This window comes from Corynebacterium sp. HMSC28B08 (assembly GCF_001806865.1).
Classification (GTDB): Bacteria; Actinomycetota; Actinomycetes; order Mycobacteriales; family Mycobacteriaceae; genus Corynebacterium; species Corynebacterium auriscanis.
Genome location: NZ_KV786167.1, coordinates 125,588 through 183,258, shown reverse-complemented (window position 1 = coordinate 183,258; position 57,671 = coordinate 125,588). Strand labels below are relative to the sequence as shown.

At 59.3% G+C, this 57,671-nt stretch carries 44 protein-coding genes, 1 tRNA gene and 2 pseudogenes (2 of these 47 running past the window's edge); 19 read left to right on the top strand and 28 right to left on the bottom strand.

Annotation, left to right across the window (positions count from 1 at the left end):
- Both HMPREF3098_RS06595 and gltB read right to left on the bottom strand, forming a co-directional pair.
- Nucleotides 1-55, bottom strand: partial view of a glutamate synthase subunit beta gene (locus HMPREF3098_RS06595; RefSeq protein ID WP_070434454.1) — the beginning only. It extends 1,484 nt beyond the left edge of the window; the window shows 55 of its 1,539 coding nt (coding positions 1-55); it begins with the start codon at nt 53-55; its stop codon lies beyond the left edge, outside the window.
- Nucleotides 55-4,650: a glutamate synthase large subunit gene (gene gltB, locus HMPREF3098_RS06590; protein ID WP_070434453.1), complete on the bottom strand. Its 4,596-nt coding sequence runs from the start codon at nt 4,648-4,650 to the stop codon at nt 55-57. Before gltB ends, HMPREF3098_RS06595 begins: the two co-directional genes overlap by 1 nt.
- Before the next feature lie 363 nt (nt 4,651-5,013).
- Here gltB and HMPREF3098_RS06585 point away from each other — a divergent pair, with 363 nt between their 5' ends.
- Complete coding sequence (locus tag HMPREF3098_RS06585; protein ID WP_070434452.1) at nt 5,014-7,272, top strand: NADPH-dependent 2,4-dienoyl-CoA reductase; 2,259 nt, start codon at nt 5,014-5,016, stop codon at nt 7,270-7,272.
- A 67-nt stretch (nt 7,273-7,339) separates the two neighbouring features.
- Here the strand turns inward: HMPREF3098_RS06585 and HMPREF3098_RS06580 are convergent, their stop codons facing one another.
- Nucleotides 7,340-8,026: a DNA-3-methyladenine glycosylase I gene (locus HMPREF3098_RS06580; RefSeq protein WP_070434451.1), complete on the bottom strand. Its 687-nt coding sequence runs from the start codon at nt 8,024-8,026 to the stop codon at nt 7,340-7,342.
- 274 nt (nt 8,027-8,300) lie between these two features.
- On the opposite strand from HMPREF3098_RS06580, the gene HMPREF3098_RS11325 reads away from it, so the two are divergent.
- Together HMPREF3098_RS11325 and HMPREF3098_RS10995 are read left to right on the top strand one after the other, a co-directional pair.
- Nucleotides 8,301-9,155 (top strand): DEAD/DEAH box helicase, encoded by an 855-nt coding sequence (locus tag HMPREF3098_RS11325; RefSeq protein WP_210385952.1) that lies wholly within the window; start codon nt 8,301-8,303, stop codon nt 9,153-9,155.
- Nucleotides 9,156-9,180: 25 nt separating this feature from the next.
- Nucleotides 9,181-11,067, top strand: a complete 1,887-nt coding sequence (locus tag HMPREF3098_RS10995; protein WP_070434449.1) for an ATP-dependent helicase C-terminal domain-containing protein — start codon at nt 9,181-9,183, stop codon at nt 11,065-11,067.
- Between the two features lie 100 nt (nt 11,068-11,167).
- Here the strand turns inward: HMPREF3098_RS10995 and HMPREF3098_RS06565 are convergent, their stop codons facing one another.
- Nucleotides 11,168-11,488, bottom strand: coding sequence for a GlsB/YeaQ/YmgE family stress response membrane protein (locus tag HMPREF3098_RS06565; RefSeq protein ID WP_070434486.1), 321 nt, complete (start codon nt 11,486-11,488; stop codon nt 11,168-11,170).
- 192 nt (nt 11,489-11,680) lie between these two features.
- Entirely contained in the window at nt 11,681-12,733 is a 1,053-nt protein-coding gene (locus tag HMPREF3098_RS06560) for an NAD(P)H-dependent flavin oxidoreductase (protein WP_083284243.1), read from the bottom strand.
- A 593-nt stretch (nt 12,734-13,326) separates the two neighbouring features.
- Between HMPREF3098_RS06560 and HMPREF3098_RS06555 the strand changes: the two genes are divergently transcribed.
- Nucleotides 13,327-13,647 carry a hypothetical protein gene (locus tag HMPREF3098_RS06555; RefSeq protein WP_035114943.1) on the top strand — a complete coding sequence of 107 codons (321 nt, stop codon included), beginning with the start codon at nt 13,327-13,329 and terminating at the stop codon, nt 13,645-13,647.
- 105 nt (nt 13,648-13,752) lie between these two features.
- Here the strand turns inward: HMPREF3098_RS06555 and HMPREF3098_RS06550 are convergent, their stop codons facing one another.
- The gene (locus tag HMPREF3098_RS06550) at nt 13,753-14,259 is read right to left on the bottom strand and encodes a flavodoxin family protein (protein ID WP_070434448.1); all 507 of its coding nucleotides are present in this window, start codon (nt 14,257-14,259) and stop codon (nt 13,753-13,755) included.
- A gap of 130 nt (nt 14,260-14,389) precedes the next feature.
- Between HMPREF3098_RS06550 and HMPREF3098_RS06545 the strand changes: the two genes are divergently transcribed.
- The 4 genes from HMPREF3098_RS06545 to HMPREF3098_RS06530 all read left to right on the top strand — a co-directional run bounded on the left by HMPREF3098_RS06545 (nt 14,390) and on the right by HMPREF3098_RS06530 (nt 21,145).
- Complete coding sequence (locus tag HMPREF3098_RS06545) at nt 14,390-16,900, top strand: acyltransferase family protein (RefSeq protein ID WP_083284241.1); 2,511 nt, start codon at nt 14,390-14,392, stop codon at nt 16,898-16,900.
- 244 nt (nt 16,901-17,144) lie between these two features.
- Nucleotides 17,145-17,540, top strand: a complete 396-nt coding sequence (locus HMPREF3098_RS06540) for a (deoxy)nucleoside triphosphate pyrophosphohydrolase (RefSeq protein ID WP_070434447.1) — start codon at nt 17,145-17,147, stop codon at nt 17,538-17,540.
- Nucleotides 17,486-20,545 (top strand): DEAD/DEAH box helicase, encoded by a 3,060-nt coding sequence (locus HMPREF3098_RS06535; RefSeq protein ID WP_246815870.1) that lies wholly within the window; start codon nt 17,486-17,488, stop codon nt 20,543-20,545. Before HMPREF3098_RS06540 ends, HMPREF3098_RS06535 begins: the two co-directional genes overlap by 55 nt.
- A gap of 282 nt (nt 20,546-20,827) precedes the next feature.
- Entirely contained in the window at nt 20,828-21,145 is a 318-nt protein-coding gene (locus HMPREF3098_RS06530) for a YbjQ family protein (protein ID WP_035114941.1), read from the top strand.
- Nucleotides 21,146-21,162: 17 nt separating this feature from the next.
- Here HMPREF3098_RS06530 and HMPREF3098_RS06525 read toward each other — a convergent pair whose 3' ends face one another.
- Nucleotides 21,163-22,785 carry an alkaline phosphatase D family protein gene (locus tag HMPREF3098_RS06525; protein WP_070434445.1) on the bottom strand — a complete coding sequence of 541 codons (1,623 nt, stop codon included), beginning with the start codon at nt 22,783-22,785 and terminating at the stop codon, nt 21,163-21,165.
- Between the two features lie 359 nt (nt 22,786-23,144).
- Here HMPREF3098_RS06525 and HMPREF3098_RS06520 point away from each other — a divergent pair, with 359 nt between their 5' ends.
- The 4 genes from HMPREF3098_RS06520 to HMPREF3098_RS06505 all read left to right on the top strand — a co-directional run bounded on the left by HMPREF3098_RS06520 (nt 23,145) and on the right by HMPREF3098_RS06505 (nt 27,195).
- Nucleotides 23,145-24,461 carry a hypothetical protein gene (locus tag HMPREF3098_RS06520; protein ID WP_371440962.1) on the top strand — a complete coding sequence of 439 codons (1,317 nt, stop codon included), beginning with the start codon at nt 23,145-23,147 and terminating at the stop codon, nt 24,459-24,461.
- A gap of 59 nt (nt 24,462-24,520) precedes the next feature.
- Nucleotides 24,521-25,120, top strand: a complete 600-nt coding sequence (locus HMPREF3098_RS06515) for a hypothetical protein (RefSeq protein WP_052095082.1) — start codon at nt 24,521-24,523, stop codon at nt 25,118-25,120.
- Between the two features lie 5 nt (nt 25,121-25,125).
- Nucleotides 25,126-25,860 carry a hypothetical protein gene (locus HMPREF3098_RS06510; RefSeq protein WP_246815869.1) on the top strand — a complete coding sequence of 245 codons (735 nt, stop codon included), beginning with the start codon at nt 25,126-25,128 and terminating at the stop codon, nt 25,858-25,860.
- 120 nt (nt 25,861-25,980) lie between these two features.
- Nucleotides 25,981-27,195 carry an MFS transporter gene (locus HMPREF3098_RS06505; RefSeq protein ID WP_070434444.1) on the top strand — a complete coding sequence of 405 codons (1,215 nt, stop codon included), beginning with the start codon at nt 25,981-25,983 and terminating at the stop codon, nt 27,193-27,195.
- Here the strand turns inward: HMPREF3098_RS06505 and HMPREF3098_RS06500 are convergent.
- Complete coding sequence (locus HMPREF3098_RS06500; protein ID WP_070434443.1) at nt 27,167-27,949, bottom strand: SDR family oxidoreductase; 783 nt, start codon at nt 27,947-27,949, stop codon at nt 27,167-27,169. The two genes, HMPREF3098_RS06505 and HMPREF3098_RS06500, sit on opposite strands and share 29 nt — an antisense overlap.
- A gap of 229 nt (nt 27,950-28,178) precedes the next feature.
- Here HMPREF3098_RS06500 and HMPREF3098_RS11690 point away from each other — a divergent pair, with 229 nt between their 5' ends.
- On the top strand, nt 28,179-29,180 hold the full coding sequence (locus tag HMPREF3098_RS11690) for an EXLDI protein (RefSeq protein WP_070434442.1): 1,002 nt from the start codon (nt 28,179-28,181) through the stop codon (nt 29,178-29,180).
- 164 nt (nt 29,181-29,344) lie between these two features.
- Here HMPREF3098_RS11690 and HMPREF3098_RS06490 read toward each other — a convergent pair whose 3' ends face one another.
- Complete coding sequence (locus HMPREF3098_RS06490) at nt 29,345-30,511, bottom strand: cystathionine gamma-synthase (protein ID WP_070434441.1); 1,167 nt, start codon at nt 30,509-30,511, stop codon at nt 29,345-29,347.
- Nucleotides 30,512-30,842: 331 nt separating this feature from the next.
- On the opposite strand from HMPREF3098_RS06490, the gene HMPREF3098_RS06485 reads away from it, so the two are divergent.
- The gene (locus HMPREF3098_RS06485; RefSeq protein ID WP_070434440.1) at nt 30,843-31,838 is read left to right on the top strand and encodes a hypothetical protein; all 996 of its coding nucleotides are present in this window, start codon (nt 30,843-30,845) and stop codon (nt 31,836-31,838) included.
- 80 nt (nt 31,839-31,918) lie between these two features.
- Here the strand turns inward: HMPREF3098_RS06485 and HMPREF3098_RS06480 are convergent, their stop codons facing one another.
- The 3 genes from HMPREF3098_RS06480 to HMPREF3098_RS06470 form a co-directional block, all read right to left on the bottom strand.
- Nucleotides 31,919-33,412 carry a dicarboxylate/amino acid:cation symporter gene (locus HMPREF3098_RS06480; protein WP_070434439.1) on the bottom strand — a complete coding sequence of 498 codons (1,494 nt, stop codon included), beginning with the start codon at nt 33,410-33,412 and terminating at the stop codon, nt 31,919-31,921.
- 206 nt (nt 33,413-33,618) lie between these two features.
- Nucleotides 33,619-34,521 (bottom strand): HNH endonuclease family protein, encoded by a 903-nt coding sequence (locus tag HMPREF3098_RS06475; RefSeq protein ID WP_083284239.1) that lies wholly within the window; start codon nt 34,519-34,521, stop codon nt 33,619-33,621.
- A 56-nt stretch (nt 34,522-34,577) separates the two neighbouring features.
- Nucleotides 34,578-35,945 (bottom strand): glycosyltransferase 87 family protein, encoded by a 1,368-nt coding sequence (locus HMPREF3098_RS06470; protein WP_070434438.1) that lies wholly within the window; start codon nt 35,943-35,945, stop codon nt 34,578-34,580.
- Between the two features lie 222 nt (nt 35,946-36,167).
- Between HMPREF3098_RS06470 and HMPREF3098_RS06465 the strand changes: the two genes are divergently transcribed.
- A complete protein-coding gene (locus tag HMPREF3098_RS06465) occupies nt 36,168-37,178 on the top strand; it encodes an ABC transporter substrate-binding protein (protein ID WP_070434437.1) in 1,011 nt (336 codons plus the stop codon).
- Between the two features lie 57 nt (nt 37,179-37,235).
- On the top strand, nt 37,236-38,036 hold the full coding sequence (locus tag HMPREF3098_RS06460) for a PaaI family thioesterase (protein ID WP_141739692.1): 801 nt from the start codon (nt 37,236-37,238) through the stop codon (nt 38,034-38,036).
- A 69-nt stretch (nt 38,037-38,105) separates the two neighbouring features.
- On the opposite strand, the gene HMPREF3098_RS06455 is transcribed toward HMPREF3098_RS06460, so the two are convergent.
- The 13 genes and pseudogenes from HMPREF3098_RS06455 to HMPREF3098_RS06395 form a co-directional block, all read right to left on the bottom strand.
- A complete protein-coding gene (locus HMPREF3098_RS06455; protein ID WP_070434436.1) occupies nt 38,106-38,744 on the bottom strand; it encodes a 3-oxoacid CoA-transferase subunit B in 639 nt (212 codons plus the stop codon).
- Nucleotides 38,745-38,823: 79 nt separating this feature from the next.
- Complete coding sequence (locus tag HMPREF3098_RS06450; RefSeq protein ID WP_035114301.1) at nt 38,824-39,519, bottom strand: CoA transferase subunit A; 696 nt, start codon at nt 39,517-39,519, stop codon at nt 38,824-38,826.
- Between the two features lie 408 nt (nt 39,520-39,927).
- On the bottom strand, nt 39,928-40,890 hold the full coding sequence (locus HMPREF3098_RS06445; RefSeq protein ID WP_246815868.1) for an ABC transporter ATP-binding protein: 963 nt from the start codon (nt 40,888-40,890) through the stop codon (nt 39,928-39,930).
- On the bottom strand, nt 40,887-41,945 hold the full coding sequence (locus tag HMPREF3098_RS06440; protein ID WP_371440961.1) for a FecCD family ABC transporter permease: 1,059 nt from the start codon (nt 41,943-41,945) through the stop codon (nt 40,887-40,889). Before HMPREF3098_RS06440 ends, HMPREF3098_RS06445 begins: the two co-directional genes overlap by 4 nt.
- A 45-nt stretch (nt 41,946-41,990) precedes the next feature.
- Nucleotides 41,991-43,097: a FecCD family ABC transporter permease gene (locus tag HMPREF3098_RS06435; RefSeq protein WP_256364847.1), complete on the bottom strand. Its 1,107-nt coding sequence runs from the start codon at nt 43,095-43,097 to the stop codon at nt 41,991-41,993.
- Nucleotides 43,098-43,916, bottom strand: coding sequence for an ABC transporter substrate-binding protein (locus tag HMPREF3098_RS06430; RefSeq protein ID WP_246815873.1), 819 nt, complete (start codon nt 43,914-43,916; stop codon nt 43,098-43,100).
- 275 nt (nt 43,917-44,191) lie between these two features.
- Nucleotides 44,192-44,530 (bottom strand): transglycosylase family protein, encoded by a 339-nt coding sequence (locus HMPREF3098_RS06425; RefSeq protein WP_035114295.1) that lies wholly within the window; start codon nt 44,528-44,530, stop codon nt 44,192-44,194.
- Between the two features lie 227 nt (nt 44,531-44,757).
- Entirely contained in the window at nt 44,758-45,465 is a 708-nt protein-coding gene (locus HMPREF3098_RS11990) for a hypothetical protein (protein ID WP_070434435.1), read from the bottom strand.
- 135 nt (nt 45,466-45,600) lie between these two features.
- Nucleotides 45,601-45,891 (bottom strand): hypothetical protein, encoded by a 291-nt coding sequence (locus tag HMPREF3098_RS10990; protein WP_083284237.1) that lies wholly within the window; start codon nt 45,889-45,891, stop codon nt 45,601-45,603.
- A gap of 911 nt (nt 45,892-46,802) precedes the next feature.
- Nucleotides 46,803-47,909, bottom strand: a pseudogene (locus tag HMPREF3098_RS06410) (SulP family inorganic anion transporter); the annotation flags it as partial.
- An 88-nt stretch (nt 47,910-47,997) separates the two neighbouring features.
- Nucleotides 47,998-49,425: pseudogene (locus HMPREF3098_RS11685) on the bottom strand (hypothetical protein); the annotation flags it as partial.
- Between the two features lie 226 nt (nt 49,426-49,651).
- Entirely contained in the window at nt 49,652-51,268 is a 1,617-nt protein-coding gene (locus HMPREF3098_RS06400; protein ID WP_070434432.1) for an FAD/NAD(P)-binding protein, read from the bottom strand.
- Nucleotides 51,265-52,350 (bottom strand): pyridoxal-phosphate dependent enzyme, encoded by a 1,086-nt coding sequence (locus tag HMPREF3098_RS06395; RefSeq protein WP_083284231.1) that lies wholly within the window; start codon nt 52,348-52,350, stop codon nt 51,265-51,267. The genes HMPREF3098_RS06400 and HMPREF3098_RS06395 overlap by 4 nt, the downstream gene beginning before the upstream one ends.
- A gap of 54 nt (nt 52,351-52,404) precedes the next feature.
- On the opposite strand from HMPREF3098_RS06395, the gene HMPREF3098_RS06390 reads away from it, so the two are divergent.
- A complete protein-coding gene (locus HMPREF3098_RS06390) occupies nt 52,405-53,115 on the top strand; it encodes a type 1 glutamine amidotransferase domain-containing protein (protein ID WP_070434431.1) in 711 nt (236 codons plus the stop codon).
- Here HMPREF3098_RS06390 and bioD read toward each other — a convergent pair.
- Nucleotides 53,045-53,746 (bottom strand): dethiobiotin synthase, encoded by a 702-nt coding sequence (bioD, locus tag HMPREF3098_RS06385; protein ID WP_070434430.1) that lies wholly within the window; start codon nt 53,744-53,746, stop codon nt 53,045-53,047. The genes HMPREF3098_RS06390 and bioD overlap by 71 nt on opposite strands.
- Nucleotides 53,743-54,984, bottom strand: coding sequence for an adenosylmethionine--8-amino-7-oxononanoate transaminase (locus HMPREF3098_RS06380; RefSeq protein WP_070434429.1), 1,242 nt, complete (start codon nt 54,982-54,984; stop codon nt 53,743-53,745). Before HMPREF3098_RS06380 ends, bioD begins: the two co-directional genes overlap by 4 nt.
- A 45-nt stretch (nt 54,985-55,029) precedes the next feature.
- Between HMPREF3098_RS06380 and HMPREF3098_RS06375 the strand changes: the two genes are divergently transcribed.
- Nucleotides 55,030-56,457: a peptide MFS transporter gene (locus HMPREF3098_RS06375; protein WP_070434428.1), complete on the top strand. Its 1,428-nt coding sequence runs from the start codon at nt 55,030-55,032 to the stop codon at nt 56,455-56,457.
- A gap of 110 nt (nt 56,458-56,567) precedes the next feature.
- Here the strand turns inward: HMPREF3098_RS06375 and HMPREF3098_RS06370 are convergent.
- Nucleotides 56,568-56,652 (bottom strand) — tRNA-Leu (locus HMPREF3098_RS06370).
- A gap of 414 nt (nt 56,653-57,066) precedes the next feature.
- Here HMPREF3098_RS06370 and HMPREF3098_RS06365 point away from each other — a divergent pair.
- A protein-coding gene (locus HMPREF3098_RS06365; protein ID WP_141739691.1) for a DUF3662 and FHA domain-containing protein crosses the window boundary here: on the top strand, nt 57,067-57,671 show its 5' portion. 1,159 nt of this gene lie beyond the right edge of the window; only the first 605 of its 1,764 coding nucleotides appear in the window; the start codon lies at nt 57,067-57,069; its stop codon lies beyond the right edge, outside the window.

The following is a 57,671-nucleotide window of genomic DNA, read 5'->3' as shown; positions in this document are numbered from 1 at the left end:
GGCGGGTCGCCGCACCTTCGCGACGGTACTTCAAAAATCCTTGTGGATCAGCCATTATTTCACTTCCTCCATGATGGCGGCGGCGATGCCGTCCCTGTCTAGACCGGCTTCTTCGGCTTTTTGGATGGTGGTCAGTACGCGTGCGTAGTCGCGTGGCATGACCTTAATGAGGTCCGCAGCATTGACCTCTACGGTTGAACCCGTGAGCTGCTTGTGCGTTGCGATGGTTTCTTCCAACCACCGCAGTTCTTCTTCGTCGGTGACTGTTTCTACTTCAACGAGCTCGGGGTTGATTCTCTTTTCGACGCCGCTTCCATCGTCCAAGAGGTAAGCAATACCACCGGACATGCCCGCGGCGAAGTTGTTGCCCACCTTGCCCAGGACGATAACGCGGCCACCTGTCATGTATTCACAACCGTGGTTTCCGATGCCTTCTACCACTGCGGTGACACCGGAGTTACGAACACAGAAGCGCTCGCCGACGGAACCGCGGATGAACATCTCACCGTGTACACCACCGAATCCCAGAACGTTTCCGGCGATCACGTCGTTGGAGAGGTCCTCGGCTTGGTCGTTATCGCCTGGGCGGATGATGATGCGCGCACCAGAGAGCCCCTTGCCGACGTAGTCGTTGGCATCGCCCTTCAGCGTCAACGTCATTCCGTGTGTGGTGAAAGCACCGAACGAGTTACCGGCCGATCCCGTGAACTCGAGGTTGACGGTGTTCAGCGGCAGTCCTTCGCGACCGGCCACGCGGGAAATCATGGAACCGGTCATGGTGCCGACGGTGCGGTTGACGTTCGTGATGGGGTAGGACAGGTCGATGGAAACGTCCTCGCCTGCTGCTGCTCGGCGGATGGTGTCCTCGGCATCCTTTCGGATTTGGTTATCCAGCGCCTTTTCCAGGGAGTGATCCTGTTTCTTGGTGCAGTGCAGGTCCTGGTGCATGAATGGGCTGTCGGGGCGCTCAAAGATGCGGGTGAGGTCCAGCTTGCCGGCGGTCTTGTGATCCACGGCCATGGAACCACCGGCGAGGCATTCGGAGTGCCCCACGGCTTCTTCGATGCTGCGGAACCCTAGCTCGGCTAGGTATTCACGGACTTCTTCGGCGATGAACTTGAAGAAGTTCACCACGTGCTCCGCTTGGCCAGTGAAGCGCTTGCGCAGCTCCGGGTTCTGAGTTGCCACACCAACGGGGCAAGTATCAAGGTGACACACGCGCATCATGATGCAGCCGGAAACTACGAGCGGTGCGGTGGCAAAACCGAATTCTTCAGCGCCCAACAGTGCCGCTACAACAACATCGCGGCCGGTCTTGAGCTGACCGTCACATTGGACGGTGATGCGGTCACGCAGACCATTCATCAACAGGGTCTGCTGGGTCTCAGCCAGCCCCAGCTCCCATGGGCCACCCGCGTGCTTGAGGGAGGTCAATGGGGAAGCGCCGGTACCGCCATCGTGGCCGGAGATCAGCACGACATCCGCGTGTGCCTTAGAGACACCCGCTGCGACCGTGCCCACGCCCTGCTCGGCCACCAGCTTGACGTGGATGCGTGCATCTGGGTTGGCGTTCTTCAGGTCGTGGATGAGCTGTGCCAGATCCTCGATGGAGTAAATGTCGTGGTGCGGTGGTGGGGAAATCAAGCCCACGCCCGGGGTGGTCACACGAACCTCGGCAATCCATGGGTAGACCTTGCCCGGAGGCAGCTGGCCGCCCTCACCTGGCTTTGCACCCTGGGCCATCTTGATCTGGATGTCCGTGCAATTGTTCAGGTAATGGCTGGTCACACCGAAGCGGCCAGAGGCTACCTGCTTGATTGCGGAACGCTTCCAGTCACCATTGGGCTCCTTCTCGAAGCGGGCTGGATCTTCGCCACCCTCACCGGAGTTGGACATGCCCTTGAGGCGGTTCATGGCAATCGCCAGCGTCTCATGCGCCTCGGCGGAGATGGAGCCGTAGGACATTGCACCAGTGGAGAAACGCTTGACGATGTCGCTGACTGGCTCTACTTCATCGATGGAAATCGATGGGCGGTTGCTTTCGAACTTGAACAGGCCACGCAAGGTCGCCAACCGCTCGGACTGGTTGTTGACCCGGTCGGTGTATTCCTTGAAGATCCGGTACTGGCCGGTGCGGGTTGCATGCTGCAGTTTGAAGACGGTTTCTGGGTTGAACAGGTGGTACTCGCCTTCGCGGCGCCACTTGTATTCGCCACCGATTTCCAGCTCGCGGTGAGCTTGCTCTTCAGGGCGTGGCAAGAATGCACCGCGGTGGCGGGTTGCCACGTCGTCGGCGATTTCTTCCAGTCCAATGCCTTCGATCGGGCTGAATGCACCGGTGAAGTACTCGTTGAGCAGGTAGTGGTTCAAACCGATGGAATCCGCCAGCTGCGCGCCACGGTAGGAAGCGACAGTAGCGATGCCCATCTTTGACATGACCTTTTGCAGGCCAGTGCCCATTGCCTTAATGAAGTTGGCCTCACCCTCGGCAACGGTGACGTTCCCGATGCGCCCTTGGGCAGCCAAGTCCGCGATGGTTTGCAAGGCCATGTATGGGTTGACGGCATCGGCACCGAAGCTGACCAGCATGGCCAAGTGGTGAACCTCGCGGCAGTCACCGGACTCGATGACCAGCGATGCGCGGGTGCGGGTCTTCTCCTTCACCAAGTGCTGGTGAACTGCGGAGGCCAGCAGCAGGGATGGAATCGGCGCGTAGCGCTCGTCGGACTCGCGGTCGGACAGCACGATGACGGTGTGATCCTCGGCAATAGCCTGGGAAACTTGGCGACGAATTCGATCAATGGCTTGGCGCAGGCCGGCACCACCATGGGCTACTGGGTACAGACCAGAAATGGTGATGGCTTTAAAAGCACCGAACTTAGCCTCGTCTGCCCCTGCGGCTCCCACGATGTTCGCCAGCTGTTGGTTATCCAACACTGGGGTTTCCAGGTGAATCCGGTGAGCGGCCTCCGGGGTGGGGTTCAGCACGTCAGCTTGCGCACCTAGGTGGGTGAACAGGCTGGTCACCATTTTTTCACGGATGGAGTCCAATGGCGGGTTCGTCACTTGAGCGAATCGCTGTGCGAAGAAGTCATACAGCGTGCGCGGACGGTTGGACAACGCAGCGATTGGAGTATCGGTACCCATGGAACCGATGGCTTCGGCTCCAGCGCCGGCCATCGGACGGATGAGGGTTTCTACATCCTCCTCGGTGTAGCCGAAGACTCGCTGGCGCAACACTGTGCGCTCGTGGTTCATCTCGATAGTTGTGGACTGTGGCAGATCCGCAGCCCGCACCAGCTGGTCCTCCACCCACTGGGTGTAGGGCTGCGCAGCCAACTGCTGCTTGATTTCCTCGTCACTGACGATGGTTCCTCGGGCGGTGTCAACCAGGAACATGCGACCTGGTTCCACGCGAGTGCGCTTGACGATGTCCTCTTCGGGAATATCCAGCACACCAGCTTCGGATGCCATAACGACGAGCCCGTCCTTGGTGATCCAGATTCGTCCTGGGCGCAGACCGTTACGGTCCAGTACAGAACCGATCACAGTGCCGTCGGTGAAGGCCAAAGCGGCCGGACCATCCCATGCCTCCATGAACGTGGAGTGGTACTCGAAGAACGCACGGACTTCTGGGTCGATGTTCTCGTCGCGCTCCCACGCTTGAGGAACCATCATCAAAACCGCGTGTGGCAAACTGCGTCCACCTAGGTGGAGCAGTTCTAAAGCTTCATCGAAGCGACCGGTATCGGAGCCTGCTGGGTCACAGATGGGCAGTACGCGATCGAGGTCTCCCAGGATCTCCGAACGAATCTGGGACTCGCGGGCGCGCATCCAGTTTTCGTTGCCGCGAACGGTGTTGATTTCACCGTTGTGCGCCAGCATGCGATAAGGGTGCGCCAGTGGCCAGCTAGGGAACGTGTTGGTAGAGAAGCGCGAGTGCACGATAGCCAGTGCAGATTCCACGCGCTCGTCCTGCAGATCCAGGTAGAACTCACGCAGCTGAGGCGTGGTCAGCATGCCCTTGTAAACCATGGTGCGGCTAGATAGCGATGGGAAGTATACGGTTTCGCTGCCGGCTCCGGCACCAGCCCCGTGGGTGCCGAGTTCGCGCTCCGCACGCTTGCGTACGAACCACACGCGCCGGTCCAATTCAAGGCCGCTTAGGGGGTTGCCGTGGGCGTCGGAACCAGAGAGGAACAGCTGCTGGAAGATTGGTTCGGCATCGCGGGCGATCGCGCCGAGGGAAGAGTTATCAGTCGCGACATCGCGCCACGCGATAAATTGCAGGCCTTCTTCCTCGATGATGCGCTCCACAGCGCGCATTGCATCGAGTGCGGCCATGCGGGAGGCAGGGAGGAACGCGATACCGGTAGCGTACTGACCGGCGGGGGGCAGATTGACGCCCTTACTTCCCAGTTCCTCACGGTAGAAACGGTCTGGAACCTGAATGAGGATACCGGCACCGTCACCGGTATTCTTCTCGGCTCCAGCCGCTCCGCGGTGGTCCAAGTTGACCAGCGCCTGAATGCCCTTTTCCACAATGTCGCGGGTCGGGCGGCCATGCATATCGGCGACGAACGCCACACCGCATGCATCGTGCTCAAACTGCGGGTCATAAAGACCCTGGCGTGCAGGGTAGTTATTCATAGTCGGCGACCTAACTCTTCGTCACAAGTACCGCTAAAGCGAATACGTGAATAATTTGCACCAATTTTCGTGGGTGAGGACGCAACGCATCCTCTGCTGTTACTCCGGTCACTTTGGAAACCGAGGTGAGTGTATAGAGTCACCCATGTCACCCGACCTGTCCAAATCAGGGTTACCTAAGTTCAGCTTCACGATCGGGGCCGTGATGGCCCTAACAGAACCAAACCGCAAGAGACGTGAATTACTCACACTTTCATAAGTAGTGTAAACGGGTATTCGCAAAATCGGAGAGGATTTAACAAAGACTTCATATTTCGTGGATTCACCCGCCCCCACCCGACTGCCTGTGGCAACATCTTGGCCATGACTGATTCCGATAGCCTCCGCCCCACCGCGCAGTCCGCTGCCCCCTTGCAGCCCACAACGGCTGCGCTTGGCACCCCTTCTTTTTCCGACGCCCCTGGCGCAGCCGACTTCGCAACCATGCTGTCCCCCATCACTGTCGGCAAACGAGAGTTTCGTAACCGTGTGATCATGGGCTCGATGCACACGGGCCTGGAGGATTCGCTGGACGATATTCCCAAGCTCGCAGCGTACTTCAAGGAGCGCGCCGAAGGTGGTGTGGCCGCGGTTGTCACCGGTGGCTACCCACCCACGCTGGAGGGCAACCTCACTCCGTTTGGCCAACCTTTCAACACTCCAGAGATCGCGGCAGCTCACAAGGAAGTCACCAACGCCGTACATGAAGGTGGCGCCTTGGCGATTCTGCAGCTGCTGCACTCGGGGCGCTACGGTTACCACCCGATGGCCCTGAGCGCCTCCGATTCGAAGTCCCCCATCAGCCCATTCCCGGCACGGGCGATGACGGTTGAGGAGATCGAAACCACCATTGCGGCCTATGCCACCGCGGCGCAGTACGCAGCGGAAGCAGGTTACGACGGCGTGCAAGTGATGGGTTCCGAAGGGTACCTCATCAATCAATTCCTCGCCGAACGCACGAACCAGCGCACGGACGACTGGGGTGGCTCTGCGGAAAACCGCCAGCGCTTCCCTGTTGAAATCATCAAAGCCATTCGTGCTGCGGTGCCCGAAGACTTCGTGATTGACTACCGCATCAGTGTTCTGGACCTGGTCGAAGGCGGGCAGACCCAGGAAGAAATCCTGCAGCTGGCCGGCAAACTGGAGGCCGCTGGTGTTGACCTGTTCAGCTCCGGCATCGGTTGGCACGAGGCGCAGGTTCCCACGATCGTGACCTCCGTGCCCCGCGGCGCGTTCGCGTGGGCTACGAAGGTTCTGAGGGACCACGTCAATGTGCCCGTCGTGGCGTCGAACCGAATTAACGACCCGGAGGTAGCCGAGCAGGTACTGAACGGTGGGTGGGTATCCGGTGACGGCAGCACGGAGCAGAGCCCACAGGCGGACTTGGTCTCCATGGCACGCCCACTGCTGGCGGATCCAGAGCTGGTCAACCGTGCAGCGCGCGGTCTGTCTAAGGAAATCAACATTTGTATCGCCTGTAATCAGGCCTGTCTGGACCACACGTTCGGAAATAAGCGCGCCACATGCTTGGTCAACCCTCGCGCTGGCTACGAGACTGAGCTGGTGCTCAAGCCGGCACAGGGCACAAAGCGCGTGGGTGTTATCGGTGGCGGTGTAGCTGGATTGTTCGCGGCTGAAGCGTTGGCTCAACGTGGTCATGATGTCACCGTGTTCGAGGGTTCTAATGAGGTCGGCGGACAGTTCCGTTTGGCGATGCGGGTTCCGGGCAAGGAGGAATTCGTTCACTCCCTCACTGCTGTTCAGGAGCGTCTGAACAGCCTGAAGGTCGAGATCCGCACCTCCGAATTCCGCACCCCGCAGCAACTACTGGACGAAGGTTTCGAAGAGGTCATCGTGGCAACCGGTGTGGAGCCACGCATTCCTGAATTCCCGGGTGTGACCGAGGGGCTGGCGGGCGCAATAGACGGCGTGCAGGTGCTGACCTACCCCGAGCTCATCTCTGGCGCGAAGAAGGCCGGCCAGTTCGTGGCGGTCATCGGCGCAGGTGGCATCGGTTTTGACGTTGCCGAGTTCCTACTGGAAGACCGCGGTGGCGAACCTCAGAGCTTGGAAAGCTGGACCAAGCAGTGGGGTGTAACCACCGATAGCACCACGGAGGGCAATCTCACCCGCCCCCGCCCTGAACGTCCACAGCGCCAGATCGTGATGCTGCAGCGGAAGACGTCCAAATTGGGCAAGGGCTTGGGCAAAACCACCGGTTGGGTTCACCGTGCGAGTGTGGCCATGGGTGGTGCATTGCAGGTCGCGGGCGTGACGTACGAGAAGATCACTTCCGAGGGCCTGCACATAACCATCGCCGCTGATGACGAGCGCGCCATCAACGCTGCTCAGCGCGCCGGCATCCCCCTGGGTGAGGCAGACGCCAATGGTCGCATTGCTCTGACCCTGCCCGTGGACTCCATCGTGCTGTGCACCGGCCAGGAATCAGTCCGCCCCGTTGACAAGGACTGGGCCAGCGAAGAGCACCCGAACGTGCACATCGTTGGCGGTGCCGATGTCGCCGCCGAGCTGGATGCCAAGCGTGCCATCCGCCAAGCCGTCGAGGTTGCCGCAGGGATCTAACTCCGGCACCGCACTGGGCGCCTAGCCACGTGCACGCTAGCACCGCACTGGGCGCCTAGCCATTCCCCTAGGTCTCGCCGTCGCCCTCCGGCTGCACCACACGGTCATTGACCATGCCAATGGCCTGCATCGTGGCATAGCACGTGGTGGGTCCCACAAACCTGAAACCACGATCCTTCAGTGCCTTAGCCATCGCAACGGATTCATCCGAAATCCGCGGGATCTTATCCTGATCCCGGGGGCGCTCGTGGTGTTCCGGCGTAAAACTCCACACGAGCACCGGTAGCCCCGGCGCCAACCGGTCGGCCGCACCTCCTAACACTTTCCGGGCTGGGTGATCCTCGGGAAGAGCCTGCGCTTCGGGATCATCCCGCAGGTCAATTGCAGCTTGGGCGTTGTCGTACAGCGCCGCATGCTTCTGCGGATTACGAATCAGGCGTTCGTCTGCCAAAGCCGCTTCCCGTCGCTCCTTCGGCATCGCGACGATCCGCGTGGGATCGAACATGTGGAATGCATCGCGAAACGCAGGGCGCTTATTCAGCACTAACGACCAGCTCAAGCCCGATTGAAAACCCTCAAGGGTAATACGTTCCAACAACCCGCTTTCAGTGATGACATGGCGGCCCCACTCATTGTCAAAATAGTCTTTCTCAATTTCGGTGCGGTACGTCCACGGCGGTCGTGCAATTCCGTCATCTCCACGGATCAATCCGTTGGGAAGAACGTTGTCTGCCATTAGAGTTCCTGCCTTCATATCGGGTTTCCTTTCCTCATTGTCCCTTTTTTTTCGCCATCGCGGTTGCGGGTGCGGTGGCATGCAGGAATCACACTAGGCACCGCATGCGTCATCGCTTTTCTTTCCCGACGCCACCTCGGCCCCATTTCCCCAGTTCACGGGTGGGGGCTAACTTTCTTATCCACAGCCACCCGTGCTTGTGGATAACAAATCACGTGTCCTGCAGTTTTCGCCTTTGAACGCTAGAGGTGGGGGCACGGAATGTCCGATGCACGCGTTAAGCTGGATAGCCGTGAGCGACCTGTATCTGGATGTAGATCTGCCCTTCTCCCAGGGCCGCGCTGACCTCATCGCAGCGCTTAAGTCCCATGGTGGGGCGGTCATCCAAGCACCTCCCGGTACAGGCAAAACCACGTTGGCGCCGGGTTATGTCGCTGATTTTTTGGTCCGGACAGGGCAGGCGGCGCACACCGGCCAAGTAGGGCACATTGGCCATTTTCACTCAGCGGAGCACACACAACACCCCGACCAGGCAGGGCAATCCAGCCAGACCCGAAGAGTCATCGTCACCCAGCCCCGGCGCGTTGCAGCTCGATCCTCAGCGGCGCGCCTCAACGAGCTGTACGGCTGGCCCATCGCAGGTCATACCGTACGGGGCGAATCCACAGTCAAGCCAGAAACACTCATCGAGTTCCTCACTCCGGGCGTGCTGCTGCGCCGGTTACTGCGTGCACCGGACCTCGAGGGTGTGGGCGCGGTAATCCTGGACGAGATCCACGAGCGCCAGTTGGAATCCGACCTCGTCTTCGCCATGGTGTCCCAACTACGCGAACTCCGCGACGACCTGTATGTTGTCGCAATGTCCGCCACGGTCGATGCAAGGAAATTCGCCGACCTGCTGAAAACCCCGATTGTGGATGTTCTTTCACCCATCCACCCGTTGCAATTTCACTACGCGCCCGCCACGGCCTCCATAACGAGGAGGGATCACCGCGCCCGGCCCGGCCAACCGGGTTCCATTGAAGCGATCGTTGCGCAGACGATTCTTCACGCGCTGCGCGAACAGCCGGATTCCGCGGATATTTTGGCCTTTGTTCCCACCATCCGTGGCACTGAAATCGTGGCGGACATGATCGAACGGTGCTGATGGCAGCAGCCACCCAGTCGATGCTTTGGCCTTGCACGGTGGACTTACACCCACCCAGCAGCAGCTTGTCATCAACCCACCCACCCGGTCTGAATCCCCCATCCCACGCCGCGTCATCATCGCAACCGACGTTGCCGAATCCTCCCTCACCGTCCCCGGCGTATCCATCGTGGTTGATAGCTGCCTGTCCCGCGTTAACCGCCGAGACTCCAGCCGAGGCATGTCTGTACTGGTCACGGAGTTAACCTCCCAAGCCTCAGCCACGCAACGCGCAGGTCGTGCCGGCCGCCTGGGCCCCGGCGTGGTCTATCGCTGTATTACCGCCGAAGAATACGGCAAGCTCCCCTCCTTCTCCCCTCCCGCAATTCAGACCTCTGACCTGACAGGCGCGTTGCTGGATTGCGCATGCTGGGGCTCCCCCGGCGGCACGGATTTACCTCTGCCCGATCCGTTCCCCACCGTCGCGGCCACGCAAGCCACTCAGTCACTAGTCATGCTCGGGGCTATCACTGGCGTGTCCGAATCTACCCCCTACGGCACGGTCACGGACCTCGGCGAAGCACTCGCCTCTCTTCCCATGGATCCACACCTGGCTCGCGGTGGCCTGGTGGCGTTGCGAGCGGTGGAGGATGCCACGCCGGCTCACTCCCCCACCGATTCACACACTGCCACCTCACACACTGCCGCCTCACACTCTGCCACGCCGGCTCACTCCCCCACCGATTCACACACTGCCGCCTCACACACTGCCGCCTCACACACCGATTCACACACGGCCGCCTCACTCATCCTGAAGACCCTCGCCATCCTCGACTCGTCGAACCGGCTGCCGGACGATATCGGCCACGCTGCCCGCACACTTGGGAACAATCACCCAGAATTCACCCGCATACGCTCGCTGTTTCGTCGTGCACTGCCGCAGTACACACCCGCGCAACCCACCACCGCCACGCACCCCTTCACTCCCGCCGACCCCGTCGCGTTCACCATCGCCTGCGCGTTCCCTCACCTCATCGCGCGGCGTGTCCCAGGGTCCGAGCACTCAGTTCTCACCACATCAGGTACGGGAGCGTTACTACCCGCAGCCCTCGCGCAAACCCCATCGGACTGGTTCGCCATCGCCGACATTTCCCGCGCACACACCGGCGACGGCACGGGTGCGCGAGTGCGTAGCGGACTGCCGCTTACGCCCGGGGAGGTTTTTGCTGCGGGAGAGGAGGGCGTCGGGATAAAAGAAGAAACAACCACCACCTACGACGAAGCGACAGGCAGAGTCCGCGCCCGCACCACCAGGCATTTCGGCGCGATCCAGCTGTCGTCCACGCCCGCGCAACCCACCACCGAACAAACCCGCGCGGCCATCGATGATGCCTTGACCGCCCACGGTTTGCGGCTGGTCGGCCTAACTACGGCGGCTGAATCGTTGGCGCGGCGCATCCAATTTCTTGCCGACGCCCACGTGCCCGGCTACCCCACCCTGCGCGGGGAATTGCCGGAAACTGTGCGGGCTTTTGTGACGGATGCCCTCGTGAAAGGGCAGAAACCGGACGTCGTGGGCCTGCTGCGGGGAGTGATTCCATGGGATCACCCCATTGACGAATTAGCTCCAGAGGCGATTGAGCTGCCCGGCGGTCGGCGAGCCCGTGTGACATATCCACCGGTAGAGGGCTCAGCCACTGAGGATGCGCCCGCGGTGATCGCCACCAAGTTGCAGGATTGTTTTGGTTTGGAGGAATCGCCGGTCATTGGTAATCGGCGCGTGCAGTTCCACCTGTTATCTCCGGCGCAACGCCCACTGGCAGTGACAGATGACCTGGCAAGTTTTTGGGATGGGCCCTACCAGGAAGTTCGCAAGGATATGCGTGGGCGATACCCAAAACACTCGTGGCCGGAGGATCCGCGCAAAAAATAAACCCAACCCTCGCGCGGAGGATTGGGTTTTCGTGGTGATTAAAAATGCTGAGCTGAGGTGGATTGGGGCATCCGCCGTGTGCGACGGATGCAGGGTTGTCTTACTGACGACCCTTCTTGCCCATGATGAGCTTGAGGATGAACAGCAGCAGGCAGGCGCCGATCAGGCAGGTGATGAAGCTGAAGACCCAGCCACCGGAACCAATGCCCAGGAGGGTGAAGATCCAGCCACCCAGGAAACCACCGACGATGCCGACGATGATGTTGGCTGGGATGCCCATTTGAGCATCGGTGCCCATGATCTTGGAGCCAATCCAGCCGGCCAGGCCACCAATGATGATCCAACCCAAGAAGCCAAGAGCGGGAACGCCATTGTCGGCAGCAAGTAGTTGGGTGCTTTCAGCAAGAATTGCAGTAGTCATGTCACCATTTTTACAGGCGCTTCGATGCTTCCGCAAAGGTTCGGTGCAGGAAAACACCATGTAAACGCGGTTCGCGACACCCACGCAACGCACGATCATCGCTGGTCACGGATAGTTTCACCGTGCGAACGAAAGCGCAGAATAATCCGTAAAAATTTTTCTGAATCTAGGGTGATTCGCGCGCTGAGGGGACTACCAACGGTGCAAAAAATCCCACGCTTCGTCGTTGAGTTTCTGAATCACATCACCCGCGGGAACCTGGGCGCGCAACAATCCGATACCCTGCCCCGCATGTAATTTCATCTCCGCGGCGTAGTCGCCGCCCTCGCTGCGCGCATCCACCAGTTCTTTATCGGTGACTTCACCCCGGTCACTCAAGGGAGCGTACGCATCAACGAAAGCATTGCGAACCGTACGCGTGGGCCAGGTCTTGGTATCCCACTTTTGCTGTTCGGCGCGGTCATAGATATCGGTCAACACGGTCTGCCCACTGCCACTGTTGACGGCAAGCACGCGCAGTTCCTCCGAGCCCACGGATTCCGGCGAAGCCAGCAATGCCGTACCTACCCATGCTGCATCTGCACCGGCCGCCAGTGCCGCGGCCACTCCACGGCCGGAGCCGATCCCACCGGCCACGCACACGGGAATTCCGGGAGCGTGAACCTCTAAGTAACCGAGTGCCAATTGCATCAGCGGCATGGTCCCGATGCGACCAGTGTGCCCACCCGCGTCAGTACCTTGCACGCAGATCACATCCACTTCCGCTGCCAGCGCCGCCTTTAATTGCGTGAGGCTATTCACCGGAGCAACCACGGATATTCCTGCTTGGTGAGCGCGCTCGACATAAGGTGCGGCATCACCGAAACCTAGGGAGACCGCCGTGGGCTTCGCATCCAATACCGCTTGAAATTGTTCTGGGTTTTCCTCTAGCGCCCACACCATCAGCCCGATGCCGAACGGGCCAGCCTCGCGGGCAATGTCCGCGTTTTCCTTAATCCATCCGGAACTGCTCTTCGCACCCGCACCGAACATCCCCAATCCCCCGGCGCGACTTACCGCAGCAGCTAGATGTCCATCCGAACGCCCCGCCATTGGTGCTCCCACGATGGGCTTGTTGATCCCCCACAACCGTGTCAACCGTGATACCAAAACCTTGCCGGCAGGCTGTCCTCCTTGGCCAAGCGCAAACTGGCTCTGTATATCCAGGCGCTGGCTGCTTGCATTGTGGGTGGGAGAATCTGCCATCTGTACATCATTTCCAGGACTTGGTAGTTCGCATCTCGATTCACTGCTGAACCGCGCATTACGGTTCCCTACCTTACATACTTCATTCCCGGCCGTTGCCAGTTCCCACATTGGGATTTCCTGCTAATTACTGCGTGTTTTTAAGCAGCTGTTTTGCGCGCCCCGGAAGGGTTCCGCCACCCCCTACGGGCTGTGTGCACCTGCTTGCGCAATGCTCCTTTGGTCTGCAATGCCGGGGTCCGCATGGCCTTTCCTCTCCTACAGTGGTCTGCCTCCTCCTACCCAGCACCTCTAGGAAGACCACGGGCTTCACATGCTCGCCCACACGCTCGGCCGACACACTCACCCACACGACCACCCACACGCTCGAAAAGCAGAACGAAACGACACCACCCCAACCCGCCAACGTCATCTCATTCTGCTCAACCAACATGAGGACCAACACGCTCACCCACACTGAGGGCCGTCGAGTACGGGAGCCGGGCCACGCGTAGGTATAGGAATGCCGAATGTGCAGTGATGCGATGACGACCTAGTGTCAGGGCCCACGTTTATATGGGAATGCCCTCGCACATGCGCGTAGTGTATGGGGCATGGATTTCACTCTGAAGAAGGCAAAAGACGTTAACACCGCAGCAATTGTCACCACCGGTCTTATCGGTGGATGGCTGACAGCTCGCGAAACGGGCATCCGCCCCTTGGGCGGTGTGATCTTGGCAGCTGCCGGTGCATACGCCGCACGCTCGTGGAATGCCAAGGCCGGTGCCCCAGTGGCCGGCGCGCTAACCGCGGGTTACATCGGAGCCTTCGGTCTTTCCCATCCTCTGGCGAAGAAGATCGGCTCCTGGCCAGCCGTGTTGGCCGTAACTGCGGCCAGCGCGGGCGCTGCGTATGCAGCGTCCGACCGTCTCTAATGCGGTGACCCCCAACCGGCGCCAGTATAGGGGATCGGAACCGGCGCTGACGAGGCTAGCGCTCGCTCAGAAGTTGAGAACCAACGAGGCACCGCGGATCATCCCCTAACCCAGCCCCAACGCCTCCCCCACCAGCGCCTGCGCCATCGTGCGCAGGACACCTTGCTGGGATTTCCACTCACCCGTGAACTCCACGGGTTCCGCGGCCACGCGCATCTCAAATCCGGTGGTTAGCGCACGCATCGCCTTGGCGGCGCCGGTCGTATCGTACCCGCCGCGGATCCACCAGCTCACGGGCTTACCCACGGTCTTTTCACGCGTGGCCATATACGTGGAATCGAAATAGTGTTTCAGGGCGCCCGAGATATATCCGAAGTTCGCGGTGGTCCCGAAAAGCACGGCATCCGCACCGATCAACTCCTCGGCCAGCTGATCGGCCGATAGCTCTGGATCCAGCGGATGCCGCTCCAGGACCTTTACCGCACCGTCCCCCTCCAAACCGAGGGATTGGTTAGCTTCGGTAGCTGCGGAGCGCGCGGCATCAAGAATGAAAGATGAAAGTGCCGCCGTCACCGGCGAGGGGCTGTGGTGGACAATCAGTACGGTCGTCATAATCTCCCATTGTGCCCAGTTTGCCCCCGACCTGTGCCGAAACCATTGTCGATAGGTATCGAATCGTTAACGGTGGTTCCGGAGTGTCCTATTCGACTGTTTCCAGCTACCTGCCTAAGCTGGTCTCGTTATGGCCAGCGCAGCGGGACGTTTTAGACAAGATCTTGAGGGGCTTCGTGGATTCGCGATTGCCCTCGTCGTGGTGTTCCACGTTTTCGTCGGGAAAGTTTCCTCGGGCGTGGACGTATTCTTACTCCTCGGCGGAATTTTCTTTTTCGGAAGCCAACTAAGCAACGCTCGAAACCCCAAGGGGTTGACGATCGTGCAGTCGGTTATCCGCATCATCAGGCGATTATTCCCTCCGTTGGCGATCGTTGTGGCCGCCACATTGGTGGCCGCCATCTTGACCATGAACAAGCTGGTCTGGGTGCAGATGGCCAAGGATGCCGTGGCCGCGCTGGGTTACTTCATTAACTGGCAGCTGGCTTTTTCCGGCCGTGATTACGTGGCCATTCAAACCACGGTCAGCCCGTTCCAGCACCTGTGGTCTATGTCTGCTCAGCTGCAGATTTACCTGGCTTCTTTGCTGGCCGTTGTGGTTATTGCCTTTATATTTCGACGCCTCGCGCGGCCCGTCCTCGTTGTTATCCTCAGTGCCGCGACGATCCTGAGTTTCGCGTATGCGACATGGCAGCACGGCCAGGATCAGGCCCTGAATTACTACTCCACCTTCAGTCGTTTCTGGGAGATCGGCCTGGGCGGATTGGTCGGCATGATCCTGCTGAAGCGGGATAAGCAGGGTAACCCGGCGATGCGACCGCTGGGGCCGTGGGCGCGCCGGATCCTGGGCGTGGTCGGTATTTTGCTGATCGCTCTCACCGGTGTGTTCCTGAACGGTTCGGACCAGTTCCCCGGCGCGTGGACGCTGGTGCCGCTGTCGGGTGCTGTGTTGGTGGTCATAGCCGGTTCATCCGGCCAGCCGGTAGGCGTGACCCGCGTAATGGAATCCCGCCCCATGGTGGAACTGGGCGGTATTTCCTACTCGCTGTACCTGTGGCACTGGCCGCTGCTGGTGCTCGCACTCAACTGGTCCGGTCAGCCGAAGGTCTCCTGGGCACTGGGCCTGGGCGTGATTGCCGCCAGCTTGGTGCTGGCATGGCTGACCAAGATGCTGGTGGAGAAGCCGCTGCGCCAGGCCAAGAAGCCAGCACGCAGTTGGGTGCTGACGTCCCCCAGCTACGTGGGGAACTCCTTAAAAGTGTGGCCAAAGACCGTTTACGCCCTAGTGATTATTGTGGTGGCGGGGGCCGTGGTGGCGTCGCCACCCATTTTGGAAAAACGGTTGAGCGCGGGAACGGACCAGCTGCTGGAGGCCTCCAGTGACAGGGCGGAATACCCCGGCGCGTTGAGCTTCATTAATAACGCGCCCACCCCGGAGGGAAAAACGATCGTTCCTCCGCTGGAGGATTTCCATAAGCTGCTGCCACCCACACAGCCTGATGGATGCCAGATCGGGTTTGAGCCTGCGGTACTGGTGCTGACGAAGAATTACAACCGCTCGCAGGAGCAGTGCGCGTACGGCGATGTGAATTCCAAGCGGACCCTTTACGCCGTCGGTGGTTCCCACACGGAGCACTACATGCCCGCACTGGACATCGTGGGTAAGCGCCAGGGCATTAAGGTGATCCCGCTGCTGAAGATGGGTTGCCCCATCAACGCGAACATCACTCTGTACAACGGGCAGGACTATCCCAGCTGCCGCGAGTGGTCCAAGACGACCATGGACTACATTGCGAAGAACCCGCCCACAGAAGGCATCTTCATGCCGGGAACGCGGCCATCCGATATTCAGGGCAACGGTCCGGAAGTTATTCCGCCGGAGTACGTGGATACTGTCCGGACGTGGCACGAAGCGGGCATTAAGACGTGGCTGATCCGCGACAACCCGTGGCACATGCGCACCGATGGCAGCGGCCCGCTGGATATGCGCCAATGCGTGGTGGGCATGATGGAAGGCAATTGGAACGGCCCGGGCGCCGAGGGATTCTCCGGCGTGGCGGATCCCGAACACCCCACGTTCGATGAGGTGCTGGCCATCAACCGGGCGTGTGGCACTCCCGTTAATGAATCATTGCTGCCGGAGGATCCTTCCATCAAGGCCTACCAGGGCTTGAATGTGAAGCTGATGGACCTGACCGCCGCGATCTGCCGTGAGGGCTGGTGCCCAGCGATTATCGGCAACATGGCGGCCTACCGCGATGCGCACCACTTCACGAATGTGTTTGCGGAAACCCTGGCCGGGGAGATGGAAGCGCAGATGTTCGATCCGAACCACAAGATTCCGCGGATGGATATCAGCTTGGAGGAACCGGAGCAGCCCGTGGATGAAAACGGTTCGCCGCTTCCATCGCCGGGTGCGCCGGCGCCGGGTCAGCCGGGCTCAGGTATACCCGCAGTGCCGGGCCAGCCGGGTGCGCCATCGATTCCGGGGCAACCAGCGTTGCCGAATGCGACGGAGCCACCGGCCGAGGTGCCGCCAGCGGCGCCGGTGGCCCCGGCAGTGCCGCCCGCTGAGGAGCAAAATCCAGGGGCGCCAGGAGCCCCGGCGCCAGTCCCGGCACCGGTTGAACCGCCACGGTAGAGCTAGTTATCCACAGAAGATGCGATGAGGACGCTGCCTTTGGGCGGCGTCCCTTTTCATTGGGTGGATGGGAATCGACTGGGAGCCTCGATGCAACGCGGTGAACAGGCGATAAATCGAACATCCCCGGTACATGTCCTGGAATCGCATTAGAATTTACCTGGACTACACCGGATTAAGTCTGAAGCTGACCTCCCCTATGGGTCACGTTTTAGGATCACAAACATCACAGAAGGGCTATCCGTTGTCCAAGCGAATTGAGGTCGTGGGCGCAGTATTTGTGCAAGACGGAAAAATTCTCGCCTGCAAACGAAGCGAAACGATGTCGCTACCTGGTTACTGGGAGTTTCCCGGAGGCAAGATCGAAGAAGGCGAATCTCCAGAACAGGCGCTGCGACGCGAGCTCGATGAAGAACTTAACTGCAGAGCCACGGTTGGAGATCACCTGGATACCACCGCGCATGAATACGATTTTGGAACCGTGGTGCTTTCCACCTACATCTGTGAATTGGGCGAAACCGACCCAATCCTGGCGGAACACGAAGAAATGCGCTGGCTTACCCCATCCGAACTCCGCTCCGTGGAATGGGCACCAGCGGACCTGCCAGCGGTAGCACTCCTGGAATCGGGACTACTTTGATGCAATTACCACTGCACCAGTCCGAACCAGCATTCTCCCCAGAGTTCGTGGAAAAGGCCGTCCGTTACGGTTTCCTCGATTCAAATTCCATAACGCCCGCTTGTTACCACCCCGAGTTGATTAGCAACAACGACGAGCGAACCATGCTCGCGGCAATCATCAAAGAGCTAAAGCGCTGCGATACTTTCTACTTCTCGGTCGCTTTTGTCACAACCTCCGCCCTCGCGCTGCTCAAACAGCATCTTCTTGATTTCAAGGGTAAGGGAGTTATCTACACCTCTACGTACCTAGACTTCAATGAACCGGCCATGTTCGAAGAGTTGCTCCTTCTCGAAAATATCGAGGTCCGGGTGTTGAAAGACACCATCGATGCATTCCATTCGAAGGGCTACATCTTTGAATCCGACGATTCCACGACAGCCATCATTGGTAGTTCAAATCTGACGAACTTCGCCCTCACTCAGAACGCTGAATGGAACATGAAGTTCTCTGCATTGCCCGATGGTGACATCACCACCCAACTGCGCAGTGCGATCGAAAGTCTTCGGAAGGATTCAGAACAGCTCACTCGAGAGTGGATCGCTCACTACGAAAAGAACCGGAAGATTCGCCCGCATCCCGAGCTCGTCGACACGGGCGTTGAGCAAGTTGTGCCCGTTGGAAATATCTATCCGAACAAAATGCAGCGCCAAGCGTTGGAGAACCTCGCTTCCCTCTGGCGGAAAGGTGAATCCCGAGCCATCATCATTTCGGCAACGGGTACGGGCAAAACGATTCTCGCTGCATTAGCGGCGCGAGCCGTGAAGCCCGAACGAATGCTTTTCGTCGTTCACCGCGAACAGATTCTCAACAAGGCCATTGAGGAGTTTAAACGCGTCTTCGAAAAAGACAATGAGGCTTTCGGCAAATATGTAGGCCTGGAGCGAAATCTTGAAGCTCCATTTGTATTTTCAACTGTCCAGACATTGTCCCGCGACGAGAATGTGAGGGTATTCTCCCCTGACCACTTTGACGTTGTAATCATCGATGAGTCCCACCGCGCTGGCGCAGTGACTTACCGGAAAATCCTGGAATATCTCACCCCGAAGCATCTCATCGGCCTTACCGCCACTCCAGAACGCACTGACGGCTTTAACATCTTTGAGCTGTTCGACCACAACATTGCATACGAGATTCGTCTGCAAGAGGCCCTCGAGAACAAGATGCTGGTGCCGTTTAGCTACTACGGTATCCATGAAGGATCGGACACCGCTGGACGTCCGATTGGTGATCGAACTGGCGAAAATGCGAGGCTAGAAAGTGGTCGCATCGACCAGGTCGTAACCGCACTGCGTAAATATGGTCACGTCCGTGATGCACGAGGCCTTATTTTCTGCAGTTCCAAGAAAGAAGCTCACTGGTTAGCTACCGGGCTGAGTGGCCAAATTGTCTACGAAGAACAGAACTCAGCCCCTCTTCGAGTCGCCACTCTCACAGGTGATGATCCAATGGAAGTTCGTGAAGCGACAGTTGCGAAGCTGGAGGCTGGGGAACTTGACTACATCAGCACTGTCGATATCTTCAACGAAGGCATTGACATTCCCTGCATTAATCAAGTCGTCATGATGCGCGAGACTCAATCCAGCATCGTCTTCACTCAACAGTTGGGCCGCGGTCTTCGAAAATTTGCAGGCAAAGACCACCTCCGAGTGCTCGACTTCATCGGTAACTACGCAAGCAACTTCCACATCCCGATTGCGCTGTTTGGAAGAAGTTCGGGGAATAAGGACGAAGTTGCTCAAAGGACTCGCAAGGCAGCTAAGGGTTCCCCGGTAGCCGGCGCATCGTCAGTGTCTTTCGATGAAATTGCTCAAGAACGAATCTTCGAATCTTTGGCGAAAGCCAAGATCGATAGCGTTGCGCGCCTGAAAGAGGATTACACAAATCTTCGGTTCCGCCTCGGTCAACAGCCGTGGCGAATCGACTTCGCTCGCTTCGACACGCTCGATCCTGTCGCGTTCAGCCTTTCTCAGGGTAAAAGTAGTTCCAACCGCAAGGGATATTGGAACTTCCTCAAGAAAACCATCAAGGTAGAGCAATCACTGACGGAGTTTCAAGGGAACGTACTACAATTCTTGGACCAAGAGCTCCTCAATGGCAAGCGTATCCACGAAAATGTCGTGTTCGAATACCTGCTGCAACACGGTAGCGTTTCCTACGTTCAAATGCGCGAATTGTTTGAATCAGAAGGACTTGGATATTTCAAAACCACGCCACGGACGGTCGAGCGGATATTGACCCTCGAGTTCTTCGTACAAACAGAACGCAACAGCGTGGGTAACATTTCCCTGGTCTCGGCTTCGGGTGAGGATGGAAACCGGACTCTAAAACTTGTCCCGGAGCTGCAGCGTGCTTACAACGAAGATGGATACTTTCGGAAGCACATCGACGACATCAACGAAACGGCCCGGTTCCTCAATCTGCACCGCTACAACAAAGCAGATGGCCCCCTCATCGGGCGCCGCTATTCACGTAAAGATGTATGCCGTCTTCTGAACTGGGCAAATAATGAGTATTCCACCATGTACGGCTATTCGAAAGACGAAGATACCAATACATGCCCGATCTTTGTCACATACCAGAAAACAGATACGATTTCGGCATCCACACAATACGAAGACGAGTTCCTCAATAACAAGACGATGAATTGGTTCAGCAAGAATCGGCGCTCGCTGGCCCGTTCAGCCCTCGAACAGGAAATTGCCTCCGGTTCTCTGCAATTAGAACTTTTCGTCAAGAAAGATGATTTCGAAGGAACAGAATTCTTCTATGTAGGGCCCGTTAAACCACGCGATGCTGTGGACACCACCATTCGAGGCGATAAGGGCGAGGAAGTTTCAATCGTGAATATGAAGCTAGATCTTGCTCAGCCAATGGGTAATGATCTGCTCATGTTCTTTGAAACCGCAGCCATGAGGAGAGAACCAAAGGCATCGACGCTTTCTGAAGAGAGCCCTTCGGTTTAGGGACTAACCCGGTCCCGGTAGCCTTCCCTTCCAAACTTCGTCTCCGCCCCACCGAGCACCGCTATTGCCCCCCTGCATCACCCCGCCCAGCGCATCGCCCCCAAAAGGTACTGGGAGCCTTTGGTCGGGCCAGCGTGGCGTCGGTGTGTTTAGATGAAAAAGTTGGTGGAACGGTGATCCCACCGTACCCGCCTGACCTAAAATAGAGCGTCTAGGAGAAGGTTCAACAGTGAACCTCCAGCTCAGCCGGCCACACCCCACTCAGAGCAAGGAGAACCAACGATGATTGTCAGTACCACCGGAACCATTGACGGCCACAAGATCGAAAACTACATCCGCATCGTTGCAGGCGAATCAGTCGTGGGCATCAACATGTTCAAGGACATCGGAGCGGGATTCCGCAACATCGTGGGTGGGCGCTCCTCCAGCTACGAAGGCGAGATCAACAACGCGCGCGAGGAAGCCCTGCGCGAAATGGTCGACCGTGCCATCCAGCTGGGTGCCAACGGTGTAGTAGGTGTGAAGGTCGACTGCGAATCCCTGGGCCAGGGCGGCATGATCATGGTCACCGCCACCGGCACCGCCGTCCAGCTCAGCTAGGCAACCGGCCCAGCCCGCTAGCACTTCGCCGGCAACGTCTTTGTGTACAGCACCTGGCCGCGGGTGCTGATCAAACGGACCGTCAACTCTCGGGACTGGCCATCGATGTCCACCTCACCAAAGTGCTGGTAATCATCCAGCGGCGAACGGTTCGGCTGATCCGGGGTGTGGGAGAACACGACCTCCGGGCCAAAGGTCGAATCCATCTTGTTCGGCCCGAACGCGCCAGCATTTAGCGGGCCAGAGACGAACTCCCAGAACGGGGAGAAATCCTGGAACGCCGCCCGGTCCGGGTGGTACTCGTGCGCCGCGCAGTAGTGCACATCCGCGGTCAGCCACACCACATTCTTCACGTTCTTGATCGCGGACAGCACCGTGGCGATCTCCTGCTCCCGCCCCACCGGCTTGCCCGGAGTGCCGGACGACACCCCCTCCTGCGCTGTCTCCCCATCGGGAACGACAATGCCGATCGGTAGGTCATTGGCAATGATCTTCCACGTAGCCTTCGACTTCTTCACCCCGTCGATCAGCCACTGCCGTTGTTTATCGCCCAAGATCCAACCGGCTTCCTTGTTGTCCTTGGTGTGCTTTGTGTTTTCATCCTTGTAGCTGCGCATATCTAGGATGAACACATCCAGCAGCGGCCCGTAGGAAACCTTGCGGTAAATGCGCCCATCCACTGCCGTTTTGGTATCCACCGGCTGCCACTCGTGGAAAGCCCGGATCGAACGCGCCGACAGCACATCCACGCGCTTTTCCGTGTACTTATCGTCTGTCAGGATCTCCCCCGGATACCAGTTGTTCGTGGTTTCGTGGTCATCCCACTGCACCAGCTGTGGCACGTGCGCGTTGAAATTGCGGTAGTGCTCATCGAGCAGGTTGTAGGCATAGCGCCCGCGGAATTCCTTCAGGGTTTCGGCCACCTTGGACGTTTCCTCGCTGACCAGGTTGTGCCACACGCGCCCGTCTTCCAACGTGACCTTTTCTTCAATCGGCCCATCGGCATACACAACATCGCCCGAGTGCAGGAAGAAATGCGGGTTGCGCTTGGCCATGGCTGCCCAACCGACCATGCCGCCAATCCTTGGGTTAATGCCATATCCCTGCCCGGCCACATCTCCCGACCAGTGGAAACGGATATCGCGTGCGGTCACCGGAACGGTCCGGAACGTTCCCGCTACTGGCGCAGAGCGCATCCCCGTGTACATGTCCTCCAGGAACACTCGGTAGTGGATGTCGCGTCCGGCCGGAAACCCGGACAGCCGCACACGTCCTGTCCCATCCGTCGTGGGAGTCAATGGGACCGGTGCCCGGAACGATTTCGCATTCTTGAACCGGCCATTCGTCGCCGCTTCCACCACCATTCGTGCGGGGCGATCGGCGCGGGTCCAAATCACTGCACCGCTGTTTGTCATTTCACCCGAAGCCACACCGTGGCTAATTACGGGTCGCTTGGGCAGCAAAGGAGCTCCGAAAGAGCTTCCCACGGACGATCCGAATGTGCCTCCAAAACTGGACTGTGCTGTTGCCGTACCACGTGCAACGAATCCTGCACCCGCGGCTGCGACCGTAAGGCCGGATGCTCTTAGGAAACCGCGGCGTGTGAGTTCGCGCTGCGCCTTGTCAGCTGGGGAATTCAACGTAAAACACTCCTGGGGAAAGTCATTGCGTTACTTAACTTGAATGAAGAACGATTCCCCACGCTAGGTGGACCGGCTGACTCGGTAGTGACGGCCAAGTAAACACGCCGAGAATTCCTCCGCGGGGTCCCACGGGGGGACCACCCACCCCCGCGGGTGTATTTTGTTAAACAATTTCCCCGCTCCTATTGCGGAGGCACTGGGTAAACCTTAATATCAGCAGTGCCATCAAGAGGGTTGTACGACAATCCACAGAAAGTCTGAAGCCTCGCGCCTTGGCGTAAATCAACGATCTCTACTGTTCACAGGGCAATTACCACCAGCCTAGCGGAACGCCCCAACACTTCAGAGGTTTGCTTATGTTCAACCAAAACCGTGTATTACCTTCGGGTAAGCCTAAGAAATTCAGGGCTGCCGTCGCTGCTGCCGCCGTGGTTTCCAGCTCCCTACTCTCCGCCACGGTGCTCTCACCAGCCGCGCAGGCAGAGATTCCACCGATGCCACAAGGCTACCCCGTGCCGGGACTGTACAAGCCATGCAAGCCTGGGGAAATCACCCCGGATTGGCACTTCGGTGAAACTGCCCGCCACTACATCAACGATGACAGCCTGCAGTTCACAAACAACACCAACCAGGATGTGAAGTACTCCGCGAAGGTCGAAACGGGCACTAACCACGAGATCGACGCGAACTCGAAGGCCAAGCTGCCCTCCAACTGGAACACCACCGCGAAGAGCGAAATTGGCTTGAAGCTATCCAACGGCTGGGTGGAAGGCGAAACCTTCGGCCCCATCACGCTGCGCCCGGGCGAATCTTTCAAAGTCGAATATGGTGTGGTTCTCAAGGACTTCATCTCCATGTTCACCTCGTGCCAAAAGGGCTACGTGGTCAATGAACCCGGGGCCGGCGTCATCCGAGGTCAAGCCCCCGCTGAACGCTACGCCTACGCTTACGTGATCCGCCCAGACGGCAGTGTGTCTGACTTGGCAATGCATATCCCCGCCCGTGCGAAGGGCGCCAACTCCCAACCCACGGGCGGCACCTACACCAGCGTTTCGGGCCCATCGTTGGAAAAGGTCGCGGATCCCGCGAAGGATCAGATTGTGGAACCGGCCATTCCCCCTGCGCGCGATGGTTCGTGGCCCAGGCAAGGCGATAAGTGCACTCCCGCGACCGATACCGCGTGGACTCCCCTAGATATCACCTCGGTGAGCCCCACGTTCCGCAAGCCCGGTTACTCCCAGGACTTCCTGAACTGGTCGAAGGGTGACTACACCTTCACCCCCGTCACGGACCACATCGTGGGCGCAGAGTTCAACGGCTACCTCAACTGGCGCGGCAACAACGGCCGTCTACCGGAGGGCTGGCTGCAATCCGTCGGAACAGTGCAGCGCGCCTACATGCCGGTCAATACCGCGCTGAAGCCCATTCCTTTGAATTCCGGCGACCGCGTTCGCGTGACCTACGGAACCACCATGACCCGGATCAACTACCGGGAGCTGCACTGCGGGAAGGACGGCACCTACAGCCTGACCAGCAACTACCCGCAGGCCAGCGCCCCCTCCGGGTTCTGGGCGGAAGCCAAGGTGACAGCCAAGGATGGTTCCACCCGCACAGTGGATGTCACCCCTGACGAGTACCGGTCCTTGCCGGTACCCACCCAGTCCAATCGCTAAACCCCCCTCACGTTTGACACGTTTCTACCTCTCTACCTCGCTAACAAGGAGCACCCCTCATGTCCAAGTCCACCTTCTCCAAGGCATCTTTGTTCAAGGCCGCATCGGCGGCTGCACTGACCGCATCCATCGCGGGCACTGTTTTCACTCCAGCTGCTTCCGCTGCTCTTCCTCAGAAGAACATGGGCACGGCCAACCCCACCACCATCGGCGCAACCTGCACCAACCCTGGTGATCGCGGGCAGACCATCAAGATCAAGCGGACCTACTTCGACGGCTCGGCCGGCACCTGGACGGTTTCCAACTACAACGACGAGCCACTGCCAATCACCCGATCGGTTACCGAAACTAAGACCAAGACGTGGAATGTCTCCGCTGGCATCGAGTTCCCAATCTTGGACCTGATCAAGATCACTTTCTCCTCCTCCTACACGGATTCCTCCACCTACGAGGTTGGCGAGACGATCGGTCCATACAGCTTGGCGCCAGGCAAGACCGCTGTACTGCAGGCCGGTTGGGTTGTTTCTGACTTTGTGGGTGAGCGCACCGTGTGTGGCACCAACCACACGTGGCAGGGCACCGGCAGCACCTTCACCGCATCCCTTCCTCGCGAGCGCCACGTAGCGATCTCCACCCGCGATAACGAGAACTTCGGATAACAGCCATGCGGTTTACTTTTATTCGACGCCCCTCTGTCTCCCCGCGACGAAATGCTTGGGCGGTCATGTCCACCGGTATAGGTGCAATCGTGCTGGGAACCGCCACAGCACTGAATGCCCCTGTCGCGCTGGCCGAGACCGCGGTGAGTACGAACGGAACTACCGCCGATACGACGGCACCCGCGGTGACGGATTCGCCTGCGCTCAAGCCCTCGGGAACATCGTCACCCGGTACTTTCGCTGGTGCGTTCCAGCTTCCGCAGCGCTGGAACGAGGATTTCAAGCCATACACGGAATGCGCGACCCCCGGTTCGGCCGCCAAGTATGTTTCGGCTCAGCATCGTTGGTTTAAGCAAACGGATGCTGCCACGGTGGGAAACAACACGGAAGAAGCCGTTCCGGTTACCCACAAGGTCACCAACAAGCGCGTGCAGACCACGGAAGTATCTGCTACGGTCACCCCGGATGGGGAGCTGGCCAAACTTCTGAACAGCGCCTACGGATTCAATTACGTGTACCAGGCTTTTTGGAAGTTGACGGAAACGGTTGGGCCGTACACCTTGCAGCCGCACCAGCAGGGCCGCTTGGTATGGGGATTCACGATCCTCGATGCCGATGTGCAGCCCGTGAAGTGCACGGAAGATTTGCAGTGGGTACCCACGGGTGCCACCTACAAGGTCTCCGTTCCGGAAGGGCGGTACTCGGAACTGCGGTTAGAGGAAGCTCCTGACTTCGGTTAATCCAACGTGGGAAAACCAAACAACGGCATGCTATTAATAGCGTGTACTACGAGGGGCGGTAGCGTTCATACGCTGCAGGGCCCCTCTCGTTGTTTTTACGAGCTGCGATAAGGTCACCCCATGCAATCCAGAACCCAGACAACGCCCTTACTGCTCATGGCCATTGCTACGGGGCTGTGCGCTGGTGGCAATTATGTTAACCAACCTCTGCTGGCCGATTTCAGCGCGACTTTTGGGGTTTCCGATTCCATGGCTGCCGCCACAGTGACGGTATTGCAGGGAATGTATGCCCTAGGTCTGATCCTGTTGGTGCCCCTCGGGGATAAATTCAACCGCAAAACCCTCGCTTTAACCCTCCTTGGGCTCGCTGCGGCCGGGCACTTCCTCGCCACCATTAGTCCCACTTTCTGGATCTTGGTCATAGGTCTAGCGATCGCAGGTTTATTCAGCACCGCCGCCCAAGTGCTAGTCCCGTATGCGGCCGATTTAGCCCCGGAGGGGCAAGCCGGCCAGGCCATGGGCACCGTACTTTCCGGGCTATTGGCAGGCATTCTTTTGGCGCGAACCGTTTCGGGAATCCTGGGGCAAATCGCCGGTATTCGTTTACCTTACGCCACACTAACCCTGGCATTAGTGCTGGTGGGAATCGCATTATGGCGTTCACTGCCCTCGGATACCAAACCCCATTCGGCCACGGAATCCATTGATCTGCGCAGGGTGTATTCCTCCATGCTGGAACTGGCCCTCACCCAACCGCGCGTTCGCACACGCTCCCTGATGAGTGCCCTCGCATTCGCTTCCGTTGCCGCGATGATGGCCACCATGACCGCGCTGCTGGCGGGCAAGCCGTTCTTCCTTTCCACGGGTGTGATCGGGCTAATTGGTTTGGCCGGTGTGGTGGGCGCCTTGGCAGCTCGCCCCGTGGGGAAGCTGGGTGATCAAAACCGTTCGGGACTTGCCACTGCCCTGTCGTTTGGCTCGTTGGTGATCGGATGGATCATCGCTATTTTCGGTGCACACCACCTGTGGGCGGTCATTGTTGCGTTCCTGTTCGTGGACTTTGGACTGCAATCGATGCACGTCACGGGCATGGCTATCGTCACATCAACCGTCCCCGGCGCCCGGGCCCGGTTGAATTCCCTTTACATGTTCATTTATTTCCTCGGTGCCACAGCTGGGTCCTTGATCGGCGCCGTCGCGTGGCACCACTGGCAGTGGCCCGGGGTTGTCGGCGCAGGCCTGATCCTCGTGGGCATCCTCGGCGTGGTTTATATCTGGGATACCGCTATCGTTCGTCGCGCGGCGGCTACACCTGATCCAGCGGGCGGATCATGATGGATTCCACATCCATGTGCGCCGGCCGGTCAGCGATCCACCGAATGGTTTCGCCAATATCGGCGGCAACGAGGTTCAGCTTGTCCGCGTAGACCTCGGCCGCCCGTGCGACATCGCCCTTAAAGCGATTGACGCTGAAATCGGTTGACACGCGCCCCGGATCCACCTGGCACACCCGAACGTTGTGCTCTGCGAATTCCATGCGCATCACGTCCGTCAGGGCCGTCTCGCCAAACTTGGCCGCGTTGTAGCCCGCGCCGTTGCGGTAAGCACCGCGCCCGGCCACGGAAACCACGTTGATAATTTGCGGGGCCTTACCGCACTCTAGCTGCGAAAACAGCGCGCGAGTAACCTCTAGGGTGCCCATCACGTTGGCCTCAAACATCCAGCGCCAATCCTCCGGATCGGTATCCAGAATCGGTTCAAACCCACGCGCGCCACCGGCATTGTTCACCAGCAGCTCCAGCGCACCACCCGGTACCTGCGCAACCACGTCCTGCACATCCTGGGCGAAACGCTCAATCGATTGCTTGTCGGTCACATCGAGCGTCAGCACAATTCCGCCACCAGGATTAGTGCCGTTGATCCGCTGGGCGACTTCCTGCAGTTTCTCTTGTCTGCGCGCAGCCAGAATTACCCGCCAGCCATCCCTTGCCAGCAATTCAGCCGTGGATTCACCGATTCCCGCGCTAGCTCCGGTCACAACGGCGAATCGCGTGCGTGCGTTATCTTTTGGGTTCTCTGTAACACTCATGCCACTTATCCTAGGCACCAACTGGGACAGAACTTCGTCGGTTTCACCCCCAGCCTGCTGGGCCGTTCAACCCAATCCTTGCGGCGCCCTTCACCCCCCCAGCCTGCTGGGCCGTTCAACTCAATCCTTGTGGCGCCCTGCCCTTCCACCCGCTCACGGCACCCGCCGGGCCGAAATAATTTCGCTCCCCCCCTTGCCACCCATCCCACTTCTACGCATACTTGTACGTATGCCTAACAAGACCATTTACATTTCCGATGGCGACCTGCCCCTCGCAGACCGCGCAGCAGAGCTCGCAGGTGGCCTCTCTCCTGCTGTCGTCGAAGGATTGAAGCTATACCTGCGGCATAACGATGTAGCAGAGCGCGGGTTCCATGAGGTTCACGTGGTCGATCGCACCGATGGCGTCGAAACAAGAAAGGTCTTCCACGGCCACCAGCTAGCCCGCCTGTCCCAATCCCACGACGGCCGGCGGATCGAATGGACCAGCTACCTCACCCCCAAGGGCAACCTGGCAGTAGTCCGATCCGAACACCCCGATTTCGTGGCCGTGGCACGCGGTGCGGGTACGGCGGGTACGAATGCTGGCCGTAAGGCTGCCGGCTCGTGGGGTAACGACGCCCCCTCGGGCTCCCCCACCTCACCTTCCGCTGGGGGCACACGGGGCACGGACTTGTTCCCCAATGACCTCATCGACCTAGCCTTCCGCTCCTTCGACAAAGCCACCGGTCGCGCTGGGCGCAGCTCCTACCGCCCACAAGTCGATGTGGACCTCAGCTATTTGGCGAATAGCGCTAACCGGATCATCAGCGACCTGATGAATGGCACCGACGATCGTGGCCGGTCGTTCCGCGGGGACGGCAGTGTGGCGCCTGGCGATAAGTCCAACGACGGTTCCATGGAAAATTCGGACAAGGAATCCCGCAAGGGCTTCGGAGAGGTGGTCGATCACCGCGCGGATTCCGTGGCGACGGAGACGGCGGGAAGCGCTGATGGTTCCGGCAACTCCCTCCACGTGCACTCAGAGGCCTCCGAAGCAGCGCCAGAGGGGGGAACCCACGCTTCCATCGTTCGCGATGAGCTAGCCGCGCACCACGAATTAGAGGTATTCGCGGATCTTGAAAAGCTGAAGGAAGCCGCCTTCCGCCGAACTAAAACGGTCCCCGCACCATTCATCGCAGCTACCGAGCGGGCACTGGATAACCCAGAAACCGAGTACCTGGATATCTAATGTCAGCGCAGCAAACCCCCTTGCGGGGTTTGCTGCGGCAACCCACCGCGCGCAAGGAGTTGAATCCGGCCCAGTTGGGTCTGCGCGAATGAGATCCGTTCCAGTCAGATCCGGCCCAGCTGAGTCCGCTCCAATTAAATGCGTTCCAGTCAGATCCGTTCCAGCTAAATCCGTTCCAGGGCCTGCTCCACATCCGCCAGGAGGTCCTCCACGTTTTCAATGCCGATGGAGATTCGCACCAAGTCGCGGGGCACCTCCAGCTGAGAACCCGCGACCGATTGGTGCGTCATAGTGGCGGGATGCTCCAGCAGACTTTCCACGCCACCGAGGGATTCGGCCAGACAGATGAGCCTTGTGGCCTGACAGAATGCCAGCGCCTTTTCCTCCGAGCCGAATCGGAGAGAAATCATTCCCCCAAAGCCCTTGCCCGTGCCCTGACGTGCAGCCACCTCGTGGCCTGGGTGGGACTTCAGGCCGGGATACAGGACTTCAGTCACCTCAGGGCGTTGCTCTAAAAACTCCGCCACGGTCTGTGCATTCGAACAGTGCCGATCCATCCGCACCCCAAGGGTCTTTATGCCGCGGGCGACCAGGTAGGCGTCGAATGGTGAAGCAGTAGGCCCAACCCCGCCGAGCAGGAAGTCCAGTGCCTCGTCCAGCTGTGCATCGTTGGAGACCACGGCGCCACCAATGACATCCGAGTGTCCACCGAAGTACTTGGTCGTAGAGTAAAGAACTACGTCCGCTCCCAAGTCCAAAGGCCGCTGGAGGTATGGGGAGGCGAAGGTATTGTCCACGATCAGACGCGGAGCGGATTCGTGCGCACGAACAACACCGGCGATGGCCGCGATATCGGTGACGGCCAGCAGCGGATTGGTGGGGGTCTCCAACCACACCAGCTTGGTATTGGGCTGCAAGGCGGCGGCAACCTCATCGGGCTTGGTGGTATCGACAACCGAAAACTCCACGCCCCATTCCACAAACACAGTGCTGATCAGGCGGTAGGTTCCACCGTAAGCATCGTGGCCCATCACCAAGTGATCACCTGGGCGCAAAATGGCACGCAGCAAAAGATCGGTCGCCGCCATGCCGGAAGCGAATACTTTGCCATGGCTGGCGCCTTCCAGCGCTGCGATGGTGTTAGCCAAGGACGTGACGGTCGGATTGGCTACGCGCCCGTATTCGAACCCACCCCGCAGATCGTTCGGAGCGTTTTGCGCGAAAGTTGTGGAGGCATAAATAGGTACATTGATGGATCCCATGTGGCCATCTGGTTCGTATCCCGCGTGGATGGCGCTGGTATCAAAACCTGATTGGTGCTGGTGACTCATGGGTTCTCCTTGAAAAATCGTTGCAATTGTAGACCGAGCGGTTCACAACAGAATAGACCAAGCTGTTCATTCTTGCACACCAGTCTTAAGTTAATGGAAAGCAAATTCTTTGGGCTCACCCCACGTTAGCTGCACATCTGGTCATATCATCAGATCAGCTATTCCGGTTTGGATCGACCCCTCACCAACCACCGTGCGGGAGCGCCCCCCGATCGGCGGAGCACAAAAGATTTTGCGATCCCACGGGAACGTTTGGGCAACGTACAGACACCCAACCAAAGTCCAGGAACAGGACAGTCCAACTACACAACGACGTGAGAGGGAAAACCCGATGAACAACCAGAATCCCTATGGAAGCAATCCACATGGCCCAAACAACTCGGGCAACTACTCCGCCGGTAACGTTCCCGGCGGCCGCAATCCAAACAACGACCAGACCCGTGTTTTCGGGGCTCAAGGCAACCCCGGCCACGGTGGTCAAGCTGGTTCCGGCCAGCCACCACAGCCCGGGCACGGCTTCGGGCAGAACAATGGGCTGGGCAACCCGTACTTTGTTTCCAACCAACCCGACGGCAATGGGCACATTCCGTCAAGCCACCACGGCGGAAACAACGGTGGTGGCGGCAAGGCCTTGCCTATCATCCTGGGGATACTACTGGCGGTCATCCTGGCAGTGGGCGCGTACTTCCTGTTCGTAAAGAAGGACGATGCCGAAACCGATAACAAGGCAGCCAGCAGCTCCTCTTCCTCAGAAGCGCCACCTTCCGACAACCCATCATCTGCGGTCGCTGAATCCAGCTCTGCCAGCTCTGCCAGCGAGGAGTCTAGCGAGAACTCAGCTTCTGAAAGCACACCGTCCAGTTCCACTGATCCTTCGGTAGCTGCGGCTCCACACGATCCAAAGAAGTGGGGCGGGGACGATACCTTGCCAGCCCAATACCGCTCTGGTCTGCCGTTTGATACCTCCACCATGGTTCAAAACTGCCGTAACGGTTCCTTCGAGATCTACCACTACGGCCGCGGCGGCAAGGTTTCCGACGGTAAGGCCGACGGCACGCGTTGCAGCATGGGCAAAAGCTCCCCCAGCCCATATACCAGCGTGACTTACCTGACCAGCAAGTCTTACGCCAGTAATAAGATTGAGGCAGCTAAGGTCAAGAACTTCCACATCGTCAAGGATTCCAATGACAGCTTCATTGCCTACGGCAAGAGCAGCTTAGAAAAGGGACTGTTGGTCATCAACCCTGCACGTGGTGTGGTCATGGAGCTGAACTACCCGAAGGACGGAACCCCGCAGAAGATTCTGGATTCCTACGGAGTTAATTAGCCCCGAACCCTGCCGGGTTTCCCCGCGCTAACCCGGCTGCAGCCTCCGCGGCCCCCCATGCTGCGAGCGGAGGGACAGGCCTACTTCGCTGCAGCCAAATCAAAGCCCCTACGCTCCGCATCGTCCCAAACCTCACGGTCCCAGATGCCGGAGCGTTTCGCTACTACGAGGGCAGAAAGCGACTGTCCCGTAACATTCACTGCGGTGCGGCCCATATCGACAATCGGCTCGATAGCCAGCAGCAGACCAACACCTGCTAATGGCAGACCCAGGGTGGACAAGGTCAGCGTCAACATAACTGTCGCGCCCGTGGTACCGGCAGTAGCTGCAGACCCTAACACAGAGACCAGCACGATCAGCAGGTAGTGCTGCAAGTGCAGGTCAATCCCGTAGAACTGAGCCACGAATATGGCGGCCACGGCAGGATAAACCGCGGCGCAACCGTCCATCTTGGTGGTGGCGCCCAACGGGATGGCAAAGGATGCGTACTCGCGGGCCACGCCCATATTGCGCTCAGTAATCTGCTCGGTCACGGGCATCACACCCATGGACGAACGGGTGACGAAACCGAGCGACATTACTGGCCACACGCGACGGTAGAACTCACGCGGGGAAATGCCATTGAGCGCCAGGACGGTGGGGTAAATCACCAGGGCAACGATGGCGAGGCCCACGTAGATGGCCAGCACGAACTTACCCAACGCGCCCAGCGCGCCCCAGCCGTAGGTAGCTACAGCCGTGCCAATCAACGCCGCGGTGCCGATGGGTGCCAGGCGGATGATCCACCACAGGACCTTCTGCACGATGCTCAACAGGGACTCCATGAAGCCGAGGAACGGCTCGGCCTTCTCGCCAGTCTGCACGGCTGCCACACCAATGGCAATAGAGATCACCAGCAACTGCAGCACATTGAAGCTCAACGACACTCCGAGGGCGCCCGAAGCCGTCTCCGACACCTTGGCACCCAATCCCATGATGTTGCTGGGGACGACAGACTGAATAAAGCCCAACCAGCTGCCCTGGGTGGAGGGCTCCTTCGCGGCGTCGGCACTGATAGAAGTGCCCACACCGGGGCGCATCACCAGTGCCACAACGATGCCGGTCAATACCGAGAAGAAAGCGGTGATCGCGAACCACCACAGGGTGGAAGCCGCCAAGCGTGCCGCATTCGCGACCTTACGTAGGTTAGCAACACTCGTAATCACAGCCGTGATGACAAGTGGCGGGATCATCACCTTGAGCAGTTGGACGTATGCGCTACCCACGCCGTCAAGCAGGCTCGCGAGCCAATTGCTTGCTTCGCCGTCGGCCTCGGGGGCGTCCGCACCAATTGAACGAGCAACGAAGCCCAAGATCAAACCGATAATCAGACCCGCAATAACCTGCGCGCCGAAGTTGGAGTACCACTTCGACTGCTTCGGCGGCGTGGGGTGATCTTCACCGGTTGGTGGGGTGGTTGTTTGGGTTGCTGTTTGAGTGGTTGTTTGAGTGACTGGCTCGGCTCCGGGGGCGCCGGGGTTTTCTTTATCCGACGCCACGCGCCGGTCCGGGTCCGGCCTCATGCTGGTGGTCATGGTGTCCTCTTTTCTGGGTCTACAGGGAGTTTTCCGCGGGTGCCGTTGTACGGCAGCATTTCGTTTCCACTCGGGGCAACGATGGTGGCGCTGGGGTTATTCCCGCGTTCCGTACCGAATGGTCTATTTCGACCGTACCGATCGGTCTATTATGTGGAAATCAGGACTATCGTATGCGGGCACTCAATTGCGAGCCAAAACCCCAATCAGCACCGCCCCAGCTCCCGATGCATTGCATCCCGCTCCGCCGGAGTCACCCACAACCTGTACTTCGCCTTCACCTCAATTTGAATGGAAACATACCGGCACCGGAATGCTTTGTTCTTCGGCAACCACGTCGCTGCATCACCTGCGCCCTTTTGCATATTGGCCGGCCCATCCACCGCCAACAGGTTCTGCGGATCATTGGCGAACACCTCCCGCTGCTCCGCCGTCCATTGCTGTGCCCCCTTCTGCCACGCATCCGCCAGCGCCACCACATGATCGATCTGCACCGCGCTACTGGTGTTTTGCCCACGCTGAAACTCAATCATCCGGCCGGTGTACGGATCATTGAGCACCCCGCGCAGCACCTTGCACCCCTTCGGCGCCTCCACCTGCTGCAAGTCCCGCGCCAACACATCATTGCGCTGGTCACAACCGTTCCGGTCCACGTCCTTCCACCGCTGGCCGAACTCCGCCCGCCGATAATTATTCTTCGGCGCTCGCCCCTTGACCTCTAGAGTCGCCAGCACCCCACGCAGGCGCACCGCTTCTGCGGCATCACCGGTTTTGTGGTCGACGCCACCCTGCCTCTCCCCTCCCCCACCTTTACCAGCACCCGGGCGCTGTGCTGGGAACGAGCTTCCTTGACGCTCCCCGCCGTCTTCGCGCCCGCCGTCCGCATCCCCACCACCGCTGGAATCGGCCCCCTGGGGAGAATCGGGAGAAGGGGCGGCGGGGGGCGTCGACAAAGAAGAAGCAGAAATAGCAGCCCCGCCACCAGCTATCCCGCCAACATCCACCGCGCACCCCGCCAAAGAAGCACCGGCGATAACCACGGCAGCGACAGCAGCGACCAGACCAGAGCGTGGACGGCAGAAAGGGGAAGACGAAGACGAAGTACGCATGGGCTCAATGTAGCCCGGGGCTGCGACAATCCCGAAAAGGGAATCGAACGCGCAGACTAACCCATGGGCGCACCACGGGACGGCACAGTCCCCGCCGTCCCCGCCGTAACTACACCGCGAGTTGCGGACTCGTGGGCCGCCTCCCGCGCCTTCACCCGCGCAGCCACCACCAGAAGGCAGATAAACATGATCACACCACTGATGCCCTCTAGATTGCCCTCCAACCATGTGCGCAAATCAAAGGTGAAGGTCTCGACCTGGGGATAGATCTTGTACCACCGGAAGTAAAAGGCAAACAGCATGAACAACAGCGGCAGCACCAGCCAACGGCGCACCGGTGCCATCACCAGCACCCACGCCACCACAATGCCCGACCAGTGATGTGTAACCGCTACCGGATTAGCTAGGCAAATGCCCAGCGTGATCAGCAGGTAAGCTGCCACGGTATACCCCGCTTTCTCATAGCGGTAAGCACCCCACAGGCACAGCACCGCGATGATCAAGAAACCCGGCAGCATCACCTTCGCGGCCATATCGGGATCCATGCCGGCGCGAGTCAACAAACCAGTCAGCGCCTGGTTCCGAGGGTAACCCGGCGCGCCCGCACGATCCGAGCCGAAGAACTCCTCCGTCCAGAAGTACAGCGCATCACCGCCACGGACGAGGAACCCAATCAACACCGTAGCCCCAAACGTGCCAATCGACCGGGCCACGCTAGCCCAATCCTTGCGCACCAAGAACAACAGCCCAAAACCCGCCGGTGTGATCTTGATACCCGCTGCAATACCTACACCCACGCCGCGGAACCGACGCGGAATGTACCCCAACACGTCGGCGACCACAATGGCAACCAAGAATATATTGATCTGCCCATAATCCAAGTGCGAACGCAGCGGTTCTAGGATCACGCTGAAACCCGCGCACGCCACGGCCCACATCCACCACGGACGCAACCCCAGCCGGTGGGCGCACATTCCCACGGTCGCGAACACCGCAGTGATTGTGCCGATCGTCCAGGCCATATCTTGGAACCATTCGTTGACCAGCATCAACGGTGCAAACAATACGGCTGCAAACGGGGGGTAGAGGAAGCGGAAGCCGCTACGCGTGGGGAACTCGTCCGAATACAACGGGTAGCCATGAGTGATCGCGAAACCGGCATCGCGGAAAACTCCGGCATCCATCAAGCCGTGATTCCACGAGAAGTGCCAGTAGAACCATGCGTTCATACCAATCAGTGCCGCGCCGATGAGCACCAGTAATGGCCCGCAGCGGTTGAGCAGCGCCAGCGGGCTGCCCGTCATTGTCACACCTGGCTGCTGAGGTATCGCGCTGCGCGCGCCGTTGCGGATCCCGTTGCCGGAGAGCCCTTCAGCTCCGTCGTCAATGGGGCGTTCGGTTTTCGCCTTATCGGTTGTGGACATGCCGAATACTGTACTGGGAATTCCCCGTGCCGCAGTCCTGGCACCGGCTAGACTAATACGGACATTTCTTCCGCACCGTCTTCTTCCCCGGCGGGCTTGGAACCCGAAAGGCCCACTGTCTTGCGAAATTACCTTGCCTCTTTCAACTCGACGCCACACGCTGCCCCGCAACGCGTTCCCCACACAGCCGGCTCGTTCCGTGCCCGGGCATGGCGGCGGGGCGTGGTGGCCGCTGCATCCGCCGTCGCGTTGAGCATGGGTGCCGTGGCCTGCTCCGACAATGGTGGCGGTAATAGCACAACCGGCGGGGAAAGCGCAGGACAGGATGGTTCGGCGTCGGGAAGAATCACCGTCAAGCACTCCATGGGCACGACCGAGGTGCCGAAGAACCCCAAGCGCATTGTGACGATGGCGCAGGGGTGGACCGATGCATTCAATGCGCTGAACGTACCGGTGGAAGCCCAAGTGGTTTCCGCTACGGCGAACACGAAGCAGCAGATTCCATGGGCCCAGGACAACGCGGCGAACCAATCCATTACCTACAACTTCGATCTGCAGGAGATCACGCCGGAAAAGATTGCGGAACTCAAGCCCGATGTAATCCTCGCTGGCTGGGTGCCGGACGAGGCGTATTACAAGAAGCTCAGTGACATTGCCCCCACGGTACCGGTTCTGGACAAGGAAACCGGAGTGGATGATTGGCGCCAACTGACCAAGATCGCCGGGCAAATTGCCGGTAAGGAAAACGAAGCCAACACACTGGTGGAGGATGTGAACAACGAGGTTGCCGAAACTGCGAAGAAGTACCCGAATCTCAAGGGAAAAACCTTCACGTGGGGCATGTACTTCGGTGGCCAGTATTCCGCTGTGGCCAATCCCGGCGATCCTTCCAACGACATGTTCACCCGCTTGGGATTCGAAGTGAACCCCAAGCTACGGGAGTTCGCGAAGAAAGAAAACCGTGTGAGCATTTCCCCAGAGCGCGTGGATCTGCTGGATTCCGACCTCACCCTGATGTGGACCATCGATGGGGACATCAACAAAGCCCCAGGGTGGAAGACGTTGCCGGTCGTCAAGGAAGGACGTGCGGTGCAGGTCACCGAAGCCGAGAACAACGCCACCTCCATGGCCACGGCCCTCTCGGTGCGCTGGGCCCTCAAACAGTTCGACCCAGTGTTCAAGGCGCTCAATGAAAACAAGATTCCCCTGCCCGAATTGGCGCCACCGGCATAAGTGACCAGCGGGGCGGTTTCCGTCACTAGCGCTGCCGGTATGGAGTAGATTCAGTTAATGATGAATTCACAACAGTCTCGCTCCACAGTCCCCGGCCCTTTCCGCTCTATTCAGAAGCTGCAGAAAAAGACCTTCCCCAAGCTCATCGCGCGCACGATGAGCTCCCCGGATAGCCTGCGCAAATGGATGAGTGCTTGGCCGCCATTGCTGTTTTCTGGCATTAAACTCACGCACGTTTCCAAGGATTGGTCCTACGGCCGCATTCAACTAAACCTGCGGTTTTGGAACCAGAACATGCACGGTGCCGCTTTCGGTGGCACGTTGTACTCCATGACCGATGTGCTATTCGGCACGTTGGTGGCGCGCCGCATGGGCGTCGGTTATGAAGCCTGGACACGAACCGGCACCTTCCAGTACCTGCAGCCGGGCCGCGACGGCGCGTACCTCGAGGTGGAGGTACCGGACGAGATGGTGGCGTGGATCAAGCAGACCATCGATAAGGATGGCTACTGCAATGTTCCATATACCTCGATCGTTAAGAACAAAGACGGCGCCGTTGTTGGCATCGGCCAGCAGGATCTGCACGTGCGCCCACGCGGCGGTGGCAAGCGCGCGGAACGCCCCGAGCAGGCACTCCAGCCCCGTGGTTTGGTGTTGGAATCGCTGGCCAACGCCGTGGTGTGGCACTGCTTCAAGGACCAGCCGGAGATTCTCACCATGTTGATGAGCGAGCAGCGCCGTATTCCCGACCCCGAAGCGCAGATGCGCCACGTGGTGAAGGCCGCGCTGGAGAAATCCACAAAATCCATCGACGACCTGCGCGCGTTGGACATTCCGGAGAAATACCTAGAGCAATAGGGTTCAACGGTGCTGCGCCACTAGCCTCGCGTTGCCGGCTCCGCCAGCGTTACACCAGGTCCGTCGGCGTTACACCAGGTCCACCACGAACGCGGCCTCGGTCTTTTCCTCGACCTCCTCCACCGTCACTCCCGGCGCGAGCTGCCGCAGCACCAAATGATCCTCGGCCACATCGAAGCTGGCCAGGTCAGTGATGATCCGCTTGACCACCTGTACACCAGTCAGTGGCAAGTCGCATTCGCGCTTGAGCTTGGCGGAGCCATCTTTAGCAACGTGATCCGTCAGTACCACCACGCGCGGGGTACCGGAGACCAGGTCCATCGCACCGCCCATGCCCTTAATCATCTTGCCGGGGATCATCCAGTTGGCGAGGTCACCCCGTTCGCTCACCTGCATTGCACCTAGCACTGCCATTTTCACGTGTCCACCTCGGATCATGCCAAAGCTCGTGGCGGAATCGAACGTCGCGGCGCCAGGCAGCAGAGTTACAGTCTGCTTGCCAGCGTTGATGAGGTCCGCATCCACCTCCTCTTCCGTTGGGTACGGCCCCATCCCGAGGATCCCGTTTTCGCTTTGCAGAATCACCCGCACGCCGTCCGGCAGGTGATTGGCGACCAACGTGGGGATCCCGATACCCAGGTTCACATAATCGCCGTCATTGAGTTCTTGCGCCGCCATCGCAGCCATTTCGTCTCTGGTCCAGGCCATTGTTCTACTCGCTTTCTATGCGCTTTGCTGTACGTGTTGTTGTACGTACCCTTTTTATTTCCGACGCCCCGCTGGTCCCCTACCGCGTGGTCCTCTTTTCAATCGGCTTTTCGCGCTGTTGGGCCTGGATAATGTGATCGACGTACACTCCGGGGGTTTGAACACGGTCGGGCGCGATCTCGCCGCGGCCCACGAGGTGCTCGACCTGGGCAATGGTGACCTTTCCGCTGGCAGCGCACAGCGGGTTGAAGTTTTGTGCGGTCAAACGGTAGACCAAATTGCCGTCGATATCGCCAGTGTGCGCGTGCACAAGCGCGAGGTCCGCAACGATTCCGCGTTCTTGAATGTAGCGCTTGCCGTCGAATTCAGCTTCGGGCTTACCTTCCGCGATCATGGTGCCCACTCCGGTGGCGGTGTAGAACGCAGGAATGCCGGCACCGCCTGCGCGCAGGCGCTCGGCGAGGGTTCCCTGTGGATTGAATTCCACCTCTAGCTCGCCAGCCAAGTAAAGTTCCGCGAATAGTTTGTTTTCTCCTACGTAGGAGGAAACAGCCTTACTGACCTGCTTGTTTTCCAAAAGGATGCCGAGGCCTTGGCCATCGACCCCCATGTTATTACTTACAATGGTGAGGTTCTTGGCACCTGAATCCCGCACGCCCTCAATGAGGTCGTAGGGCACTCCGCATAGTCCAAATCCACCCACAGCAATTGTCATTCCATCTTCGACGATGCCCGCAACTAGCTCGCGGGCGCTCGTGGTGCATTCCACGCTCATGGTTGTCACTCACTCCGTTCAATTAGTGGAGATTAACTGAATTATCTGGCCTTCATTTTGCCACCAAACACTTCACAAGTGTAGACAATGCGATAGTTTCCTTGACCTAAGGGGTTAGCATGTGTGCAGTTTGGCAGTTTCCTTGCTCAAACCCCCACCGGTGATGACCAATTGAATCGGGGGCTCCGGTAGATATTCCGAACCCTCCGCTTCTAATTGAAACAATGAGAAACTCGACACTTTGGGATGTTTCGGATCGGCACTGTGGCATGTTTCCGATCGGCACTGTGGCCTGGTTTTACTCGACAATTTGGCACAAACGCCGGACGGTCAAGGCTCCACCCAACCATCACAACTAACCACGTATGCCAACGAACCCTGCGGGCGCCACGAGGCCGCGCTCTATTCTCACCGATACGGCACCGGCAATACACGGCCGGTTTCCGGATCCTTCACAGTCAAGCACCCAATCCCGAAAACCGCCTGAACTAATTCGGCGGACATCACCTCTTCGGTATCCCCCGCGGCGACCACCTGACCGTCACGCATCGCCACGATGTGATCGGCAAAGCGTGCGGCGTGCGTCATATCGTGCACCACCATCACCACGGTACGGCCCGTGGCATTGAGATCCCGCACCAAATCCAAAATGGAAATCTGATGCGCCGGATCCAAATACGTCGTGGGTTCATCCAGTAACAAGATCGGCGTCTGCTGCGCCACGGTCATGGCCACCCACACCCGTTGGCGCTGACCACCGGATAACTCCGTGGCGGGCGAATCCAGCAGCTCCTTCACACCAGCCTTTTCGGCCGCCAGCTCAATGGCCTCACGATCCTTAGCGCTCAGCGATGCGAATGCCCCCGTATATGGATAGCGACCATACGCTACGACCTCGCGTACGGTCACCCCTTCGGGCGTCACAGGTTGCTGTGGCAAAAAGGCAACGCGGCGCGCAAACTGGCGTGCAGACAGGTCGCGAATGGGATCCCCATCCAACCGCACCGTCCCCGCGGACAGCGGTTGTTGCCGACCCAAGGCGCGCAGCAAAGTGGACTTGCCACATCCATTCGGGCCGATCAGCGCCGTGATTTTCCCCGCGGGAATGGTCAGGCTGACATCCTGCAGAATTGCGGGCCCACCATATCCAACGGTGATTCCCTCGGCGCTGAGTTGCCCCTCACGTGTGACCGCTGGCTGCCCATGCGTACGTTCGGCCGCCCCGTCGTCGATCACCCGGTTACCAGCCGCCCCGTCGTCAATCACCCGGTTACCAGCCGCCCCGTCGTCGATCACCCGGTTACCAGCCGCCCCGCTGCCGAGCACATCACTACCGGCCATCCCTTTATCGGTCGCACCTTTATCAGTCATGCCACCGTCCTTTCCTCAATACGCGGAGCGCTCTTCCTCTTACCTCGCCCGACGGTGGCATTGGGGTTCGTGCGCGATAACCGTAACAACAAGTACACGAAGTACGGAGCGCCCACGATGGCGATCAATGCCCCCACGGGGATTTCGGTTGGCGCGAATGCCCATCGCCCTAAGGCGTCGCACACAGTAACAAGTGTGGCTCCCGCTAGAGCGGATACCGGTATTACCCGACGCCCCGCGCTACCCACCAATAACCGCGCCGCATGGGGGACAATCAATCCGGCAAAGCCCAACACACCAGCAGCGGCGACCGCGGCTGCCCCCAATGCAATTGCGCACACAACGGCGATGGTGCGCCACAGTTTTTCATTCACTCCCACGCCCGCCATGGCGGAGGAATCCAAATTCAGCATATCCAAGTGCCGCGCCAGAACCACGGCTATCACGATCACGGCAATAACGAACGGCGCAATGATCTGGGCATCCGCAATGGTCCGTGCATACAGCGAACCCTTGAGCCAGGTCATGGCTGCACCAGCTTCTGGGGCAGCTTTCACCAGTAACAACTGCGTTAACGCTCCCAGCCCCACGGAGACTGCCACACCCGTGAGCGTCAACCGAATCGGATCATTCGCACCCCGTCCGGCAAGCAACAACACCAGTCCGGCTCCGATCATTGCGCCAACAAATGCCACGGGAGTTAAAGCCTGGGCAGGCAACGAACCCACACTTAGCAACGCGGCCACGGCTGCGAGCCCACCACCTGCCGTTACCCCGACGGTATCGGGTGCTGCGAGGGGATTGCGCAACGCGAGCTGCAGTAATGCTCCAGATACCGCCATGGCAGCGCCGGCGAGTATGCCCACAAGTACGCGAGGCATGCGGTAGCGCCACACCAACTTGCCACCGGAGAACAGCTCGTGGAGCACCTCCGCAGGAGGTTTCATCACCGCACCTATTCCCAAGCCCACGACCACGGCTGCACTCAGGGCAGCAACGAGTATGGCAATGACAGTCCAGAATCTACCGCGACTAATCACTGCCGACCACTCCAAGCTGCGTCCTGGTCGAAACTGGACCGCGTTCGCTCTCGCGACCAATCACTGCCGACCACCCCAAACTGCGTTCCCAACACGCACCTTCTTTCGCGGTTGCAGTCGGTTAATACCCCACAGCAGCAACGGCACACCTGCGATGGATGTGACCACACCCACCGGAGTTTCGGCGGGGGCCCACAACGCCTGAGATGTGGCGTCGGCAACCAATAAAACCGCCGCACCCACGACGGGAGCGACCAACAGCCCCAACCGGTGGCGAGGTCCGGCCACACGGTGCGCGACAACAGCCGCCATCAAACCCAGAAAGCCAATTGGCCCCGCGGCCGCCACGGCTGGCGCCACCAGCACAACCGCCCCAAGCACCGCGAGCATCCGGGTAAAGCGGGGATTGGCCCCCACCGAACTGGCGAGGGCATCACCCGCGGCAAGGGTATCTAGCCCCCGGCCGGCACACCACAGTGCGGGTACAACGACAACCACGGCAATGATGCAAGGAATAATGTCCGCCAAACGCACCCCGCCCAAGCGCCCAGACAACCACGACAACACGGTGGACAGCTGCGCCTCATCGATCACCAGCGTTACGGCGGTCAGGGCCGAAAACAATGCAGAAATCGCAATGCCCAGCAGAATCATGCGCTGTACTGCAGCAGCTCCGGTGGGATCCGCGGAGTTGGCTCGCAAACCGATGCCTACCGTGATGAGAGCCGCCAAGCCCGCACCCACCAGCGCGCCTGGGAGCACCGCAGCACCGGAGATCGATCCGGTGATGGTGGTTCCGACCACGGCACCGAATGCAGCCCCCGAATTAACACCCGTAATCTCGGGATCCGCCAGCGGGTTGTGCGTTGCCGTGCGCAGCACAACGCCCGCGGCACCCAGTGCGAGACCAATAACGGTGGCCGCCAATAGTCGGTCGCGCATGACCGCATGCACCTCCGCGGCGAGTTGCGGTGCATTGGCCGGAACAGTTACCGCACCCATGCGCCACCACCACATTCCCGCAATCACGGCAAGGCACACAGCAATTGCAACGGCCGAAGCCGCGCGTCGCGGAGCGCGAGCGCGGCTAGAGCGGTTAGCTGAGGCTTTACCGTCGGGAGTGGGTTCTGATTCAGAATCGACGGCACGCACGACCATTACAGTCATTTATCCCTTTGGATTAGCGGTTTCGATGATCTGGTCAAGCATCGCCTCCGCCGCCAGCGGACCGCGGGAGCGGGACCACGTATCTTGTTCCACGTCCACGATGTGCTTGACCACATCCTTGTAAGGGCTGGCCTTGAAGCCTTCGATGTCGTTGTACAGGAACATCGTGTCCAGCTTCATACCCGGCAGCTTGTCCCCGGTTAGTTCCGCCACATCCGTCTTGGATTCAATGGCGGAACGCTCACCGTTGTAGCCGTACTCGTAACCGGCGGCGGTCAGCAGGGATCCTGCGAAAGAGTTCTTGATCCACGTGTACAGAGTGTTCTTGGACCAACCGACAAGGGCGGCGCGGGTGCCGGGCTTGATTTCCTTCTTGGCCTGGTCGACCTTGCCCTCGATGCGATCCCGAACTTCCTTGGCCTTATCTTCCTTGCCCAGCTGCTTGGCGATGTCATCCATGGAATCGAGGACATCGGTATAGGAAGCATCGGAGTAAGCCTTCGTCTCCGCGATCTCCTTCAGCTGGGGCATGATCGCCTCTTGACGAGTGGGGCTAGCCAGAATCAGATCGGGTTCCAAGGACTGGATAACTTCCAAGTTTGGCTGCTTAGCCTGGCCGACGGATTGTATGCCATCCAGCTTGCCTTCCAAGGTCTTGGGTGCGGAGGACTTACCAATTTCTACGACGCCTACTGGCTTCACGCCCAACGTCTCCAAAATCTCTTCGTAGCGCCAGTCGAGGGCGACTACTCGTTTCTCGCCTGACTCGCCCTTGCTATCGCCAGAATCGGATGCGTCCGAACCACATGCAACGAGCATTGCGGAGCCGAAGATTGCGGCTACCAGAAGGGCAAACATGCGAAGGAAACCGGTGCGAGCCCCGGTTTCGCGGCCCGCGGAAGGCGAGCGGAAGGTAGTAGAAGTCATCTGCATGGTTCAACTACTACCCGCGTTACCCTTACCTAAGCAAGGTAACCCTTAGTTGGCCATCCCCCTTATGCCCCTTGGTTGATCATCCCCCTCATGCGGGCCCTAGGCGGACCGCTGGCTTCCGCGTACCACATCGTCGCATAATCCCCCCTCATGCGAGGCCCTTAGGCTACCGGGCCACCACAATTTGGCCATGCGCCTGCACCCTGAGAAGCCAAAACCTTCTCGGCAATCTCGATTTGCTGCGCCTTCGTAGCCTGATCAGCGGTTGGCGCATACTGGGTGCCACCGTGGCCAGCCCACGTTTGAGCACTGAACTGCAGACCACCCTGGTAGCCATTACCGGTATTGATGTGCCAGTCACCGCCGGACTCACACGCCGCCACTTGGTCCCACTGCCCAACGGTTGCAGCCTCCGCGGCGGGGGCAACGAGGGCCGGCGCGGCCACTACACCAGCAGCCAGTCCCAGACGGGTGAGGTTGGTCTTGACGGTCTTGCGCATTGGAAATTCGCTCCTTCGTCGTTCGGTAACAATTCGGTTACGAGTTGCCCAACGTACCGGTTGACCACGTGGGGGCGTCAAGTAAAAAAAAGAAAAAACCACCGAAAGGCAAGCAAAAAGGGAGCCACATGGGCTCCCTTACCTGCGATTCTGTGAATCCGCTGTCCGTTCTAGGATTTTCGCGAATCGGTGTGGATTGACGCGGATACTGGCGGATCCCGTTGGGCTTAACGCACCGCTGCCGACTCAATGCGGCTAGGCGCCAACCGCCCAATCGCGGCGGTGCAGATAATGCCGGCCAACGTCACCAACGTGGACCAATCGCCCTCCAACAGGCCACCGAGAACAACCCACACAAGGATTGCCACGACCGCCAGCGCCACCACGGCCATCCCAAACAAGCGCTCGTTACCAGTACCGGAAACCGGGATGTACAACAAACCGGCCAACACACCCACGGCACCTGCAACGAGCGCAGCCAAGCCCGCCGCAGAGGTTCCAGAGGAGTACTGATTTGGCAGCATGCCCACCAGCAGATCGACCACGAACACCACAGCGAACGTCACCGCAGCTGCCAATACCGCCAGCACGATCAGGTTGATAGCTACGCGTTTGCCATCGAACCGGCCCGCGAGCAGCCCCGAATCACGGCGCTCCTCCGGGGCCGATTTGCCTTGGTACGCACCGGATTGCTGATAGCCCTGGTCATAGTTGTCATAGTTTTGGCCGTAACCTTGGTTGTAATTCTGGTCGTAACCTTGGCCGTGACCCTGACCGTAACTTTGGCTGTAGCCGCGATCGTAGCTTTGATCGTAGCCCTGGTTGTAGCCAGCTTGGTTGTTGAAAACCTGCGTCTGATCATCGCTGTAACCCTGGTCGTATCCGCGACCATAGCCCTGCCCGTAGTTCCGGTTGTTGTTCGGCTGGTTGCCCATGGGCGAATCACTCCTCAATAGTTCTTTGACCAACCCAGCTTAAAGCAAAATCCGGCCACTCCCTAGGAAAGCTCCGTAGGAAGTGGCCGGTGAAACCCTGTGAGGGGCGATGGATTCACCCCGCGCTAGCTGCGATTAGTGCTCGTCCCAGTGGCCATCGTGTGCCGCGTGACGGTGACCGTCGTGGATGTAATCCACGTGATCGCCGTGAGGAACTGCAACGTGACCACAGTTGGGGCCATGCTCGTGGTCGTGATCGTCGTGGGCGTGGTGCTCAGTCGTCTCGCATTCGTCCCAGTGGCCATCGTGGTTGCGGTGCAGGTGACCGTCGTGGACGTAGTCAACGTGGTCGCCGTGAGGCACCGCTACGTGGCCGCAGTTTGGGCCGTGCTGGTGGTCGTGGCTTTCGTGAGTCTTGCAGGACATTGCTGTCTCCTTTTTCGCCGTGGTGCTGTGTGAAGCACGTTTGCGCCGGGTATTACCGGCCTCTACTTTTTCTTCTCTTTCCGACGCCGCCCTGGTCCTTCACCAGACCATTCACCGCCGGGGGCGGGCCTTTTCGAGGAAGGGGCCCTGCCGTCAACCTCCACCTTACTGGTTTTCAATTAGATTTCAATAGTTGTCATTGTTGCAGTTCGCGGCAGCCCCCGCGCGGGGGTGTTTTCAATAAGAATGACAATCATGCCCGCTTGTGTGGCAGGGGCGTTCATGTATGGGTCGCCAACTCTGCAAGCAAGGCTGCCGGGACGTTCCTGTATGGGTCGTCAACCCTGCAAGCGAGGCTGCCGGGACGTTCATGCATGGGTCGCCAACTCCGCAAGCAAGGCTGCCGGGGCGATCCTGTATGGGTCGTCAACTCTGCAAGCAAGGCTGCCGGGCGTGTGGGAATTCCGCTGCTTTCCGTTGCCGATATTGCTTTCCGGATGCCTGAGAGCCGATTGGGATTGGTGCGCAATCGGCTGCCTGTAGGACTGTTAGGGGCTCTCCCGAACGCCTCGGCGCCCGCATTCCCCGCACACAAATCAACCAATACTCCCCCAGGACGACAAATGTGCAGCAGAAGTCCAACAAAAACGCGCCATTTTGTCAGAGTTCTGCTGCACATTGAATGAACGAGTGCACGAACTAGTGCATGAACAAGTGCACGAACGAGTGCATGGGCGGCGGGTACTAGATGACGCGCTGGGACTGGGTACGTGACGTGCGGGAAAGCGCCATCCATAGGAACCCCATCGAGACCCGCCCGCAGGAACCGATGCACATCAAAGTGGCCACAGTGAGCGGGCAGCTAGACGGTGCACGAAGATCGATCAACCACGGCCGCGAGCACGCTACCACCGGGCAAACACCACCGCGAGCACGCTACCCAGAACCACGCCCACCGCGAGGTTATGGGTCAACAACGTGGGAACCACAGTCACCACCATGACAACTGTTTCAGTCCACGGCATCCGAGCAACGCGGCGCGGATCCACGGACCGCCAATTGACCGTTCGCACAGCCACCACCATCATCACGGCTACAAGGGCGATCATGGGGATGGCGCCGACGGCGTCGTTAAAAAGAAGCAAAAGCACCAACAACGACAACCCAGCAACAAAGGCAGAAAGACGGGTGCGAGCGCCAGAATCATTCACACCGATCATCGTTTGACCGATCATCGCGCAGCCACCCATACCGCCGAATACACCACCAGCGATATTCGCGACGCCAAGGCCACACGCTTCCCGGGTTTTGCTGGAGGGAGTATCGGTGATCTCGTCAACCAGCTGTGCCGTCAAAAGTGATTCCACCAAGCCCACAATCGCCATCGCAACCGCATACGGCGCAATGATGCGGAACGTGTGCCATTCCAGGGGCACCTGTGGCAGATGGACATGCGGCAAAGCGCGTGGCAGATCCCCCATGTCCCCCACGGTCGGTACGCGCCACCCCGCCACGACCGCGACGATCGTCACCAGCACCACTACAACTAGCGGGGCGGGAATGGCGCGCAGGAATCGCGGCACCACTAGCATCAGCGCGATACCGATTGCCAACAGCACAAACACTATCCACGGCTTGTCGATAACGTGCTCCAGCTGCGCGGTAAAAATCAAAATACCCAGCGCATTGACAAATCCCCTCATCACCGGCAAGGTGATGAACTTCATCAACTTGGCCACGCCCGCAACGCCCAAGATGATCTGGATAATTCCAGCCAGCAAAGCTGCTGCAATGAGATATTCCACACCGTGGGCTTTCACCAGTGGCGCAGAAACCAACGCAACTGCACCGGCAGCAGCGGTGATCATGGCAGGTCGCCCACCGGTAAAGGCAATAGCTATAGCCATGATGGCCGATGTGTACAGCCCCACTGCGGGATCCACACCAGCCAAAACCGAAAACGCAATCGTTTCCGGGATCAGCGCCAGCGATACGGCGATACCGCCGAAAACCTCCATACGCAACCGTTGCGGGCTACGAAACGCAAAGCGGAACGACGGGATGACCCCGAGAGGCACGGTATCGCCTCCCGGTGGATGTACACGATCAGTTGCCACGCGCGGAATCAGCGTTAGCACGGGCGGCGGTGATCAAGTCGATCTCATCAGGTAGGGGATTCGCCCCCGCACTATCCACGAACACATTGCGCGCCAAGGGAATCTGATGGGAGGCACTCTCCAGGATGTGCATAAAGTATCCGGCCGTATTGGGAATCGCGATAACGTCACCGGGTTGCACACCATCGGGGAAGTGCATGGCTCGGCGAATAATCACCTCGTCCTCGATGCAGTACGCACCCACCAAAAAAGCATTCAGCCCAGCGTTTTCGCGTAGATCGGCCACTGCTGCTTGTTGCCCATTTTCGGCCGCTGCTACTTGTTGCCCATTTACAGCCGCTGCTTGTGACCCATTTTCGGCCACTGCAGCTTGCGACCCATTTTCGGCCTCGTGGGAGCCGGCCGCGGTGGGGCGCGCGGCCGCGGGAACCAACACCGGATCCAACAAAATGTCATCAGAGGTTGTCCGGCACTGCGTGCGATTCATTTCCAAGCCCACGATATCCACACCGTCGCTGCGCTTCTTCACGAATGCCACGCGGGCGAGAATGACACCGCCGCCATCGAGCACACTGCGACCGGGCTCCATGTGCAGACGGAGGTTACGGCTGCGCAATGCCTCGGCAACGGGAACCGTGGAATCGCTGTCAATTGAGTGCTCCGCAAAGGATTCGTGCGCGGTGGCGGATTCCCCGAATGTCGCGTCCTCCACATCACCACCCAACTGGCCGGCAAGCAGTTGCTTGAGCCACTCCCCACGCGTGGGCTCCTGCCAAAATGGGTACGTGTTGTTCAGGGGATCGCCCTTCCAGGTGAATGGCTCCCGCTCCCCGGCGCGGGCGGCCGCTAACTCTTTCTGGAAGTTGTCCCACTCCGGCTTGGCGTCGAGATAACTCATGGGCACCCCGCCACCCAGATCAATAAAGTTCACCGGATGGCCAGCCAACACCGCAGTATCAACGACCGCGATGGCATCAGCCAATGCAATACGGCGATCGGCCTCCGAGTATCCGTGCAGGTGAAGGTGCACACCGTGGACCTGCACGCTCTCGGGCAGACCCTGCTGCAACGCCGCTTCCCACGTCCCCGCCAACTCACCGAAACGCGTGGGTGGCAAGCGGTTGGGATTCGGCGCAATGCGTGGCACGATCCGCGCCGTGGCACTCGCGGCACTGGCGACGGTCTGAATGCGCTGCATCTCTGCCACGCTATCAACACTGATGTACACACCCGCACCCACCGCGTGCTGCAGCAAGCGATCCGGCTTCACCGCCGCCGAGAGGATCACGTGGTCCGGTTCGGCCCCGCGGGACAGGACTTGGAGCAACTCGCGCTCACTGGCGACATCAATGCGGTGACCTGCCGCTAGGGCCGCATCCACAAAACTCAAACCTTTATTGGCCTTGCGCGCATAAAACACGCGCACTTCCACACCGTTGACCTCCCCGGCGCGAACCAACTCATCGGCATTCCGTGGCAGGACATGTGGCGCTAACACGTTGACCGGGGAATCATACGTCTGTAGCAGGTTTGCACACTGCGCTGGATCGGCAAGTAGACGCTGCATCCACGGTTCCAACCGAGCGGTCATTGGCACGGTAGCGTGCATGTGGCGGGGGAACCGCCGGTTATCGAGGGTTTTGTCAGTCATGATGCCTCCCATTATTGCTAGTTTCTGCTTGCGCATCTAAAGCGCGGTTGAAAACGGTGAAAGCCCAGGTGGGAATCTCTTTATGCATGGCTCGATTCAACGTATCGTGCCCAATAACGCGCGGTTCCACATCCCGCCCAATGACCGCGATGTGTTTGCCAGGAGCCATCCCATCGCGGCCAATATTCGGCCCGCCCTGTGGCAACATGTGGACATCACCGCGATTCACGAGGTCCTCCAAAACCGTTCCCGGTTGCAATCCCGGCGGTGCGATGACCGCGTCCACATGGATCGCATCTGTCGGAGCGCCCTTGGGTTCGCCCCCACCCTGCGGCAACACCACGATTCCGGCGGCCACGAGGGCGTCGACTCGCTTTGCTGTAACCGGTGGCGGGCCGAAAGCGATGGCTTCCAGCTCGCGGCCTAGTTCGTAGAAACCTTCTAGATCACCGGGGGCTAGGTAGCTGGCGCGGTCGACGATCGCTCCATATATTCGACGCCATGCTTCTCCCCGTGCCCATTGTCGACCGGGGTAGTGGGTTGCCTGGTTGCGCGCTGCTTGGAGCTCCTCGGCCCGCTCGCGCGCCGCCGCCATCACAACGTCGGTCACTTCATCCAGAATCGCGCGCATCTCCGCCACATCGGCGCAGTTCCGAATACGTTTTTCGAACTCTTCTTGGCCTGGAACTTCCAGGTTAACCCACGGACTGGATGGGTCGGGCTTCACGTGCATCAGTTGGCCCGAGCGGCTGTACGGATACAAGTGCGCAGGTTCTCGGCCCGATGGAATGTAGCGCAATGGCTGGTGCGCCGGACCACCCGGTTGAACGGGGTCAGGATGGGCCGCATCATGTGTACCCGCTGGCGTGCTTCCACCAGTGACATCGACCGCAGCATCACCAGCAGGCACGAACACCCCGCCACGCCCCTCAGTGAGGGCCAAACACACATCAATGAAAGTCAGTGCCATTCCGCGAATATCCACGTCCGCGCCGGCAGGAATGCTCTCCAAGCTGTGGTGATCGTGGGCAGCAATGAAGTCCTCTTGCTGCCCATCCCAACTGGCAGCGTGCCCAGTGACCACTAGTGCCTCGTCCACGAACTCTTCACTGCCATCCGCAGCCACGATGCGGCAGTTACCTACACCCTTGCCATCTACGGAATGGACCTCCACCACTCGGGAAGGGATGTGTGCGATCGCGATGCTCGGACCGCCATGGGAGGGTGATTCCTTTTCATCCTTCCCACACCCATCAACGAGCGCCCGCCAACTATCCCGCAGAAAGTCCCCCACCACTGCACGCGGGGCAAAGACCTTATCCTCCGCCGTGAAGACTTTCCCGCGATAGGTCTCCCGCCCCTGCGCATCGCGGGTGAGATTGCGATCCAACCAGTTGGGGAAGGCGCCGATATGAGTACGAACAATGTCCGACCGTACGTTGAGGCGCCAGCACAACGGCTGATCCGCTCGGTATACCCTTCCACCGCCAGGTTCTTCAGGATCCCAGCACACAATGGTGAGGGGCAGCTTGTGGCGTCGGAACAAAAAAACAAGTTCCTCCGCCGCCCACAGCGCACGAGGCCCGCCACCGATAAGGCCAACCTTCATCGAACTGAGCCCTCCCCGGTGATCGCGTTGATTCGTGATTCCAAGTCTTCCGCGCTGACCTGCAGATTCTCCTGCACCCAGCCGTCATCGTAGATAGTGTTGAGGTAGTTGGTACCGCCATCGTGAAGCACGATGACAACGCTGGCGCCCTCCGGGATGTGTGGCACACAAGCATGGAGCGCAGAGATGACCGCCCCGCCGGATGCGCCAGGGATCAGCCCCTCAGTACGCGCGAGAGCGCGAGCACCGATGACGGAATCAATATCGTGCACGCGCTGGACCCTCGAAGGCTCATTAATGGTCGCGAGATGCGGAACCACACCTGCACCAAATCCCGGTAACATGCGTTCGCCGCGTTTACCCTGGTAGAGCACCGAACCGTGCGCATCCACGCCCACCGTGCAAGTAGCAGCCCCAATTCGTTGCAGTCGCTGAATGCAACCGCCGATGGTGCCGGTGGTGCTCATTGCGACGAACAACCAATCCGGAGCATAGCCCAGTTGACCAATGATTTCCGCCATCGTGCCTTCATCATGCGCAGTGAACGCGGCCTGGTTGGAATACTGATCCAAGTTGACCGCCCCATCCACAGTGCGCATCAATTCGGCTACGCGGGCGCGACGGGCCGTCAGCCAATCACCGTTTTCTGGATCGGGCTCCTCGATGAGCTCCACGTGCGCGCCAAGAGCATGCATGGTGGCCACAGTGGAATCATTAACCCGTGGATCCACCACGCAGTAGAAATTCCAGCCACGCATCTGCGCTTGCCGGGCCAGCGCCATGCCTAGGTTCCCGGAACTGGATTCCACCAGGGTTGGGTTTTCCGGCATGCCGGCTTCGACGGCTGCTTGAACGAGCGCCCGGGCGGTGCGATCTTTCGCGCTGCCGCCCGGGTTGAATTGCTCCAGCTTGGCATAAATGTGCACGTCAGGCCGGTTGAAAGCTTGGGCAAGGTGGCTCAGTTCCACAAGCGGCGTATGGCCGATGAGATCATCCAATCCCTGTGGAATTTTCGCGTTGGTCACGCTGTTGAGGTGTACAGTGCCCGAGTGTGTGGTGTTAGCTGTGGACTCGGATTTCATAATTATCCATTCTATCCCGAATTCCCGGTACTAGATTTTTAGGAGCAATCCATAATGACCACCGTTTTGATGGCCGTGAGCGCGGCCGACCACTGGACGTTGAACGACGGCAGCCACCACCCCACCGGGTTTTGGGCTGAGGAATTGGTGGTGCCGTACGACATTTTCCGCGATGCGGGCTTCGAAGTCACCATCGCAACTCCCGGCGCGGTCGCCCCCACGGTTGATCCCGTCAGCATTAGCGTAAAGGGTGGCATGTTGCCCACCACCGCCAAGAAAATGGCGGACAAGGTACAGCAGATGTCCCACGTGCTGAACAACCCAGAGGACCTGCACAAGGTCGATGCTGCCTCCTACGACATCATCTTCTACCCCGGTGGCCACGGTCCCATGGAAGATTTGGCGTACGACAAGATTTCCGGTGGAATCCTCACCGAGCGCCTGGCCTCCGGCAAGCTGCTGGGTTTACTGTGCCACTCGCCGGCTGCTCTTTTGGCCACTATTGACGACGCCACCGGCCAGACCCCCTTCGCGGGGAAGCAGATTACCGCGCTGTCTAACACCGAAGAAGGCATGGTCACGGATAAGTCCAAGGCACCATGGCTGCTGGAGGATCGTTTGAAGGAAGCCGGCCTGAAGTACGAAAAGGCCACCCTCCCATTCCGTCCAAAGCTGGTACGCGATGGCAACCTCTTTACCGGTCAGAATCCACAATCTTCGGAGAAGCTGGCGAAGGCGCTAGTAGAGGCAGTGCAGCAGGGTTAAAGAACTCGTGGGAGCGGAACTCCTCCTGATTCAGCGCTCCTGCACCAGCCGGGATGCACCCGAGCAGCGGTACGCCCGTGATGTGTGGCAGTTCCTGGATATTGAGGCGCGTGGCGAGGTCGAGTGTGGCCGGCAGCGATCCACCGATGAGCCCCGCCACCTTTAGGCCCCGGGAATGCGCAGCTTCCACGGTGAGTTCCGCAGCGTTGAGGCTGCCCAAACCCAAACTCGTCACCACAATGAGCGGTGCGCTTAGATCAGCGGCGACATCAGCCAGCGTGAAATCATCCGCGAGGCGCACCAGCAACCCGCCGGCACCTTCGACCAGGACGATGTCGGCCTCTATACCCCGAATCCAGTTCACCAATTCTTCGCGGTCCGGTTGGGGCATCCCAGCGCGCCGTGCAGAAAGGTTTGGGGCTAGTGGTTCTGGATAGCGCACGAACTCGCAGGTCTGCACACCGGTCAGTCGGGCGACCGTGGTGGTATCGCCGTGCCCGGGAGGTTCACCCGTTTGTACTGGTTTGGCCACTGTGACGCGGAGGCTTTGAGCGGTGTAATGCGCAGCTAGGGCCGCCGTGGCGATGGTTTTTCCCACGTCCGTGTTGGTTCCGGTAATGCAGTAAATCATGCGGCCTCCCCTGCTGCGACGACCGCACGGCAAATGCGCGCGATTTCCTCATCGGTGCAGATAAAGGGCGGCATCGTGTAGATAAGCCGACCAAATGGGCGCAGCCACACACCTTGTTCTAGGGCGGCGGTGGTGGTACGGGCCATATCCACCTCGTGGTCCATCTCTAGGACGGCAATGGCTCCGCGTACCCGGGCACGAGGAATCCCGGCCCGCAATCCGGCCTCGATACGGGGGACATGGGTGCGCCACGTACCCTCAGCAATCATTTCTGTAGATTCGGCTGCAACCGCACACGCTAGGGGATTGGCCATGAACGTAGGGCCATGCATGAGTGCGCGCGGTTGCATGCCCTCCGCCACACGCGCGGTGGCAAGGGTCGCGGCCAGTGACATAAACCCGCCGGTCAGGGCCTTTCCTACGCACATGATGTCGGGAACCACGCCCGCGGCTTGAGTCATAAACAGTTCCCCTGCCCGGCCGAACCCAGTGGCGATTTCATCGGCGATCAGCAGGATCCCATGTTTGTCGCACAGCTGCCGCACGCCGGCTACTAAGTCCAGGTCGTGAAAGCGCATACCGCCGGCGCCTTGGACACCTGGTTCGATAATGATTGCCGCTACCTCATCGGTGATGAGTTGTCCCATCTGCGCAAGGTAAGTGGAGTGTTCTTCATGGCTCGCACCTGCAACGGGAGGTGCCGGTGCAAAGATCTGCTCGGCGAGGATTCCCGTCCATAGCGAGTGCATGCCGCCGTCCGGGTCACACACACTCATGGCTGCGAAGGTATCGCCATGATAGCCCGAGCGCCAGGTCAATAACTTGGTGCGCTGGGGTTTACCAATACCACGGGAATACTGCAGTGCCATTTTCACAGCAACCTCCACCGAAACCGATCCGGAATCGGAGTAAAAGACCTGTGCGAACTGGTTGTTAGTGAGGTCCATGAGGTTCGCTGTCAGTCGCGCAGCCGGCTCGTGGGTGAGCCCGCCGAACATGACGTGGCTAAAGCTATCGATCTGTTTTTTTGCCGCTGCTACAAGCCGTGGGTGGGAATGCCCGTGGCAGGCGGCCCACCAAGAACTCATGCCATCGATAACCCGACGTCCATCGGCCAGCTGTAGGTACGCGCCTTCAGTGCCCACCACTTGGAGGGCAGGCGACCCGGGGGCGGCATAGGGATGCCAAATATGGGCGGCATCTACCTCACCGACTTGAACACTGTTCAAAAACTTCATGGATTCATCTGTAGCACAGTCCGTCGTGATGCATAATGACTTTTCATGACAACAATTGAACACCGTACAACTCAATCGGTTCCACCCGCCTTGCCCGCCATTGCGGGTGTGGAAATGTGGGAGCGCTTCAGCTTCTATGGCATGCAAGCCATCCTTACCTATTACCTCTACGACCAAGCACAGGGTTTAGCACTCGAACAATCCCATGCCACCGCACTAGTCGGTGCGTATGGTGCGCTGCTGTATCTGTTTACATTTGCGGGAGGTTGGGTCGCAGACCGCGTGCTCGGTGCAGAACGCACACTGCTCACGGGCGCGGGCCTTTTGATCGCGGGCCACCTTTCGTTATCCCTCATTCCGGGATTCCCCGGGTTGTTTGCAGGTTTGTTGCCCCTGGCCTTGGGTTCGGGGTTGCTCAAGACTGCAGCGATCACCATCCTGGGAGCCGCTTTCCCCCCGGAAGCTGGCGCAAGGGACGGCGCGTTTCAGATCTTCTATCTGGGCATCAACATTGGTGCCCTCTTTGGGCCAATGCTAACCGGCTGGTTAGCGCAGACCCGCGGATATCATGTCGGTTTCGGTGCGGCTGCTCTGCTCATGGCTATCGGTTGTGCCATGTACCTCGCCCTGCGCTCACGCATGCTATCGAACTTGGATAGCGCGGGGCGAGCACAGGTGACACAGCCAGCCAATCCGCTAGCACCGCGCCGGTTAGTCCTTGTTTTCGTCTTCGCCGCAGTAGCTATCGCCGCTGGAAGTTGGTCTATCACTACCGGGGTTATCACCCCGAATCGCATGGCTTTTGGCCTGCTCATCGCAACCGTCACCGTGGCGGTAGCACTGTTTGTGGTGATGCTTACCTCGTCGCAGGTGAACGCTGATGAACGTACCCGTGTAGTCGGTTTTATTCCGCTTTTCGTGGCCTCAACGATGTATTGGGCTTTGCAATCACAGACTTATGGCGTGCTCGCAGTCTATTCGGACCAGCGCCTTGATCGCACTATCGGATCCTTCGAAGTCCCCGCCGCATGGACCCAATCCCTCAATCCCTTTTACATCTTGGTTTTCACGCTGCCCATCGCTGGCGTGCTGGCTACACGTGCGATGCCCGGCCGCAACCGCCTCATGGGTGGCGGGCTGGCATTGGCCGGCGCCGGAATCCTATCCCTCCTACCTTTTGCTCATTCCGCATCGGTGCCGTTTCTAGCTCTAGCAGTGTGCATCCTCTTGATGAGCCTAGGCGAGCTATTCATCGGCCCGATCGGCATGGCAGCCACGGCTGCGCACGCCCCTACCGCATTCGCCACCCGTTTCTCCGCCCTGTTCTTCTTGTCTTTGGCGATCGGCACCTCCCTGGCCGGCAGTTTGTCCACGTTCTATTCCGCCGAAACGGAGCTGGCATACCTTGTGGTGGTCGGGTTAGTACCTATTGCCACTGGCCTGGCGATCGCTCTAAAGAAACCAAGCACTTAACGTGCCAGCTCGTTGCCAGGACCAACTGGCCACAGCCTTACCCCTGCCTCACAATGCGCAAACCCCGGGGCGCCGAATCACTTCGATGCCCCGGGGTTTCCGGTTTTTCGTGGGCGAAGGGGGACTTGAACCCCCACGTCCTATAAGGACACTGGCACCTGAAGCCAGCGCGTCTGCCAATTCCGCCACTCGCCCGAGTTGCGTTATGTCCATTCGCATGGTGCCGCTTTTCGCGACAGGACAAAACTTTAGCACGGCTTCTTAAATCTAAACAAAATACGCGCCTCAACTGCGCAAACATCGAACACAAGGACCTTCGGAACGGTGTCTCAAATGTAGTTATGCCCATATTGTGCTCTATACTGGCTGCAACCACTCGACGGCGGCCTCACCTGCCGTCGCGTGCGGTTGGCGTGAGGGCCCGCCCAAGAGGGTTTTAACGAATCCAAGGGGAAGCCCCGTATCCAGAGTCCTGCCCACCGAGCTATCGACTTCGGATTACCAGCTGTTACAGTTGCGGAGTTTTCCGCCCCTATGGATGATCCACATTGATGTACAGCTTCGTTCGTCCGCCCGGCACGGCCCACCCAGCACGGCCCACCCGGCCTCGTGCGCACGACTTACGCAGACCGCGCGTTGGATAAAGATAAGAAAGGAAACCCGATGGATCTTTTCGGTCGCTTCCGCAAACTGGATAGCTCACTGCAACGTGGCTTAGACAACGGTCTAGCGCGCGTATTCGGTGGCGAGGTTGTCCCGACGGAGATTGATGAGCTGCTCAAGCAGCAGGCCGAAGAAGCCGTCATGACCGATAACTACGGCAAGCAGCTCGCACCTTGTTTCTACACGGTCTTGGTCTCCGCTGATGATCACGAAAGCCTCATTCAGGATCGCCCTAACCTCGAAAGCGATCTCGCAGACCGCCTCACCCGCTTCACCCGCAACAACGGTTGGACCACCCCGCAACCCATCACCGTGGAAATCGTCGCTCACCGGAACCTCCACAGCGGTCAATTGCGGGCCCGTTCACTGTTCGGTGAACCGGATCGTCGGTCTTCTTCACCCGACGCCCCCACCGCCAGCAGCGACGCCTCTGCCCAGGCATCCGACCAGTCCGCCAACGGGCAATATGGCGCTGATGAACAAGGTGGATCGCCCGACGGCAGCTACCCAGATTCTTACCCTGGGCAGCAATTGAGCTCTCCGGCCCAGTG

What these genes read in the sequence shown, in the direction of transcription:
- gltB (WP_070434453.1), bottom strand. Translation starts at nt 4,650, where the DNA reads ATGAATAACTACCCTGCACGCCAGGGTCTTTATGACCCGCAGTTTGAG.
- HMPREF3098_RS06585 (WP_070434452.1), top strand. Translation starts at nt 5,014, where the DNA reads ATGACTGATTCCGATAGCCTCCGCCCCACCGCGCAGTCCGCTGCCCCC.
- HMPREF3098_RS06580 (WP_070434451.1), bottom strand. Translation starts at nt 8,026, where the DNA reads ATGAAGGCAGGAACTCTAATGGCAGACAACGTTCTTCCCAACGGATTG.
- HMPREF3098_RS06565 (WP_070434486.1), bottom strand. Translation starts at nt 11,488, where the DNA reads ATGACTACTGCAATTCTTGCTGAAAGCACCCAACTACTTGCTGCCGAC.
- HMPREF3098_RS06560 (WP_083284243.1), bottom strand. Translation starts at nt 12,733, where the DNA reads ATGGCAGATTCTCCCACCCACAATGCAAGCAGCCAGCGCCTGGATATA.
- HMPREF3098_RS06555 (WP_035114943.1), top strand. Translation starts at nt 13,327, where the DNA reads ATGGATTTCACTCTGAAGAAGGCAAAAGACGTTAACACCGCAGCAATT.
- HMPREF3098_RS06550 (WP_070434448.1), bottom strand. Translation starts at nt 14,259, where the DNA reads ATGACGACCGTACTGATTGTCCACCACAGCCCCTCGCCGGTGACGGCG.
- HMPREF3098_RS06545 (WP_083284241.1), top strand. Translation starts at nt 14,390, where the DNA reads ATGGCCAGCGCAGCGGGACGTTTTAGACAAGATCTTGAGGGGCTTCGT.
- HMPREF3098_RS06535 (WP_246815870.1), top strand. Translation starts at nt 17,486, where the DNA reads ATGGGCACCAGCGGACCTGCCAGCGGTAGCACTCCTGGAATCGGGACT.
- HMPREF3098_RS06530 (WP_035114941.1), top strand. Translation starts at nt 20,828, where the DNA reads ATGATTGTCAGTACCACCGGAACCATTGACGGCCACAAGATCGAAAAC.
- HMPREF3098_RS06520 (WP_371440962.1), top strand. Translation starts at nt 23,145, where the DNA reads ATGTTCAACCAAAACCGTGTATTACCTTCGGGTAAGCCTAAGAAATTC.
- HMPREF3098_RS06515 (WP_052095082.1), top strand. Translation starts at nt 24,521, where the DNA reads ATGTCCAAGTCCACCTTCTCCAAGGCATCTTTGTTCAAGGCCGCATCG.
- HMPREF3098_RS06510 (WP_246815869.1), top strand. Translation starts at nt 25,126, where the DNA reads ATGCGGTTTACTTTTATTCGACGCCCCTCTGTCTCCCCGCGACGAAAT.
- HMPREF3098_RS06505 (WP_070434444.1), top strand. Translation starts at nt 25,981, where the DNA reads ATGCAATCCAGAACCCAGACAACGCCCTTACTGCTCATGGCCATTGCT.
- HMPREF3098_RS06500 (WP_070434443.1), bottom strand. Translation starts at nt 27,949, where the DNA reads ATGAGTGTTACAGAGAACCCAAAAGATAACGCACGCACGCGATTCGCC.
- HMPREF3098_RS11690 (WP_070434442.1), top strand. Translation starts at nt 28,179, where the DNA reads ATGCCTAACAAGACCATTTACATTTCCGATGGCGACCTGCCCCTCGCA.
- HMPREF3098_RS06490 (WP_070434441.1), bottom strand. Translation starts at nt 30,511, where the DNA reads ATGAGTCACCAGCACCAATCAGGTTTTGATACCAGCGCCATCCACGCG.
- HMPREF3098_RS06485 (WP_070434440.1), top strand. Translation starts at nt 30,843, where the DNA reads ATGAACAACCAGAATCCCTATGGAAGCAATCCACATGGCCCAAACAAC.
- HMPREF3098_RS06480 (WP_070434439.1), bottom strand. Translation starts at nt 33,412, where the DNA reads ATGACCACCAGCATGAGGCCGGACCCGGACCGGCGCGTGGCGTCGGAT.
- HMPREF3098_RS06475 (WP_083284239.1), bottom strand. Translation starts at nt 34,521, where the DNA reads ATGCGTACTTCGTCTTCGTCTTCCCCTTTCTGCCGTCCACGCTCTGGT.
- HMPREF3098_RS06470 (WP_070434438.1), bottom strand. Translation starts at nt 35,945, where the DNA reads ATGTCCACAACCGATAAGGCGAAAACCGAACGCCCCATTGACGACGGA.
- HMPREF3098_RS06460 (WP_141739692.1), top strand. Translation starts at nt 37,236, where the DNA reads ATGATGAATTCACAACAGTCTCGCTCCACAGTCCCCGGCCCTTTCCGC.
- HMPREF3098_RS06455 (WP_070434436.1), bottom strand. Translation starts at nt 38,744, where the DNA reads ATGGCCTGGACCAGAGACGAAATGGCTGCGATGGCGGCGCAAGAACTC.
- HMPREF3098_RS06450 (WP_035114301.1), bottom strand. Translation starts at nt 39,519, where the DNA reads ATGAGCGTGGAATGCACCACGAGCGCCCGCGAGCTAGTTGCGGGCATC.
- HMPREF3098_RS06445 (WP_246815868.1), bottom strand. Translation starts at nt 40,890, where the DNA reads ATGACTGATAAAGGTGCGACCGATAAAGGGATGGCCGGTAGTGATGTG.
- HMPREF3098_RS06435 (WP_256364847.1), bottom strand. Translation starts at nt 43,097, where the DNA reads ATGACTGTAATGGTCGTGCGTGCCGTCGATTCTGAATCAGAACCCACT.
- HMPREF3098_RS06430 (WP_246815873.1), bottom strand. Translation starts at nt 43,916, where the DNA reads ATGCTCGTTGCATGTGGTTCGGACGCATCCGATTCTGGCGATAGCAAG.
- HMPREF3098_RS06425 (WP_035114295.1), bottom strand. Translation starts at nt 44,530, where the DNA reads ATGCGCAAGACCGTCAAGACCAACCTCACCCGTCTGGGACTGGCTGCT.
- HMPREF3098_RS11990 (WP_070434435.1), bottom strand. Translation starts at nt 45,465, where the DNA reads ATGGGCAACCAGCCGAACAACAACCGGAACTACGGGCAGGGCTATGGT.
- HMPREF3098_RS10990 (WP_083284237.1), bottom strand. Translation starts at nt 45,891, where the DNA reads ATGTCCTGCAAGACTCACGAAAGCCACGACCACCAGCACGGCCCAAAC.
- HMPREF3098_RS06400 (WP_070434432.1), bottom strand. Translation starts at nt 51,268, where the DNA reads ATGAAGGTTGGCCTTATCGGTGGCGGGCCTCGTGCGCTGTGGGCGGCG.
- HMPREF3098_RS06395 (WP_083284231.1), bottom strand. Translation starts at nt 52,350, where the DNA reads ATGAAATCCGAGTCCACAGCTAACACCACACACTCGGGCACTGTACAC.
- HMPREF3098_RS06390 (WP_070434431.1), top strand. Translation starts at nt 52,405, where the DNA reads ATGACCACCGTTTTGATGGCCGTGAGCGCGGCCGACCACTGGACGTTG.
- bioD (WP_070434430.1), bottom strand. Translation starts at nt 53,746, where the DNA reads ATGATTTACTGCATTACCGGAACCAACACGGACGTGGGAAAAACCATC.
- HMPREF3098_RS06380 (WP_070434429.1), bottom strand. Translation starts at nt 54,984, where the DNA reads ATGAAGTTTTTGAACAGTGTTCAAGTCGGTGAGGTAGATGCCGCCCAT.
- HMPREF3098_RS06375 (WP_070434428.1), top strand. Translation starts at nt 55,030, where the DNA reads ATGACAACAATTGAACACCGTACAACTCAATCGGTTCCACCCGCCTTG.